The sequence below is a fragment of the Paracoccus amoyensis genome (assembly GCF_014490725.1).
Classification (GTDB): Bacteria; Pseudomonadota; Alphaproteobacteria; order Rhodobacterales; family Rhodobacteraceae; genus Paracoccus; species Paracoccus amoyensis.
The window spans coordinates 1-56,221 of sequence record NZ_JACOQL010000002.1 but is presented as its reverse complement, the minus strand read 5'-3'; the positions used below and the strand labels follow the sequence as shown (position 1 = coordinate 56,221).

Annotated in this window: 54 protein-coding genes (1 of these 54 cut by a window edge); 26 read left to right on the top strand and 28 right to left on the bottom strand. The window is 61.2% G+C overall.

What is annotated here, in order from left to right:
* On the top strand, positions 1–881 hold the 3' portion of the coding sequence (locus H4P12_RS05120) for a saccharopine dehydrogenase (protein ID WP_187792551.1). Its footprint begins 175 nt before the window's first position; the window shows 881 of its 1,056 coding nt (coding positions 176–1,056); the start codon falls outside the window, past its left edge; its stop codon occupies positions 879–881.
* A 92-nt stretch (positions 882–973) separates the two neighbouring features.
* Positions 974–2,182 (top strand): PQQ-dependent sugar dehydrogenase, encoded by a 1,209-nt coding sequence (locus H4P12_RS05115; RefSeq protein ID WP_187792550.1) that lies wholly within the window; start codon positions 974–976, stop codon positions 2,180–2,182.
* A 16-nt stretch (positions 2,183–2,198) separates the two neighbouring features.
* On the opposite strand, the gene mutL is transcribed toward H4P12_RS05115, so the two are convergent.
* From mutL to H4P12_RS05075, 8 genes are all read right to left on the bottom strand, one after another.
* On the bottom strand, positions 2,199–4,034 hold the full coding sequence (mutL, locus tag H4P12_RS05110) for a DNA mismatch repair endonuclease MutL (RefSeq protein WP_187792549.1): 1,836 nt from the start codon (positions 4,032–4,034) through the stop codon (positions 2,199–2,201).
* Positions 4,035–4,088: 54 nt separating this feature from the next.
* Positions 4,089–5,483, bottom strand: coding sequence for a M16 family metallopeptidase (locus H4P12_RS05105; protein ID WP_187792548.1), 1,395 nt, complete (start codon positions 5,481–5,483; stop codon positions 4,089–4,091).
* The gene (locus H4P12_RS05100) at positions 5,480–6,991 is read right to left on the bottom strand and encodes a M16 family metallopeptidase (protein WP_187792547.1); all 1,512 of its coding nucleotides are present in this window, start codon (positions 6,989–6,991) and stop codon (positions 5,480–5,482) included. Before H4P12_RS05100 ends, H4P12_RS05105 begins: the two co-directional genes overlap by 4 nt.
* Before the next feature lie 92 nt (positions 6,992–7,083).
* Positions 7,084–8,298 (bottom strand): cytochrome P450, encoded by a 1,215-nt coding sequence (locus H4P12_RS05095; protein ID WP_187792546.1) that lies wholly within the window; start codon positions 8,296–8,298, stop codon positions 7,084–7,086.
* A complete protein-coding gene (locus tag H4P12_RS05090; protein ID WP_187792545.1) occupies positions 8,295–8,816 on the bottom strand; it encodes a DUF3035 domain-containing protein in 522 nt (173 codons plus the stop codon). The genes H4P12_RS05095 and H4P12_RS05090 overlap by 4 nt, the downstream gene beginning before the upstream one ends.
* 31 nt (positions 8,817–8,847) lie before the next feature.
* Entirely contained in the window at positions 8,848–9,519 is a 672-nt protein-coding gene (gene lspA / locus H4P12_RS05085) for a signal peptidase II (protein ID WP_246448957.1), read from the bottom strand.
* Positions 9,519–11,108: a bifunctional phosphoribosylaminoimidazolecarboxamide formyltransferase/IMP cyclohydrolase gene (purH, locus tag H4P12_RS05080; protein WP_187792544.1), complete on the bottom strand. Its 1,590-nt coding sequence runs from the start codon at positions 11,106–11,108 to the stop codon at positions 9,519–9,521. The genes lspA and purH overlap by 1 nt, the downstream gene beginning before the upstream one ends.
* Before the next feature lie 62 nt (positions 11,109–11,170).
* Positions 11,171–12,424: an RsmB/NOP family class I SAM-dependent RNA methyltransferase gene (locus H4P12_RS05075; RefSeq protein WP_187792543.1), complete on the bottom strand. Its 1,254-nt coding sequence runs from the start codon at positions 12,422–12,424 to the stop codon at positions 11,171–11,173.
* Positions 12,425–12,494: 70 nt separating this feature from the next.
* Here H4P12_RS05075 and H4P12_RS05070 point away from each other — a divergent pair, with 70 nt between their 5' ends.
* From H4P12_RS05070 to H4P12_RS05045, 6 genes are all read left to right on the top strand, one after another.
* A complete protein-coding gene (locus H4P12_RS05070; protein WP_187792542.1) occupies positions 12,495–12,671 on the top strand; it encodes a DUF1674 domain-containing protein in 177 nt (58 codons plus the stop codon).
* 2 nt (positions 12,672–12,673) lie between these two features.
* On the top strand, positions 12,674–14,014 hold the full coding sequence (locus H4P12_RS05065) for an amidase (protein ID WP_187792541.1): 1,341 nt from the start codon (positions 12,674–12,676) through the stop codon (positions 14,012–14,014).
* A 113-nt stretch (positions 14,015–14,127) separates the two neighbouring features.
* The gene (locus tag H4P12_RS05060) at positions 14,128–15,333 is read left to right on the top strand and encodes an aminotransferase class I/II-fold pyridoxal phosphate-dependent enzyme (RefSeq protein ID WP_187792540.1); all 1,206 of its coding nucleotides are present in this window, start codon (positions 14,128–14,130) and stop codon (positions 15,331–15,333) included.
* 4 nt (positions 15,334–15,337) lie between these two features.
* Positions 15,338–17,989, top strand: coding sequence for a DNA translocase FtsK (locus tag H4P12_RS05055; protein ID WP_187792539.1), 2,652 nt, complete (start codon positions 15,338–15,340; stop codon positions 17,987–17,989).
* A 195-nt stretch (positions 17,990–18,184) separates the two neighbouring features.
* Entirely contained in the window at positions 18,185–18,484 is a 300-nt protein-coding gene (locus tag H4P12_RS05050; RefSeq protein WP_187792538.1) for a hypothetical protein, read from the top strand.
* Between the two features lie 198 nt (positions 18,485–18,682).
* Positions 18,683–19,429 carry a DUF2268 domain-containing putative Zn-dependent protease gene (locus tag H4P12_RS05045; RefSeq protein ID WP_187792537.1) on the top strand — a complete coding sequence of 249 codons (747 nt, stop codon included), beginning with the start codon at positions 18,683–18,685 and terminating at the stop codon, positions 19,427–19,429.
* Here the strand turns inward: H4P12_RS05045 and H4P12_RS18700 are convergent, their stop codons facing one another.
* The 5 genes from H4P12_RS18700 to H4P12_RS05020 form a co-directional block, all read right to left on the bottom strand.
* A complete protein-coding gene (locus tag H4P12_RS18700; RefSeq protein WP_187792536.1) occupies positions 19,430–20,089 on the bottom strand; it encodes a rhomboid family intramembrane serine protease in 660 nt (219 codons plus the stop codon).
* Positions 20,090–20,287, bottom strand: a complete 198-nt coding sequence (locus tag H4P12_RS05035) for a Trm112 family protein (protein WP_187792535.1) — start codon at positions 20,285–20,287, stop codon at positions 20,090–20,092. It abuts the gene before it with no gap.
* Positions 20,284–20,910, bottom strand: a complete 627-nt coding sequence (locus H4P12_RS05030; protein ID WP_187793307.1) for an LON peptidase substrate-binding domain-containing protein — start codon at positions 20,908–20,910, stop codon at positions 20,284–20,286. Before H4P12_RS05030 ends, H4P12_RS05035 begins: the two co-directional genes overlap by 4 nt.
* 15 nt (positions 20,911–20,925) lie before the next feature.
* Entirely contained in the window at positions 20,926–21,834 is a 909-nt protein-coding gene (gene trxA / locus H4P12_RS05025) for a thioredoxin (protein WP_425498207.1), read from the bottom strand.
* 114 nt (positions 21,835–21,948) lie between these two features.
* Positions 21,949–22,734 (bottom strand): exodeoxyribonuclease III, encoded by a 786-nt coding sequence (locus H4P12_RS05020; protein WP_187792533.1) that lies wholly within the window; start codon positions 22,732–22,734, stop codon positions 21,949–21,951.
* A 153-nt stretch (positions 22,735–22,887) separates the two neighbouring features.
* Between H4P12_RS05020 and H4P12_RS18695 the strand changes: the two genes are divergently transcribed.
* The 3 genes from H4P12_RS18695 to H4P12_RS05010 all read left to right on the top strand — a co-directional run bounded on the left by H4P12_RS18695 (position 22,888) and on the right by H4P12_RS05010 (position 25,282).
* Positions 22,888–23,580, top strand: a complete 693-nt coding sequence (locus H4P12_RS18695) for an MFS transporter (RefSeq protein WP_246448949.1) — start codon at positions 22,888–22,890, stop codon at positions 23,578–23,580.
* The gene (locus tag H4P12_RS18690) at positions 23,496–24,209 is read left to right on the top strand and encodes an MFS transporter (RefSeq protein ID WP_246448947.1); all 714 of its coding nucleotides are present in this window, start codon (positions 23,496–23,498) and stop codon (positions 24,207–24,209) included. The genes H4P12_RS18695 and H4P12_RS18690 overlap by 85 nt, the downstream gene beginning before the upstream one ends.
* 98 nt (positions 24,210–24,307) lie before the next feature.
* On the top strand, positions 24,308–25,282 hold the full coding sequence (locus H4P12_RS05010) for a glutathione S-transferase family protein (RefSeq protein ID WP_187792532.1): 975 nt from the start codon (positions 24,308–24,310) through the stop codon (positions 25,280–25,282).
* A 247-nt stretch (positions 25,283–25,529) separates the two neighbouring features.
* Here the strand turns inward: H4P12_RS05010 and H4P12_RS05005 are convergent, their stop codons facing one another.
* On the bottom strand, positions 25,530–26,216 hold the full coding sequence (locus H4P12_RS05005; protein ID WP_187792531.1) for a response regulator transcription factor: 687 nt from the start codon (positions 26,214–26,216) through the stop codon (positions 25,530–25,532).
* 144 nt (positions 26,217–26,360) lie between these two features.
* Here H4P12_RS05005 and ribA point away from each other — a divergent pair, with 144 nt between their 5' ends.
* Positions 26,361–27,419 (top strand): GTP cyclohydrolase II, encoded by a 1,059-nt coding sequence (gene ribA / locus H4P12_RS05000; protein WP_187792530.1) that lies wholly within the window; start codon positions 26,361–26,363, stop codon positions 27,417–27,419.
* On the top strand, positions 27,416–27,931 hold the full coding sequence (locus H4P12_RS04995) for a L,D-transpeptidase family protein (protein ID WP_187792529.1): 516 nt from the start codon (positions 27,416–27,418) through the stop codon (positions 27,929–27,931). The genes ribA and H4P12_RS04995 overlap by 4 nt, the downstream gene beginning before the upstream one ends.
* 9 nt (positions 27,932–27,940) lie before the next feature.
* On the opposite strand, the gene H4P12_RS04990 is transcribed toward H4P12_RS04995, so the two are convergent.
* Positions 27,941–28,594 (bottom strand): YggS family pyridoxal phosphate-dependent enzyme, encoded by a 654-nt coding sequence (locus H4P12_RS04990; protein WP_187792528.1) that lies wholly within the window; start codon positions 28,592–28,594, stop codon positions 27,941–27,943.
* A 71-nt stretch (positions 28,595–28,665) separates the two neighbouring features.
* Positions 28,666–29,697: a porin gene (locus H4P12_RS04985; protein WP_187792527.1), complete on the bottom strand. Its 1,032-nt coding sequence runs from the start codon at positions 29,695–29,697 to the stop codon at positions 28,666–28,668.
* A 268-nt stretch (positions 29,698–29,965) separates the two neighbouring features.
* On the opposite strand from H4P12_RS04985, the gene H4P12_RS04980 reads away from it, so the two are divergent.
* The 5 genes from H4P12_RS04980 to H4P12_RS04960 all read left to right on the top strand — a co-directional run bounded on the left by H4P12_RS04980 (position 29,966) and on the right by H4P12_RS04960 (position 35,822).
* A complete protein-coding gene (locus tag H4P12_RS04980; protein WP_187792526.1) occupies positions 29,966–30,442 on the top strand; it encodes a DUF3576 domain-containing protein in 477 nt (158 codons plus the stop codon).
* A 146-nt stretch (positions 30,443–30,588) separates the two neighbouring features.
* Positions 30,589–33,129 carry a leucine--tRNA ligase gene (gene leuS, locus H4P12_RS04975; RefSeq protein ID WP_187792525.1) on the top strand — a complete coding sequence of 847 codons (2,541 nt, stop codon included), beginning with the start codon at positions 30,589–30,591 and terminating at the stop codon, positions 33,127–33,129.
* On the top strand, positions 33,116–33,610 hold the full coding sequence (gene lptE, locus H4P12_RS04970) for an LPS assembly lipoprotein LptE (protein WP_187792524.1): 495 nt from the start codon (positions 33,116–33,118) through the stop codon (positions 33,608–33,610). The genes leuS and lptE overlap by 14 nt, the downstream gene beginning before the upstream one ends.
* On the top strand, positions 33,607–34,635 hold the full coding sequence (gene holA, locus H4P12_RS04965; protein WP_187792523.1) for a DNA polymerase III subunit delta: 1,029 nt from the start codon (positions 33,607–33,609) through the stop codon (positions 34,633–34,635). The genes lptE and holA overlap by 4 nt, the downstream gene beginning before the upstream one ends.
* On the top strand, positions 34,632–35,822 hold the full coding sequence (locus H4P12_RS04960) for a BaiN/RdsA family NAD(P)/FAD-dependent oxidoreductase (protein WP_281390393.1): 1,191 nt from the start codon (positions 34,632–34,634) through the stop codon (positions 35,820–35,822). Before holA ends, H4P12_RS04960 begins: the two co-directional genes overlap by 4 nt.
* 3 nt (positions 35,823–35,825) lie before the next feature.
* Here the strand turns inward: H4P12_RS04960 and H4P12_RS04955 are convergent, their stop codons facing one another.
* From H4P12_RS04955 to glpD, 5 genes are all read right to left on the bottom strand, one after another.
* Positions 35,826–36,413, bottom strand: a complete 588-nt coding sequence (locus tag H4P12_RS04955) for a glutathione S-transferase family protein (RefSeq protein WP_187792522.1) — start codon at positions 36,411–36,413, stop codon at positions 35,826–35,828.
* A gap of 64 nt (positions 36,414–36,477) precedes the next feature.
* Positions 36,478–36,903 carry a PaaI family thioesterase gene (locus tag H4P12_RS04950; protein ID WP_187792521.1) on the bottom strand — a complete coding sequence of 142 codons (426 nt, stop codon included), beginning with the start codon at positions 36,901–36,903 and terminating at the stop codon, positions 36,478–36,480.
* A 60-nt stretch (positions 36,904–36,963) separates the two neighbouring features.
* Complete coding sequence (locus tag H4P12_RS04945; protein ID WP_187792520.1) at positions 36,964–37,545, bottom strand: transglycosylase SLT domain-containing protein; 582 nt, start codon at positions 37,543–37,545, stop codon at positions 36,964–36,966.
* 71 nt (positions 37,546–37,616) lie between these two features.
* Positions 37,617–39,092 carry a glycerol kinase GlpK gene (gene glpK / locus H4P12_RS04940; RefSeq protein ID WP_187792519.1) on the bottom strand — a complete coding sequence of 492 codons (1,476 nt, stop codon included), beginning with the start codon at positions 39,090–39,092 and terminating at the stop codon, positions 37,617–37,619.
* A gap of 16 nt (positions 39,093–39,108) precedes the next feature.
* Positions 39,109–40,674, bottom strand: a complete 1,566-nt coding sequence (gene glpD / locus H4P12_RS04935) for a glycerol-3-phosphate dehydrogenase (protein ID WP_187792518.1) — start codon at positions 40,672–40,674, stop codon at positions 39,109–39,111.
* 124 nt (positions 40,675–40,798) lie between these two features.
* Here glpD and H4P12_RS04930 point away from each other — a divergent pair, with 124 nt between their 5' ends.
* Positions 40,799–41,560, top strand: coding sequence for a DeoR family transcriptional regulator (locus tag H4P12_RS04930; RefSeq protein ID WP_187792517.1), 762 nt, complete (start codon positions 40,799–40,801; stop codon positions 41,558–41,560).
* Here the strand turns inward: H4P12_RS04930 and H4P12_RS04925 are convergent.
* Positions 41,557–41,901 carry a LysR family transcriptional regulator gene (locus H4P12_RS04925; RefSeq protein WP_187792516.1) on the bottom strand — a complete coding sequence of 115 codons (345 nt, stop codon included), beginning with the start codon at positions 41,899–41,901 and terminating at the stop codon, positions 41,557–41,559. The genes H4P12_RS04930 and H4P12_RS04925 overlap by 4 nt on opposite strands.
* A gap of 171 nt (positions 41,902–42,072) precedes the next feature.
* On the opposite strand from H4P12_RS04925, the gene H4P12_RS04920 reads away from it, so the two are divergent.
* Both H4P12_RS04920 and H4P12_RS04915 read left to right on the top strand, forming a co-directional pair.
* Positions 42,073–43,254, top strand: a complete 1,182-nt coding sequence (locus H4P12_RS04920) for an acetyl-CoA C-acyltransferase family protein (protein ID WP_187792515.1) — start codon at positions 42,073–42,075, stop codon at positions 43,252–43,254.
* 130 nt (positions 43,255–43,384) lie between these two features.
* Positions 43,385–45,196, top strand: a complete 1,812-nt coding sequence (locus tag H4P12_RS04915; protein WP_223115718.1) for an L-lactate permease — start codon at positions 43,385–43,387, stop codon at positions 45,194–45,196.
* Positions 45,197–45,522: 326 nt separating this feature from the next.
* Here H4P12_RS04915 and H4P12_RS04910 read toward each other — a convergent pair whose 3' ends face one another.
* The 5 genes from H4P12_RS04910 to H4P12_RS04890 all read right to left on the bottom strand — a co-directional run bounded on the left by H4P12_RS04910 (position 45,523) and on the right by H4P12_RS04890 (position 49,940).
* Positions 45,523–46,125 carry a VUT family protein gene (locus tag H4P12_RS04910; protein WP_187792513.1) on the bottom strand — a complete coding sequence of 201 codons (603 nt, stop codon included), beginning with the start codon at positions 46,123–46,125 and terminating at the stop codon, positions 45,523–45,525.
* Positions 46,126–46,227: 102 nt separating this feature from the next.
* Positions 46,228–47,076 carry an esterase-like activity of phytase family protein gene (locus H4P12_RS04905; RefSeq protein WP_246448944.1) on the bottom strand — a complete coding sequence of 283 codons (849 nt, stop codon included), beginning with the start codon at positions 47,074–47,076 and terminating at the stop codon, positions 46,228–46,230.
* A gap of 23 nt (positions 47,077–47,099) precedes the next feature.
* Positions 47,100–47,963: a penicillin-insensitive murein endopeptidase gene (gene mepA / locus H4P12_RS04900; RefSeq protein ID WP_187792512.1), complete on the bottom strand. Its 864-nt coding sequence runs from the start codon at positions 47,961–47,963 to the stop codon at positions 47,100–47,102.
* Complete coding sequence (locus tag H4P12_RS04895; protein ID WP_187792511.1) at positions 47,960–49,336, bottom strand: MFS transporter; 1,377 nt, start codon at positions 49,334–49,336, stop codon at positions 47,960–47,962. Before H4P12_RS04895 ends, mepA begins: the two co-directional genes overlap by 4 nt.
* 43 nt (positions 49,337–49,379) lie before the next feature.
* Complete coding sequence (locus H4P12_RS04890) at positions 49,380–49,940, bottom strand: acyl-CoA thioesterase (protein WP_187792510.1); 561 nt, start codon at positions 49,938–49,940, stop codon at positions 49,380–49,382.
* A 135-nt stretch (positions 49,941–50,075) separates the two neighbouring features.
* Here H4P12_RS04890 and H4P12_RS04885 point away from each other — a divergent pair, with 135 nt between their 5' ends.
* A complete protein-coding gene (locus H4P12_RS04885) occupies positions 50,076–50,369 on the top strand; it encodes a YggT family protein (protein ID WP_187793304.1) in 294 nt (97 codons plus the stop codon).
* Positions 50,369–52,402, top strand: a complete 2,034-nt coding sequence (gene recQ, locus H4P12_RS04880; RefSeq protein WP_187792509.1) for a DNA helicase RecQ — start codon at positions 50,369–50,371, stop codon at positions 52,400–52,402. Before H4P12_RS04885 ends, recQ begins: the two co-directional genes overlap by 1 nt.
* On the opposite strand, the gene H4P12_RS04875 is transcribed toward recQ, so the two are convergent.
* Complete coding sequence (locus H4P12_RS04875; protein ID WP_187792508.1) at positions 52,399–52,824, bottom strand: RrF2 family transcriptional regulator; 426 nt, start codon at positions 52,822–52,824, stop codon at positions 52,399–52,401. The two genes, recQ and H4P12_RS04875, sit on opposite strands and share 4 nt — an antisense overlap.
* 185 nt (positions 52,825–53,009) lie before the next feature.
* Here H4P12_RS04875 and hmpA point away from each other — a divergent pair, with 185 nt between their 5' ends.
* From hmpA to msrQ, 3 genes are all read left to right on the top strand, one after another.
* Entirely contained in the window at positions 53,010–54,200 is a 1,191-nt protein-coding gene (gene hmpA / locus H4P12_RS04870; RefSeq protein ID WP_187792507.1) for an NO-inducible flavohemoprotein, read from the top strand.
* A gap of 172 nt (positions 54,201–54,372) precedes the next feature.
* Positions 54,373–55,269 (top strand): protein-methionine-sulfoxide reductase catalytic subunit MsrP, encoded by an 897-nt coding sequence (msrP, locus tag H4P12_RS04865; RefSeq protein WP_187792506.1) that lies wholly within the window; start codon positions 54,373–54,375, stop codon positions 55,267–55,269.
* The gene (msrQ, locus tag H4P12_RS04860; RefSeq protein ID WP_187792505.1) at positions 55,269–55,916 is read left to right on the top strand and encodes a protein-methionine-sulfoxide reductase heme-binding subunit MsrQ; all 648 of its coding nucleotides are present in this window, start codon (positions 55,269–55,271) and stop codon (positions 55,914–55,916) included. The genes msrP and msrQ overlap by 1 nt, the downstream gene beginning before the upstream one ends.
* Positions 55,917–56,221: the final 305 nt, after the last annotated feature.

Sequence of the window (56,221 nt, the reverse complement as noted above, 5' to 3'; positions counted from 1 at the left end):
AAGGCAGTTGGCCTGACGCCCCCGGCGACGCCATCATCTTTGGCCTGAAGGAACTGCCCGAGGACGGCACCCCCTTGCCGCATCGCCATGTCATGTTCGGTCATGCCTATAAGGGCCAGCCGGCCGGACAGGTGCTGTTGCAGCGGTTTAAGGCGGGGGGCGGTGCCCTGTATGATCTTGAATATCTGCTGGATGAAAACGGTCACCGCGTCGCGGCCTTCGGCTACTGGGCCGGCTATGCTGGCGCGGCGGTATCGCTGAAAGCATGGGCGGCGCAGGCACGCGGACAGGTCTGCGCCCCGGTTCATGTCTATGCCAGCCAAGCCCTGTTGAACGAAGACCTGCGGGCGCAGCTGGATTCCACCGGCCTCCCGCGTCCGACGGCCATCGTCATCGGCGCCAAGGGTCGGGTTGGTTCCGGCGCGTCCGATCTGCTGAATGCAATGGGTGTGCGCGTGACCGGCTGGGATATGGCGGAAACCGCCCGCGGGGGGCCGTTCCCGGAAATTCTGGCGCATGGCATCTTTATCAACGCGATCCTTGCGGGACCGGGTGTGCCCGTTTTTCTGCCCGAAACAGCGATCAATCCGGGTCGTGCATTGACGGTGATCGGCGACGTTGCCTGCGATCCGACCAGCGATTTTTCCCCAATCAAGGTCTATGACCGCACAACGACATGGGATGCACCGGTGTTGCGGGTCGCAGACGATCCGCCGCTGGATGTCATGGCCATCGACAACCTGCCGTCGATCTTGCCACGCGAATCCTCGGTTGATTATGCCCAACAACTGCTGCCCAGTCTGCAAAGGCTGGATGATCTGAGCGCAGGTCCGTGGGGTGGTGCGCGACGGGTGTTCGACGAGCATTTCGCAAGGCTCTGACGCGGACGTGATCCTTGGGGGCGGAACGCATTGCGGTCTGCCGGGTTGGGGCAGGGACTTCCCGTTGATCTGATCCATTGGAAAGGCCCGCCATGTCCCGTCACATTCCCCGCCGCATGATCCGACTGACCGCATTTGCCACCGGTATTTTCACGGCAGGTGCCCTGTCCGCGCAGGATTTCAACGATGCCCCGCCAAACGGCCAGGGTCAAACCCCTGCGTTCGAGGGCCAGACCCGGGCGCCGGTCCTGCCCGACACAGCGTTGACGCAAGAGGTTGTCGTTGAGCGGCTGGAAAACCCATGGGCAATGGCGGAACTGCCTGAGGGCGCATGGTTGGTGACGGAAAAGCCGGGGCGCTTGCGTCTGGTTGGCGCGGATGGTGCGTTGTCCGAACCGATCACGGGCCTGCCGGAACTTGATACACGCAAGCAGGGTGGTCTGCTGGATGTGGCGGTCGCGGATGATTTTGCCGAAACCCGCCGCGTCTGGCTAAGTTTTGCCCAGCCGCGAGAGGAGGGGAAAACCTCGACAGCGGTGGCGACCGGCACGCTGTCGCAGGACGGGACCACGTTGGAAGGCACCAAGGTGATCTGGCAGCAGAACCCGGCCTGGGATTCGACCATGCATTACGGATCGGTGCTGGTCTTTGATGGCGAAGGTGGCCTGTTCGTGACGACGGGCGAACGGTCGGTCATCGACGCGCGGCCCTTGGCGCAGGATCTGACCGCCGCCTTGGGCAAGGTTGTTCGCATCGACCCCGAAACCGGCGCGCCGATGGGCGATCCCGGGACACCCGACGCGCTGCCGGAAATCTGGTCATGGGGGCATCGCAACCTGCAGGGCGCGGCTTTGGGCCCCGATGGGGCGCTTTGGACGATCGAGCATGGCCCGAAAGGCGGGGACGAACTGAACCGCCCCGAAGCAGGCAAGAACTATGGCTGGCCCCGTGCGACCTATGGTATCGAATACGCAGGCGGCCCGATTGGAGAGGGGCTGACGCAGGCAGAAGGCACCGAACAGCCGGTCTATTATTGGGATCCTGTGATCGCGCCGGGCGGCATGACCTTTTACGAGGGCGCGATGTTCCCCGATTGGCAGGGTGATGCGCTGATCGCGGGCCTGCAAGCCGGTGCCATCGTCCGTCTGGAAATCGCCGATGGTCGCGTCACCGGAGAGGCGCGCCATTTGCAGGATCTGGGGCAGCGTGTCCGCGACGTGGCCGTGGCGCAGGACGGGTCCATCATGATCCTGACTGACGAAAGCCAAGGCCAGATGATCCGGATCACGCCAGCGGAATAGGGGCCGGGCGAACAGGTCAGTCCTTGCGCCCGAACAGCCGCTCGATATCCGACAGTTTCAGCTTCACCCATGTCGGGCGGCCGTGATTGCACTGGCCGGATCGCGGTGTGCGTTCCATGTCGCGCAGCAGGGCGTTCATTTCCTCCGCCGACATGCGGCGACCCGACCGGACCGAGCCGTGGCACGCCATCGACGACAGAACCGCGTCGATCCGCGCCCGCAAGCGGTCAGACTGACCCTGATCGGCCAGATCGTCCAGAATATCGCGGATCAGGGCGCTGGCATTCAGGCGTGTCAGCATGGCCGGGGCCTCTTGCACCGCCACGGCACCTGCGCCGAAAGGTTCGATCACAAGGCCCAGTTCCGACAGTTCATCCGCGATGGACAGGATACGGGCGGCATCCGCTTCGGACAGTTCCACGATTTCGGGGATCAGCAGCGCCTGACTGGCAATGCGTTTTTCATCCGCCTGCGCTTTCAGGCGCTCATAGACCAGACGTTCGTGGGCGGCGTGCTGGTCGATGATGACCATGCCATCGTCGGTCTGGGCAATGATATAGTTTTCATGCACCTGCGCCCGTGCTGCGCCCAGCGGGGCATGGGTCGGGCCGGGGGTGATATCCTCGAACCGGGCCGAGGGGGCTTCGGCAAAGCCCGCAGCCAGATCGGGCAGCGGATCGGCTGACGGGGCCTGCGCGACAAAGGACGATCGGATCGCCCCCGGCGAGGGGCGGTAATCCATCTGATAGCTGCGACCGGGCAGCGGCGGGGGTGGCTCGGCCTGAAACGCCGCCAGGGTGGCGTCCCCAACGGCGGACGAGGCGCGATGCCCGGCATTCGCCAGACCATGCCGCAAGGCGCTGACGACCAGACCACGGGCGGCGGTCGGATCGCGGAAGCGGACCTCGGCCTTGGCGGGGTGGACGTTCACATCGACCAGTTGCGGGTCACAGGTCAGATACAGCACCGCCGCAGGATGACGGCCCGAGGTCAGCACATCCATGTAACCCGCCCGCAAGGCCCCGGTCAGCAACTTGTCCCTTACCGGGCGGCCATTCACATACAGATGCTGCGCCACAGCCGCGCCCCGCGAATAGGTTGGCAGGGCAGCAAAGCCGGTCAGAGTCAGCCCGTCGCGTTCGGCATCAATCGCGATGGTATTGTCGATGAAATCGCGGCCCATGACGCGGGACAGCCGCGCCTGCAATGCGCCGAACAATTCGCCCTGTTCGGCATCCGCGCGAAAGATTTCGCGGCCATCGGCGGTCAGGGTAAAGCCGACCCAGGGTTCCGCCATCGCCAGGCGGCGCACGGTGTCAGCGACGGCCTGCGTCTCGGCCCGTTCGGTGCGCATGAATTTCAGCCGCGCGGGCGTGGCAAAGAACAGGTCGCGCAGGTCGACCACCGTGCCACGATTGCTGGCAGCGGGACGAACCGGACCGATCTTGCCCCCGGCGACGGTGATTTCCGCGCCATCCGCGACCTGTGCACGGGATGTGATCGTCAACCGCCCGACCGCGCCCAGCGACGGCAACGCCTCGCCCCGGAAGCCAAAGCTGTTGATGGCCAGCAGGTCGCTGCCGTCGATCTTGCTGGTGGCGTGACGCGACATGGCCAGCGGCAGATCGTCGGGCGTCATGCCGCAGCCGTCATCCGCGACCCGGATCAGGCGTTTGCCGCCATCTTCGATGGAAATGTCGATGCGCGTTGCCCCCGCATCCAGCGCATTTTCCACCAGCTCTTTGACGGCAGAGGCAGGACGCTCGACCACTTCACCCGCAGCGATGCGGTTGGCGGTCATTTCATCCAGCTGGCGGATGATGGGGCGCATATTGGGGGCGTGTTGGTTCATGCCCCCAGATTTAGCAAATGCAGACGCCTCCCGCCAGTGATTCCCGAACTGGGATCAGTTGACGGCGGCGTCCGGCACCGGTTGTGCATCCGCTTCCTGCTTCGTGACGTCGGCTTCGGCGGTGTCCGGTGTGGGAATATCCCCGCCATCGGTCACACCTTCGGGGCGACCGACCAGCACGAAGCGCAGCTGATCGGATTTCAGTAGCCGTTGCGCCACGCGCTGCACATCCTCGGCGGTGACGGCTTCGACCAATGCGTTGCGGTTATCGACGTAATCACGAGGCAGACCGATCATCTGCATGCCGGCCAGAATGCTGGCGATCTTGCCATTGCCGTCGAACCGCAGGGGGTATTCGCCGGTCAGATAGGTCTTGGCGTCGTTCAATTCCTGTTCGGTCACGCCGTCCTGCGCCATGCGATCCCATTCCTGACGGATCAGCCCGATGGCCTGCCCGACAGATGCGTTGGAACTGGCCATGCCGCCCTGCCAGGATTGGCCGTAAACGCCCGTCGCAAGCCCGGTCGACACGCCATAGGTCAGCCCGCGCTTTTCGCGGATCTCATCCATCAGGCGCGAACTGAAGCCGCCACCGCCCAGAATGTGATTGGCGACAAGTGCGGCGAAGTAGTCGGGATCGTCGATGGGCAGGCCCGGCCCGGCAAAGCTGACGACAGTTTGCGGGCTGTTCCAGTCAACCACGGTTACACCGCCGGTCAGCTGCAACTGCGCCCGTTCCGGCAATGGTGCGGTGCCCTGTGGCGGCAGACCGCCAAGGATCTTGTCCAGCAAGGGGCCAAGCTCTTCGGGGGTGATGTCACCGGTTGCCCCCACGACGACGCGATCACGGGCCAGCACGCGGTTTTTGGCCGCGACCAGATCCTGACGGGTCAGGGTCCTGACCGATTCCGGCGTCCCGTTGATCGAGGTCGCATAGGGATGGTCGCCCCAGGATTGGCCGGCCATTTCCTTGACCGCAAGGCTTTGCGGATCGGTATCTTCGGATCGGATCACCGACAAGACCTGCCCCCGGACACGCTCTACCGCGTCATTGTCAAAACGCGGCTGCGCCAGGGCCTGCGCCAGCAGATCGGCGGCGGCATCGCGGTTTTCGGTCAATGCGCGCATCTTGACGACCAGCGCGTCGTCGTCGACATCGAACGAAAATCCGGCACCCAGATCCTCGACCGCCTGAGCAAAGGCCGTTGCTTCCCGCTTGCCTGCGCCTTCTTCCAGCGTGGCTGTCATCAGGTTGATCGCGCCGCGTTTATTGGGCGCTTCCAGGCTGGCGCCGCCTTCAAAGCTGAAGTTCAAGGCGACGAACGGGATCGAATGATCTTCGACCAGCCATGCTTTCACGCCGCCGGGTGAGGTGACTTCCTCGATCTCGATGGCATGGGCCGGAACCGCCAGAACGGCAAGGAACAGAGCGATGCTGGCGCGGATCATTGTTGCACCTCATTGGGTTCGGCGGATTTGGATGGGCGCCCCGGTGGTCGCGGCATGGATCGTGCAGGCGGCTGATCAGCCGTTTCTGCCGGGGCGGTGTCTGGCGTCGCGGGGGCCGTCATCCCTGTTGGCGGGGATGGCGGCTGTTGCTGTGCGTCGTCCGCCACCTTGGCCTCCGCTTCGGCGGGCAGCAGCCAGCCGGTCACAACGGCCTTGTTGTTCAGCAGTTCACGGGCGGCGGTGGTGACATCTTCGACCGTGACTTGGGACAGGATGTCGGGCCAATCGTTCACATCTTCTATGGTCAGTCCGGTCGCCAACCCTTGCCCGTAATCATAGGCGCGGCCATGGGCGGAATCGCGGGCATAGATGCGGGCCGCACGGATGCGGGTCTTGACCCGTTCCAGATCAGTGGCATTTGGACCTTTTTCGACAAATGTGGCCAATGCCTCGTCCAGTGCGGCTTCGGCTTTGGCGCGGTCCATGCCGTCGGCCGGGATCATCGCGATAGAGAAATTCGTCGGATCGACGGCCAGACCGTCATAGCCCGCGTTGACCCACAATGCCTTGCCCGGCAGGGCAAGTTCACGCCCCAGATACGAGGTTTGCATCGACCCACCCAACAGCTCGGCCAGCACGGTCAGGGCGGCAGCCTTGGACTGATCGCCCGCGTTGCGTTCAGGCACGATAAAGCTGCGGGTCAGAACCGGCTGCGGGACGCGGGGATCGCTCATTTCCATCCGGCGGGGCGCGCGCTGTTGGGGTTCTTGGGGCCGGATGCGTGGTTCTGCCTCACCCTTTGCGGGGATGGGGCCGTAATATTGTTCGGCCAATTCGCGGGCGCGTTCGGGGGTCACATCGCCCGCAATGACCAGAACCGCCTCGTTCGGGGAATAATGGTCATCATACCACGCATTCGCATCGTCAAGCGTCAGCCCCTCCATTTCCGCGCGCCAGCCAATCACCGGGCGGCCATAGGGGTGGTTGTAATACAGCGTCGCCGACTGCTCTTCGGAAAACAGGGCCGAGGGGTCGCTGTCGATCCGTTGGGCGCGCTCTTCCAGAACCACCTGCCGTTCGGCCTGCCAGTCATCCTGGCCAATCTTCAGATTGGCCATGCGGTCAGCCTCCATTTCCATGATCATCGGCAGGCGGTCAGCCGCGATACGCTGGAAATAGCCGGTGTAGTCGTAAGAGGTGAAGGCATTGTCCATACCGCCATTCGCGGTGACGGTCTTGGAAAATTCACCGGGGGCCATCTTGTCCGTGCCCTTGAACATCAGATGCTCAAGATAATGGGCGATGCCTGATTTTCCGGGCTGTTCATCGGCAGAGCCGATTTTATACCACAGCATCTGGACCACGACCGGGGCGCGGTGATCCTCGATCAACACGGCCTCCAGCCCGTTATCAAGGGTGAAATGGGTCACGCCCTCTGGCATTTCCGCCAATGCGGGCAGCGTGCCAAGGGACAGCGCGAAGGCTGTGGAAACAATCGGGCGACGCATGTGGTGGGCAAGCTCCTCTATCCTGCCACGGAATCTGACGTGGCAAGGACGCATGCGCAACCCACCCTCGCGGCTTTGTGTCGAAACCGCGCTTAACTGAAGCGAACGGGCAGGCTGGACGGGCCATGCGCCTGCAGCCCGGTTTTCCAGATCGCAGCCGCTTCCAGCGCGATGTCACGGGTCCGGTCCAGCAGCGCGGCGAACAGAACCTCCATGTTCAGCCGCGCCAGATTGTTGCCGAGACAGACATGCGGCCCGGTGCCAAAAGCCAGATGAACATTCGGCTTGCGGGTGATGTCGAAGCGGTCGGGCCGATCAAAGGCCGCAGGATCGCGGTTCGCACTGGCATATAGCAGCCCGAATTTCGTGCCCTTGGCCCAGTCCTGTCCGCAGATGGCCATGTCTTCGGCCGCATAGCGGTGAAAGAATGGCAGCGGCGCAGCATAACGGAACATTTCTTGCACCGCCGTCGGCATCAACCCGCGATCCGCGCGCAGTCGCGCCATCTGATCGGGATGGAGCAGCAGCGCATGCAGCCCGCTGCCCGTCACGTCGATGGTCGAGCCGTGGCCCGCATGCAAAATCTGCATGATCGTCGCGATCAGTTCGTCATGGCTCATCAAGCCAGCGGTTTCCGCGCCGATCATCACGCTGATCAGGTCGTCACGTGGGCGGGCCTTGCGATCTGCATAAAGCTGCTCCAGCAGGTCGTGGAACAGCCGGGTCGCGTTTTCGGCCCGCGCTTTCTTTTCCGCCGTGCGGTTGATGTCGAAATAGCTGACGACCTCATCCGACCAGATGGTCATTTGCGGGGCCATCGCGGCATCTGTTCCGATCAGATGGCCGATCACCTGTCCGGGCAGATGCGCGGCAAGGTCGGCGATGAAATCAATCCGCCCTTGCGGGATCAGGCGATCCAGCGCATCGTTGACCCAGTCGGTGACGAAGCCGCGCAGGCTCTCCAACCGGGTTTTGGTAAAGAACGGAAAGACCGCCTTGCGCAGGCGGTCGTGGTCCGGCCCGTCGATTTCCAGCATCGAGGTTTGCACGAAGCGTTCGTGAAACGGCATGTCGTGAAAGTTGTTGGCGATTTGCAGGCGCCGCACCTGATCGTCCGAGGCAAAGACACCCGGATCGCGGACCATGCGGCGATCCATGGCAATCGCGCGGACATCGGCAAAGCGGCTGGCGATATGGCCGCCAAATCCCGGCATCAATGGCAGGCCCGGCTGCGCCCGCAGCGCGGCATAGGCGGGCCACGGGTTTTCACCAAATTCGGCTGTGTCCGGGTCGAAGCCGGGGATCATTTCGTGACGGGGGCCGGCGATGTCTGCGTGATTGCGCCTGCACCCTGCCACTGGACCTGTGCATCCCGCGCATCCAGTGCCTGCGGACGATAGGCCCGCTGGTAGACCGAGGTGCCGAACAGAATCTCCAGCGGACGACGGCGGTTGCGCGACCGATAATCGGCATCCGCCTGTGCCAGTCTGCCCCGGATCGCCGGGTCGTTCCCATTGCGGCTTGCGGCAGCGACCAGCGCCTGATCGGCGGCACCGATGCCACGATCCTCCAGCCGTGCCGGATTGCCGCCAAGGGCTGCAACCGCATCGGCATGCGGTGTCGGATCGGTAATATTCGCGCCACCCGGTGTCGGGGTCGGCAGCAAGGCCAGATCGGGCGGCATGTTCAGCGGTTTGGACGGGATGATCGCAAATTCATCCGGCGTCGTCTGGCCGGATTCGATGTTCATCAGGCCGCGATTGCTGCTGCACGCGCCAAGCACGGCGATGGTCGCCATTCCCAATACCAGCCCAACTGCCCGCATGACCTGTCCCTTACCTTTCGTTGCGCTTGTTCTAACGCGAATTATCCGCGCCGTCACGGGTGTTGTCGCCAGCAGCCGATTTTGGCGTCGTTCTGCCGCTTTTCGGCGCCGCCTTGCGCGTGGCCTTGACCGGTTCCGGTTTCTTCTGCGGCATCAGGACCAGCCCGATGGCACCCGCGAAAATCGCGATATCGGCGACGTTGAAGCTGTAGGGGTTTGACCAATTCGGCAGCGACATGTTGAGGAAATCGGCGACCGCGCCGTAATAGATGCGGTCGATGACATTGCCGATGGCACCGCCGATCAGCAATCCGGCAGCGATCTGGGCCAAACGGCTGGCATTGCTGCGCCAGATCCAGACCCAGACCCATATCACGATCACCGCCGCGACCACGACCAGAATCCATTTGGTTGCGGTGTTTTCCGACGACATCAGCCCGAAATTCACGCCCTGATTCCACGCCATCCGCAGGTTCAACCATGGCGGCAGCACGTCGATTTCGCGCAGCTGATCCAGCCGCAAGACGTGGACCACATAATATTTCAGCACCTGATCCAGCAGGATAATGGCGGTGGTGATCCAGATCACCAGCCGCATGTTCGTGCGCACAGGCGGTTTGGGCTTGCGCGGGGCCCGTGGCCGGGTGGCCTTGGGCTGGAGGGCGGGCTTGTCCGCCTGATCTAAGGGAAGCTCGTGTTGCATCAGTGACGGAAATGCCTTTGACCGGTAAAGACCATTGCCAGACCCAGACGGTTGGCGGTGGCAATCACCTCGTTATCGCGCATCGACCCGCCCGGTTGGATGACCGACCTGGCACCGGCTTCGGCCAAAGCCTCGATCCCGTCGGCAAAGGGGAAGAATGCGTCCGACGCAACTGCCGCACCATTGGTCAACGGTTCGGACAGGCCAAGGATTTCGGCCATGTCTTCGGATTTGCGGCGACCGATGCGGGTGCTGTCCACACGGCTCATCTGACCGGCGCCAATACCGACGGTCGCCAGATCTTTGGCATAGACGATGGCGTTCGATTTGACATGCTTGGCCACGGTCCACGCAAACAGCAGGTCGTTCAGTTCGTCCTGCGAAGGCTGGCGTTCGGTCACGATTTTCAGATCGCCCAATCCGACATGGCCGTTGTCGCGCCCCTGCACCAGAAAGCCGCCTGCAACCTGACGGAAGGTCAGGCCGCCCGCCTGCGGGTCCGGCAGGCCGCCCGTCGTCAGCAGGCGCAGGTTTTTCTTGGCGGCAAAGATCTGCTTGGCCTCGTCATTCGCGTCCGGGGCGATGACGACTTCGGTGAAGATCTTCACGATTTCTTCCGCCGTCGGGCCGTCCAGCGGCTGGTTCAGCGCCACGATCCCACCAAAGGCCGAGGTTCGGTCGCAATCAAAGGCGCGGCGATAGGCGTCGATCGCACTGTCACCACGCGCCACGCCGCAGGGGTTGGCGTGTTTGATGATGGCGCAGGCCGGACCCTGGGACGGATCGAATTCGGCCACCAGCTCAAAGGCTGCGTCGGTATCGTTGATGTTGTTGTAGGACAGTTCCTTGCCTTGCCACTGACGCGCCGTGGCAACGCCGGGACGCGATTCGCCGGTGGTATAGAACGCAGCAGCCTGATGCGGGTTTTCGCCATAGCGCAGCGGTTGCGCCAACGTTCCGGCAAAGGCGCGGCGGCGCGGTGTTTCCTGCCCGATCGCGTCCGCCATCCAGTTGGAAACAGCCGCGTCATAGGCTGCGGTGCGGGCATAGGCGATCTGCGCCTGACGCTGGCGGAACTCCAGCGTGGTGTGATCGTCGTTTTCGTCCAGCTCGCGCAGCAGGGCATCGTAGTCCTGCACATCGACGATGGTTGTGACAAAGGCGTGGTTCTTGGCCGCGGCGCGGATCATCGCGGGGCCGCCAATGTCGATATTCTCGATGCATTCGTCATAATCGGCGCCCTTGGCGACGGTTTCTTCGAACGGATACAGGTTCACCACCAGCAGGTCGATCATGCCGATATCGTGCAGTCGCGCGGCTTCCTGATGTTCGTCATTGTCGCGCAGGGCCAGCAATCCGCCATGCACGGCGGGATGCAATGTCTTGACCCGGCCATCCATCATCTCGGGAAAACCCGTGACATCGGCGACATCGATGACGGGAACACCCGCCTCGCGCAGCGTCTTGGCGCTGCCGCCAGTTGACAGGATCTCGACACCGCGCGTGGACAGCTTGCGGGCAAAGTCAATCATGCCGGTTTTGTCGGAAACGGAAATCAAAGCACGCCGCAGGGCGCATGGACGGGTCATGGCAGGGCCTCGTATCTGGCTTTGCCCGGTCAACTAGCGCCCCGAGGGCCGAAGGTCCAGCGTCATGCGGGCTTTCGCAGCCGTGCGATGAAAAAGCCGTCCATTCCGCCCCGTTCTGCCCAGTAATCGGGACGCAGGCGGATGCCGCCTTCGGGCGTGATCCAATCGGGATCAATTCCCGGCAGATCCGGCGTTTCCACGGTCAGGCCCGGATAACGGGCTTGCGCGGCGGCAATCTGCGCTTCGCCTTCGTCGGGCAAAAGCGAACAGACGGCATAGACCAGACGACCGCCCGGCGGCAGCAGGGCAATGGCATGGTCGATCATACGGGCCTGCAGATCGACCAATGCGGAAATGCCGCTGCCATCGCGCAGATAGGGCAGGTCGGGGTGGCGGCGAATCGTTCCCGTGGCCGAACAGGGCGCGTCCAGAAGGATCGCGTCCAACCGGCCATCGGGCTGCCATTCCAGCACATCGGCCGCAACCAGTTCGGCAGAAAGCTGGCAACGCTCCAGGTTTTCGGCCACGCGCCGCAGACGCGCCGCGCTGATATCAACCGCTGTGACCTGCGCACCGGCGGCGGCCAGTTGCAGCGTCTTGCCGCCCGGCGCGGCGCAAAGATCGGCGATCTTTTCGCCCGACTGCGGGTCCAGCATGCGCACCGGAATTGCGGCGGCGGCGTCTTGCACCCACCAGTCGCCCTGCGCAAAGCCCGGCAGCGCCGAGACCTGAACCGGCCCGGTGATGCGCAGCGAGCCGGTCGGCAGCGGCTCCGCACCGGGCACATCGCCCGCCGCTTTCAGGGTCAGGTCCAACGGTGCGCCGGCCTGATGCGCGGCCTCGATGGCCAGTGTGGTCTCTTCGCCATAAGCGTCGCTGATCGAATCGCGCAACCAGTCGGGCAATTCTTGCGGGGTAATGTCGGCCCAACCCTGATGCTGCGACACCTTGCGCAGCACGGCATTGACCATGCCTGCTGCCGCCGCACCCTTTTTGCCCTGGGCGCGGGTCAGTTCGACCGCGGCATCCACGACGCCATGCGCGGCACCGCCCAGTTCCAGCAATTCCACCGTGGCAAGGCGCAGCACGTCCAAGACCTGCGGTGCGGGCTTGCGATTGACATAGACCTGCAACACCTCATCGGCGCGGTCCATATGGCGCAAGGTCTCGGCCGCCAGCCGTCCGGCGCGGGCCTGATCGGCAGGTAGCAGCCTTTTCAGCACGCCTGACTGATCCGACAGGGACTGCCCCTCGCGAACCCCTTGCAGCAAACGCAACGCACCTTGTCGCGCCAAATCTTTCCCTGGCTTTGCCAAATCGCTTTCCTTCGCCTAAGTCTTGGTCAAGACTGAACCGGACCCATAAGCCCTGTCGAGGGATGTTTCCATGAGTGATCGACCAGAATTGCCGCCCGAAGCGCAACGCGCCCTTGCCGAAGCCGAAGAACGGCGCAAGAAAGCCGCGAAAAATGCCCCTCTGCCAACGGAATATGGCGGGCGCGATGGCCCCGAACCGGTTCGCTATGGCGACTATGAAAAGAACGGCCTCGCGGTGGATTTCTGAACATGGGCAAGGATTGGCTGCGGGCCTCCGCCACCGAACAGGGGCGGGCGATCATGGCGGGCCTGTTGGACCCGATCGACCAGACCGAGGCTTATCTGGCCGCCGCCAAAAGCCATCCCTACAGCAAACGCATCTATGCGCGGATCACGGAAACCCGCGCCCGTTCCGGTGCGATTGCGGCGCATGACCGGGCCAAGGCCGAGCTGCGCTATGGTATCCTTGATGGGGTTGCGATCAGCTGGAAAGACAATATCGACAGCGGCGGCACCCTGACCGAGGCGGGTTCGAAGCTGTTGGAAGGTCGCGTCCCGCGCAAGGATGCCACCGTTCTTGCCCGTGCCGCGCGTGAAGGCGTCTTGTGCCTGGGCAAGACGCATATGACCGAACTGGCCTTTTCCGGGCTGGGCCTGAACCCAAGCACTGCGACCCCGCCGAATGCGCTGGATCCCGATCTTGCCCCCGGCGGCTCCTCCTCGGGGGCGGCTGTATCGGTGGCCATGGGCATCGCAGCGGCGGCCATCGGTTCGGATACCGGCGGTTCGATCCGCGTGCCCGCGGCGTGGAACGGGCTTGTCGGCTTCAAGCCAACGCATAACAGTCTGCCGGAAAAGGGCGTCGTGCCCCTGTGCCGCAAATTCGACACTGTTGGCCCGATTGCCCGCACGGTTGAAGACTGTGCCGAGTTGTTTGCGCTGATGGCAGAAGATCGCGCGGTTGATCTGGCCGGCGCAAACATGCAGGGCCGCCGCCTGATGGTGCTGGAAGGGGTGCCGTTCGCGGATGCCGAGGACGAGCCGGTCGCCGCTTTCGAGGATGCGGTGGATCGTCTGGCCAGGGCTGGCGCCAGAATCGAACGTGTGTCATCGGATTGGGTCGCCAAGGCGATGCCGCTGTCGGCGACCCTGTTTGCCCCCGAAGCCTATGGCATCTGGCGCGATCAGATCGAAGATGCGCCGGAACTGATGTGGAAGCCGATCCTGGAACGTTTTCGTGGCGGGGCCGAGGTCAGCGCCCCCGATTACGTTTTTGCCTGGGAAAGCCTGACCCGCATCCGGCGCAAATGGTTCCGTGAAGTCACCGCCAGCTTTGACGCTGTTCTTGTGCCGACCGTCCCGATCCTGCCGCCCAATGCCCAGCGTTTGCTGGATGATGATGCATATTTTGTCCGCGCCAATCTGCTGACATTGCGAAATACCCGCATCGGAAACCTGCTGAACCTGCCCACGGTGACGCTGCCGACAGGGCAACCGGGTTGCGGAATCTCGATCATGGGGCAGACGGGACGCGACCGGCATTTGCTGCGTGTGGCGGCCGGTGCCGAAGCCGCATTGGCCAGCGACTGAACATTTCGCAACGCTTCCGTGCTGTTGGCACCGGCTTTGGCTGGACGCATCCCCATGTTCACGTTAAAGTTCACAGTAATAAACGGGGCAAAGACCCCGAGAGCGAGGCAGATATGGCACTACCCGAGCGGTTTTCGAACCTGCCGGACTATGCGTTTCCGCGTTTGCGGGCGCTGCTGTCTGGTATCGAACCCGGTCTGAAGGACGGGGAAATCCCGATGGTTCTGACCATCGGAGAGCCGAAGCATGCCATGCCCGACTATGTTGGTCCGGTGCTGAATCAGTCGCTGGCCGAATACGGGAAATATCCGCCAAACGACGGCACGCCGGAACTGCTGGCCGCGATCAGTGCGTGGTTGAAGCGGCGCTATGGCGTGGATATCCCGACCAGCCGAATCACATCGCTGAATGGATCGCGCGAGGGGTTGTTCAACGCGGCCCTTGCATTGTGCCCGGAACAGAAGAACGGCCAGGCGCCCGCCATCCTGATCCCGAACCCGTTCTATCAGGTTTATGCCGTGGCGGCGGCTGCGGTCGGTGCGGAACAGGTTTTCGTGCCTGCGACCGTTGAAACCCACCATTTACCCAATTTCACGGGCCTTCCTGCCGATGTGCTGAACCGCACCGCGATTGCCTATCTGTGTTCGCCCGCGAACCCGCAGGGCGCGATTGCAGGGCGTGACTATCTGCGTGATCTGATCCAGCTGGCCGAGACGCATGATTTCCTGATCTTTGCCGATGAATGCTATTCCGAGATCTATCGCGACGAACCCGCGCCAGGTGCGCTGGAAGTGGCTGCGGACATGGGTCTTGGCGATCGCGTGGTGGTTTTCAATTCGCTGTCCAAACGCTCTAGCCTGCCGGGGTTGCGGTCGGGCTTTGTCGTGGCCAGCGAAAAGAACACCCGTGCCATCCGACAGTTGCGCAGCTATACAGGGGCGCCCGTGCCGCTGCCCAATCAGCGTGTCAGTGAGCGCGCATGGGCGGACGAAGATTACGTCATCGGGAACCGCGAACTTTATCAGCAGAAATACCAGATCGCAGATCGTATCTTTGGCAATGTGCCCGGATATCGGCCGATCGAGGGGGGCTTTTTCCTGTGGCTGCCGGTGGACGATGGCGAGGAAGCCGCGAAAAAGCTGTGGGCACAGGCGGGCATTCAGGTGCTGCCCGGTGCCTATCTGTCTCGCGATGTGAACGGACATAATCCCGGCAAGGGATATATCCGCGTGGCCATGGTTGCCGATGCGGAGCAAACCGAAGCAGCCCTGCAGAGGTTGCGTGCAGTAATTTATGATGACGGTGACGGGGAAGGGTGACGTAATGGCAAGCTGGCAGGCGAAACGTCGCGATCCGCTTTTCGATCAGAACACACAGGCCGCGCTGGAGCGGCGGGGCAAGGAATTGCTGGGCGCAGGCCTGGTGATCTTTGGCGTTCTGATTGCGATGATGCTGGGCAGTTGGAGCTCGAACGACCCCAGTTTCCTGTCCGCCACCGATCAACCGGCAGAAAACATGCTGGGCAGTTTTGGTGCTTATATCGCCTCGCCCCTGATGATGATTGCGGGTTACGGGTCGTGGATGGGGGTCGTCGCGGCCATCGTCTGGGGCCTGCGCCTTGTCCTGCATCGCGGCGAATACCGCTTCATGCGCGCGATTTTCGTGCCATTTTCGATTGCGCTGCTGTCGGTTTATTGCAGCACGATCACCCCCGGCCCGGAATGGGAACAAAGCTACGGTCTTGGTGGTCATTTCGGCGATATGATGATGGGGGCGATCCTGAACATCATCCCCGTCAAGGCGCAGATCGGCATTCGTCTGGCCGGGTTCCTGGTCGCGATCGGCTTTCTCGCCATGACGGCCTTTGTGCTTGGCTTTGAACGTGCTGAACTGCGCCAGATATGGCGCCGGTTCATCGTCGGCCTGATTACCGCCATTGATGTGGCGATGCGGGTTGCCGGTCGGGGCGCGGCTGCATCCGCCAATGTCGCACAGCGCAGGAAAGCCCGTCGCGAGGCTGCGGCCTCTCGTCGTGCCGCAGCGCCCGACGCGGCGCAACCAGCCGATGCCCGCGCCGGTGCCTTTGTGCGCCTCAAGCCGCAATCCAATCAGTCCGATTATTTCGAGTTGGAAGAGGACATGCCCGAGCCTGAGCTGATCGAGCGGGATGTGGCGGATTATGACGGCGATGCATCCTCGGCCGATCAGGTCCGTGGGCGCATCACAGATGCGATCCGCGAACGGGCCGGAAAATCGTCGGTCCTTGCGGCCGTCACCGCGCGCCTGACCCGCGATGGCGGGCATGCTGAACCGCAGCCGAATGAGCAGATCGAGCCGGCCCAGCCGAACCCCTTTGGCGCGGATACGCAGCGCGTCGTTGTGCCGCCCGCCCGCAAGCCCACGGCACATTCGCAGCAGGCCCGCAAAGAGGCAGAGCCGGAATTGCGTTTTGATCAGAACGCCTCGTTGTATGAGCGGCCGCCCTTGTCGCTGCTGACGGCGGCGGCGCAATCCGATCAGGCGCATATTTCCGAAGAAGCCCTGATGGAAAATGCCCGCATGCTGGAAGCAGTGCTGGACGATTACGGCGTCAAGGGCCAGATCACCGAGGTCCGCCCCGGCCCTGTGGTCACGCTTTATGAGTTGGAACCCGCGCCGGGCCTGAAGGCCAGCCGCGTGATCGGTCTGTCAGACGATATTGCGCGATCCATGTCAGCGCTGTCGGCACGTGTTTCGACCGTGCCGGGCCGCACCGTGATCGGGATCGAATTGCCGAACCAGCGCCGCGAAAAGGTCGTGCTGCGCGAAATTCTGGCAGCCCGCGCCTTTGGCGATGGCAGCCACCCCTTGCCTTTGGCGCTTGGCAAGGATATTGGCGGTGATCCGGTGATCGCCAACCTTGCCAAGATGCCCCATTTGCTGATCGCAGGGACCACCGGTTCGGGTAAATCGGTCGCCATCAACACGATGATCCTGTCGCTCTTGTACAAGCTGACGCCGGATGAATGCCGCCTGATCATGATCGACCCCAAGATGCTGGAACTGTCCGTCTATGACGGCATCCCGCACCTGCTGTCGCCCGTCGTCACCGACCCGAAAAAAGCCGTCGTCGCGCTGAAATGGGTCGTCAGCGAGATGGAAGAGCGTTACCGCAAGATGTCCAAGATGGGCGTCCGCAACATCGAAGGCTATAACGGCCGCGTCCGCGAGGCGCTGTCCAAGAACGAGATGTTCAAGCGCACGGTCCAAACCGGTTTTGACGAAGACACCGGCGAGCCGATCTTCGAGACCGAGGAATTCCAGCCCGAGACCTTCCCCTATATCGTCGTCATCGTCGACGAGATGGCCGACCTGATGATGGTCGCCGGCAAGGAAATCGAGGCCTGCATCCAGCGTCTGGCCCAGATGGCGCGGGCCTCGGGGATCCACCTGATCATGGCGACGCAGCGGCCTTCGGTCGATGTCATTACCGGCACGATCAAGGCGAACTTCCCGACCCGGATTTCCTTCCAGGTGACGTCGAAAATCGACAGCCGCACCATCCTTGGCGAACAAGGGGCCGAGCAATTGCTGGGTCAGGGCGACATGCTTTACATGGGCAACGGCGCCCGCATCACCCGTATCCACGGCCCCTTCGTCAGCGATGAAGAGGTCGAGGAGGTCGTCACCCACCTGAAATCCTTTGGCCCGCCCAGCTATAAATCCGGCGTTGTCGAAGGGCCGGAAGATGAGATCGCGGCCGATATCGACGCGGTTCTGGGTCTTGGCGGCGGCGAAGGCGGGGACGATCAGCTTTACGATCAGGCCGTCATGATCGTGGCCCGCGACCGCAAATGCTCGACCAGCTATATCCAGCGCAAACTGGCCATCGGATATAACAAAGCCGCCCGGATCGTCGAGCAGATGGAAGAGCAGGGCGTCGTCAGCAGCGCCAACCACGTCGGCAAGCGGGAAGTGCTGGTCCCCGAAGTGTGAGGGGCTGTCATCGGATCTGTTCCGCGAGAGCGCACCAGAATGGATCACCCCGCCGGTTGGCGGGTCATCCTGTGTCGTGCCAACCAACCGCATCGGACAGTGAGCATCGGGCGATGCCTGGCCATGGGCGATCAGCGAATTGTCATGCACAGATGGTCTGTGCGGCTGGCGGTTCTGTCCAAAAGGTAAATCTGGGTGAAATTCTATTCCGTCTATCAAACCCTCTGTTCTGTGGGGTTTATCCTTCTTATCGCCCATACCCGGGCTTATCAGGAAGCCCACTGGCCAGAGGGGCGGGTCGTATATGTCCATCCGTGGGTGCTGGTCATCGCCTATATCTTGGGGATACTGGCGTTGATATTCGGCACCGCGGGCACTCGTGATCCCGAACTTGGGCCGCGCCTTGATCGGTTGATGCCGATGGCGGCCTGGATGTTGCTGCTGTGCGGCGTGGTGTTGATGGCGATCTTTTTTCCCGGACCTTATGCACCGTAATGGCGTAAAGGCGTAACTCGCATCATGGATGCCCGTCGCGTGAGCGGGGCGCTGCACAGCAGTTTCTGGCGTAACGTGGTGATATGGACACTGCGCCATTCTGACCGAGCCGTCGTCAGTGCGCCGTTCCGCCGATAGTGATCCGGCACCGACGCTTTGGGCTGGAACAGTCCTGCTGAACCTGTGAAAATACGCGCCATGACCGTCTGGAACATCCATTTTTTGAATTCTCGTAACGACGTCACCCTGGTGATGAGCGAGGTTCGTGCCGCCACGCGGGATGCCGTCGCAAAGGTATCCGAGCGCGCTGATCTGCCCCGGTTCGATCTGGTCGTCAGGGCCGGCAGTGACGTGATCCCGGACTGGGGCGTGGCGGGCCATACGCCTGCCGCCGGGGTGGTTTATCTGACCGTGAACCCGGACCGCTTTGATGCGGCGCTGACCGTTCGCACGCTGGTGCGTCAGATGCACCACCTGATCCGGTGGGACGGGCCGGGTTATGGCAAATCGCTGGGCGAGGCGCTGGTCAGCGAGGGGCTGGCCGGGCATTTCGTTCTGCAGGTCCTGGGTGGAAAGCCCGATCCGTGGGACGTGACGACCCTGGCGACGGGCCTTGCCCGCAAGGCGATGAACGAATGGGCGCGACCGGATTATGACCATGCGCGCTGGTTCCAGGGCAAAGGCGATATCCGCAAATGGGCGGGCTACGGTCTGGGCCACAAGCTGGTGGCTGAGCATCTGGCCCAGAATACGGGTGCGGATGCGGTCACCTTGGCCACCACACGCGTTGACGCCTTCCGCCCGACCATGCGCAAGCTGGTCAATGAGGATGGTCCGGCGCCGCTGCGCGATGGCGGCGATGAGGGGGAACCCTTTTCAGATGCAGCCAATGACGCCGCCGGGACGACAGAGGAAATGGAAAAACCGGCTGACAGCCAGGGGTGATCAGCGGCGCACCGGCATGAAGGCCAGTGCGACGCCCATCAGCAGCCCGGCCAGCGCACCGCCCAGATGGGCCTGCCATGCGATTGACGGCATCAGGATCGTCAACCCGACATTCAGCACCAGCAACCACATGACACCGCGCCACAATTGCCCCATCGGCCGCTTGCGGCGCAGACCCACGATGGCCGCATAGCCCACCAATGCCCCCGCCAACCCGAAGATTGCACCAGAGGCCCCGACCATCGGGCCAGCCTGTGGGTCCATGATCGCGAACAGCAGCGCCGCCGCGATCTGACTGACGGCATAGATCAGGAACATCCGCAGCGGGCTGATCATCCGCTTCAACTCTCGCGCCAGAACGGCCAGCGAGATCATGTTCATGGCCAGATGCATCAGACCCGAATGCAGCAGTCCATAGCTCAGGAACATGACAATGGGCTGCGCCGGATAGGCCCCTTGATTGGCCCAAAACACCGGCGACCAGAAGCCTCCGATGATAAAGACAAAGGTCCGCAAGCGGGGATCATAGGCAAGATTTCCCAGGACCAGCGCCAGTTCGACCAGACAGCAGATGGCAATGACGGCAATGACCCACAGGGGCAGCTGCTGCCGGAGGCCCACGGTCTCGGCGGCGCGGGTGCGGTAAGGATGATCCTGCACTTAACGATCCGCTTTGATCTGGCGCGCTTCGTCGATCAGCATGATCGGAATGCCGGCGCGAATTGGAAAGGCAAGTCCGGCTGCTTTCGACACCAGTTCCTGCCCCTCTGCGTCATAGGACAGCGTGGTATGCGTCACCGGGCAGACCAGAGCCTCAAGCATATGGCGGTCAAATGCGGGGGCGGTGGTATCGTTCATTGCAAGGTTTCCTCGTTGTCGCCGTTGCGCAGCGTGAATTCGATCAGGCCGAACAACAATTCGCGCCGATCCGCAAGGCTGGGCGATTCCAGCAATGCTTGTTTATCACCGACAGAAAACGGCAGCATCATCGACAATGAGTTGATCAGCAATTCATCATCCGCGGTGGCCGCAGGGCCAAGATCGGTCGAAAAATCATGCGCCCGCATAAAGCGGCGCAACAGATGCAGCAGCGCCTCTCGATCCAGTCCGGGATCCTGCTCGGGGCCTTTCAGATCGCGGTCGAACGGCGACCAGTCGGCCTGCCCGCTGAGATAAGGGGCGAAGCCCTGATCCGAATCGATCAGACGAAAGCGCGACACAGCCTTGAGCGAGATCATCATCCGCCCGTCATCCGTTTCTGAAAAGGCAATCACCCGTCCTGCGCAACCAATGGCAGAGAGCTTGTCCCCGTCGGGCTGGATCATGCCGATCATCCGATGGTCGGTTTTCAACGCATCATCCAGCATCTGCAGATAGCGCGGCTCGAAGATATGCAGCGGCAGACGCGACCGGGGCATCAGCACCACCCCCGTCAGCGGGAACAGTGCGATACGTCCGGGCAGGTCAAAGCGGATGGGCATTGTCACCCTTCTGGATCAGGCAAAAATCATGGATGACAGGCGCCGCCGGCCTTTTTGTCCCACCGGGTCGGTTGGCTTCAGGCTGTCAAAGATGGTCAGCAATTGCCGCTTTGTCGCGCCATCATTCCATTCGCGGTCGCGGCGAAAACTGTCCAGCAGAACCTCGATCGCTTGTTCGATGTCGCCCGCCGCATGCAGGGCCTGCGCATAGTCAAGGCGGGCTTGCTGATCGGCGGGATCGGCCTCGACCTTGGCTTGCAGTTCGCCCAAGGGACCGGCGTTCTCGGCCTGCCTGGCAAGTTGCAGCGCAGCGCGTGCGGCCTCGACCAGCGGCGATTTGGCCGGGGCTTCGGGCACGCGGGCCAAGGCAGCTTCTGCGCCAGCCAGATCTTTCTTGGCTAGATGCGCACGGACCAACCCGCCCCAGGCTTCGGCGCTGTCGGCATCTTCTTCGGTGATCGCGGCAAAGGTTTCGATGGCGTCATCGATGGCGCCTTCTTCCAGCATCGCTTCGGCCGCTTCGATGGCGTCGCCCAAGCCACCGTCGTCACCGCCAAGGGCAATCAGCTTGTCCACGAATTGCTTGATTTCGCTTTGTGGCAATGCGCCCTGAAAGGCATCAACCGGCTGGCCTTTGAAAAAGGCATAGACCGTCGGGATCGACTGCACGCGCAATTGCCCTGCGATCATCTGGTTTTCATCCACATTGACCTTGGCCATGCGGACGCGGCCCTTGTGCTTGGCAACCTCGGCTTCCAATTGCGGGCCAAGGGTTTTGCACGGGCCGCACCACGGCGCCCAGAAATCAACGATGACCGGAACGTCCATCGACTTTTCGACGACCTCGGCCATAAAGTCAGCCTCGGTCACGTCCTTGATGAAATCGCCGGCCTGGGGCGCATTCTGTGCGCCGTCAAAAAGCATGGTCATATTGTCCCCGGAATCTGGGTTCGTATCTGATTTTCCGTAATATGGGGCGTTCGCGGCCAGAACGAAAGGGGCAGATGCCCGAACGAATCGGCCAATGTCAGCTTTGCCCTAGAGATCAAAGGCCGCAAAGACGGGCACATGGTCGCTGGGCTGTTCCCAACCACGCACCGCGCGCAGGATGCGGCTGCCGTGACCGGCATTGGCGATATCGGGTGTGGCCCAGACATGGTCCAGCCTGCGGCCCTTATCCGCTGCGTCCCAATCCTTTGCGCGATAGCTCCACCACGAATACAGCAGGCCCTCAGGGATATCCTTGCGGGTGATGTCGACCCAGTTTCCTGCGTCCTGGGCCGCGCCAAGATGTTCAACCTCGATCGGCGTGTGGCTGACGATTTTCAGCAATTGCTTGTGCGACCAGACGTCATCTTCGCGCGGAGCGATGTTCAGATCGCCGACAAGGATGGATTTCTGTGGGTTGTCGGCATGAAAGGCATCGCGCATCTCGGTCAGGAAATCCAACTTTTGCCCGAATTTGATATTCTGTTCGCGGTCAGGAATGTCGCCACCTGCCGGAACATAGAAGTTATGGATCGTGACGCCATTTTCCAGCCGCGCGGCGACATGACGGGCATGGCCCAGACCGGCATAATCGCGATCACCGGCATCTTCCAGCGGCAGGCGCGACAGGATGGCCACGCCATTATAGCCCTTTTGCCCACGCGCGATGATGTAGTTGTAACCAAGGGCACGGAAAGCCTCTAACGGGATCTTCTCGACCGGTGATTTGCATTCCTGCAGACACAGGATGTCCGGGCTGTCCTCGCGCAACAATCGCGCGACCAGCCCTTCACGCAGACGGACCGAATTGATGTTCCAGGTGGCAAGTGTGAACATGCGGGCTCTCCTTTGTCGCGGGGAACCTAAACATTGGTTCCGGTCGTGTCGAGTTTCCGGGCAACAAGAAAATGCTGCATCTGCGAAATCACGGCTTGGTGAATTGAGTGGGTCGCGTTAAGCATTTCGCCAAACTATCTGCAACAGAGGGCAATGGCGATGCAGATGACGGTTGATGAGGCCCTGGCGCGCGGAGGTGCTGGCCGGTTTCAGTGGCGCTTGCTGGGTATTTTCGGTCTGGTCTGGGCGGCGGATGCGATGCAGGTCATCGCGGTCGGCTTTGCCGCACCATCCGTCGCCGCGACCTTCGGGATCGAGCGGGTCACGGCGTTCCAGATTGGCACGCTGTTCTTTCTGGGCATGTTCGTGGGGGCATTTGCCTTTGGTCGGATCGCCGACCGGATTGGGCGGCGCAACATCCTGATGCTGACAGTCCTGATGGACGCGGTTTTCGGAATGGCGTCGGTTTTTGCACAGGATTTCACCGTGCTGCTGGTGCTGCGCTTTCTGACGGGCGTGGCGGTGGGCGGCACGCTGCCGGTCGATTACGCGATGATGGCCGAATTTCTGCCCCCCAAAAACCGAGGCCGCTGGCTGGTCTGGCTGGAAGGTTTCTGGGCCATTGGCACGATCATCGTTGCGCTGACGGCATGGATTGCGGCATCGCAAGGGGCTGCGGCGCCGTGGCGCTGGATCTTTGCCGTTGCGGCGGTTCCGGCGGTGATCGGGTCTTTCTGCGCCTTTGGGTGCCGGAATCACCCATGTATCTGGTCCGCAAGGGTCAGCCCGACGCAGCAAAGAAGGTCGTCAATCGCGTGCTGGCAGCCAATGGCGTCCAGACGCTGACTGACGATGTCGAACTGGTCACGGCCAATCGGCCAAGCGGCGCGGAAACGTCGATCTTTTCCGATATGCTGCGCAGCCGCACGATTGGGGTGCTGGCGGTCTGGTTCCTTGTCTCGCTGTCTTATTACGGGGTGTTCGTCTGGGTGCCCGGACAGTTGGCCACCGAAGGGTTTGGCTTTGTGCGAGGTTACGGCTTTCTGGTCATCCTGGCCTTGGCGCAGATCCCCGGCTATGCCTTGGCCGCCTGGGGGGTCGAGGCCATCGGACGCCGGGTCACGCTGCTGGGCTTTCTGCTGCTCAGCGCCGCGGGCTGCGCCCTGTTCGCGGCGGCAAGCAGTGCTGGCGTGGTCGCATTCGCCCTGATCCTGATGAGCTTTGCCTTGCTGGGCACATGGGGGGCACTCTATGCCTTTACCCCCGAACTGTATCCGACACATCTGCGCGGGACCGGCATGGGCACGGCCAGCGCCATGGCGCGTCTGGGCGGCATCCTTGCGCCAAGCCTGCTTGGTTTTGTCTTTGCCAAGGGGTTTGGGTTTGCCATAGGGGCATTCGCCTTGCTGCTGCTTCTGGCGGCTGCGGCGCTGCTGATGGTCAAGACCGAAACCCGCGATCAGGCCATCGCCTGATCGGATTTCCCGAAACCCGCTTTCGGGCGGGTTCCGGTTGACCAAATCGCCCCGAAGCGCCCTTATTCCTGTCATGCGTCGCAGGAAGGGAGGCCGTTTTGGGGCAGCTGGTTAAAGGCGTCTGGAAAGACGAGTGGTATGATACCGAAAGTCAGGGCGGCGAGTTTGTCCGCGACACCTCGAAATTCCGCAATTGGGTAACGGTGGATGGTGCGCCCGGACCGACGGGCGAAGGCGGCTTCACGGCGGAAAGCGGGCGGTATCACCTGTATGTTTCCTATGCCTGCCCGTGGGCGCATCGCACGCTGATCTTTCGCGCGCTGAAGGGGCTGACGGATCATATCGGCGTCTCGGTCGTTCATCCCGACATGCTGGGTGAGGGGTGGGAGTTTCGGACCGATTTTCCGGGGGCCACGGGTGACGCGCTGTTTGCCAGCCAATACATGCGCGATATCTATCTGCGGGCCAATCCGCAGGCGTCGGGGCGTGTGACGGTTCCGGTCCTGTGGGATCGCCAACAAAATACCATCGTTTCGAATGAAAGCGCGGATATCATCCGCATGTTCAACAGCGCGTTTGATGGCATCACCGGCAATACGGACAATTATCTGCCCGACGATCTGCGCGAGCGTTGTGATGCGCTGAACAGCCGTATCTATGACAGCGTCAATAACGGCGTCTACAAGGCGGGGTTCGCCACCTCGCAAGAGGCTTATGACAAGGCCATCGGACCGCTTTTCGACAGCCTGGACTGGATCGAGGGGGTGCTGGCCGAAAATCGCTATCTGGCAGGAGACCGCGTGACCGAGGCGGACTGGCGTCTGTTCACAACGATCTGCCGCTTTGATTCCGTCTACCACACCCATTTCAAATGCAATCGCCGCCAGATCGTCCAATATCCGAACCTGTGGGGCTGGGCGAAGGAATTGTATCAATGGCCGGGTATCGCCGACACCGTGCGCCCCGATCATTTCAACCGGCACTATTACTTCAGCCACGACATGATCAATCCGAACCGGATCATTCCTATCGGACCTGACATCGACTGGTCCGCGCCACATGGCCGGGGCTGATTTCCATGCGTGGTAAAAGAAAACCCCGGCGGGGGAAACGCCGGGGCATCAGAGAGGAAGGGGTTGTGGCCGTATCCGCCGACCACTGGGCTTCGGGCACATAACTTCCGGGCATCGCATGGGTTCCACCGAAAGCGACCCCGAAGGCCAGTGATACAATATCGTGAACAGGAAATGGCACGGCGACCGCCCCATCATGCAAAAGACCCGGCAGATGCCGGGTCTTATCGCAAAATTTTCGGGGGGATCAGGCGACCAGACGATAGCCGCCCGATTCCGTCACCAGCAGCCGCGCGTTCGAGGGATCGGGCTCGATCTTCTGGCGCAGGCGATAGATATGGGTCTCCAGCGTATGCGTCGTGACACCGGCGTTATAGCCCCAAACTTCGTGCAGCAGAATGTCACGCGGCACGACCCCGTCCTGTGCACGATACAGGAACTTCAGGATGTTGGTTTCCTTTTCGGTCAGGCGGATCTTGCGGTCCTTCTGGTCGATCAGCATCTTCATCGCCGGCTTGAACGTATATGGGCCAAGCTGGAAGATGGCGTCTTCCGACTGTTCATGGGTGCGCAGCTGCGCCCGAAGGCGTGCCAGCAGAACCGGAAACTTGAACGGCTTGGTGATATAATCATTCGCACCGCTGTCCAGGCCCAGAATCGTGTCGGCATCGGTATCGTGCCCGGTCAGCATGATGATCGGGCATTTCACATTCAGCTTGCGCAGCTTCTTGCACAGCTCGCGACCATCGGTATCGGGCAGGCCGACATCCAGCACCACCAGATCAAAGATGGCGCCTTTCGTGGCCTCGACGGCCCCTGCCCCTGTTCCGGCCTCGGATACGTCAAACTCATCCGTTGCCACCAATTGCTCTGCCAGGGCCTCGCGAAGGTCTTCTTCGTCGTCGACCAGCAGGATTTTTTTCAGTCCGGCCATGTTGCCTCCTTCGGGTTCATTGCGCAAATGAGTGAGGGCGAACTCGGCCTGCGTCCAGCAACATGTCGAAATTCTCACATGGAGTTGTCGCAGAAAGCCACTATGTTTCAAAATGTTTCAAATTTGCAGGACTGCTAAGCGATCATGAGCCTGATACCAACCCTTGCCGAAACCGCATCGCGGGCGCGCGCCGACCTGCGCATGGGCCTGCCCGTGGTGATCGGTGGCTATCTGGCCGTGGCGGTCGAGACATTGTCGGCGGATCGTTTCGCGGCCATGCGGGCGATCGCGCGACCGGTTCTGACATTGACCGCGCGGCGAGCGGAAACGCTGAAGGCGCGGGTTTATGACAACGGTCTTGCCCGCGTGCAGGTGCCCGAGGATGCCGATCTGGGCTGGCTGCGATCCTTGGCCGATCCTGCGGGCGATCTGATGACGCCGATGAAGGGGCCATGCTTTACCGAACGCGGTGGCGATGTGCTGCCGCATCAGGCCGCGTTGGCGCTGGCCAAATCCGCGCAGCTCTTGCCGGCGATGCTCATGGTTCCCTCGACACCCTTGCCGGATCTGACACAGATGCAACCCGGCCCGCTTCTGGCATTTCTGGCCAGTGAAGTTGCGATGACCCCGGTTGCGGCCGCACGCCTGCCATTGATCTCGGCAGAACGATCGCGTCTGCATATCTTCCGCCCAGATGATGGCGGCTCCGAACATTACGCCATCGAAATCGGCGATCCCCCTCGCGATGCTCCGGTGCTGGCACGCCTGCATTCAGCCTGCTTTACCGGCGATGTGCTGGGCAGCCTGAAATGCGATTGCGGACCACAGCTTCACGCGGCGCTGAATGCGATGGGCCGGAATGGGGCAGGTGTGCTGCTTTACCTGAACCAGGAAGGCCGGGGGATCGGGTTGGCCAACAAGATGCGGGCCTATGACCTGCAAAATCAGGGATTTGATACGGTCGAAGCCAACCATCGGCTGGGCTTCGAAGATGACGAACGCGATTTCCGCATCGGTGCGGCGCTGCTGCGCAAGCTGGGCTTCCACGCGACGCGGCTGATGACGAACAATCCGCGCAAGGTGGCCATGCTGCAAAGCCACGGCATCGATGTGACCGAACGTGTGCCGCTGATCACGCAGCGCAACCGCTTCAACACGGACTATCTGGATACCAAAACCAGCAAATCGGGGCATCTGCTGTGATGCCGCTCGATATGGTCCTGACGCCCAAGGGGATCCGCTTCATGGGCCGGACATTTCCATGCAGCATCGGCAAGAACGGGATTACAGGGGCCAAGCGTGAGGGCGATAAATCGACGCCTGCGGGCATGCATCACATCACCGGCCTGTGGTATCGTCCCGACCGCCTTGCCGCGCCTGCACCTTGGGCGCGACCGATTGGCCCGGGCGATCTGTGGTGCGACGCGCCGGAACATGCGGCCTATAACCATCACGCGAAAGCGCCGCTGGCCGACAGCCACGAACGCCTGCGCCGCGCCGATCCGCTTTACGATCTGATCCTGACGACGGATTGGAACTGGCCCGATGCCATTCCCGGCTGGGGATCTGCCATCTTCCTGCACCAATGGCGCCGCCCACGCTTTGGCACCGAAGGCTGCATCGCCTTTGCACGCCGCGACCTGATCTGGATTGCGGCACGTGCTGAACCCGGCACACGCGTGATCGTGCCTTCTTCTTTGTCTAAATACCCATAAGACCACGGTTCAACCGTAATCTCGTTCGCCAAAGATGGCCGATCCGACGCGAATATGCGTCGCCCCTTGGGCAATGGCGGCTTCAAAATCCGCGCTCATCCCCATCGACAACAGGGGCAGGTCGTTCTGCACCGCCAACTGGCGTAGCAGGCTGAAATGGGGCACCGGGTCTTCGCCCTCTGGTGGAATGCACATCAGCCCCTGCGGCGACAGGCCAAGGTCGCGACAAGAGGCCAGAAAGCCCGGCAATTCATCCGCCAGAATCCCCGCCTTTTGCGGCTCATCCCCGGTGTTCACCTGGATGAACAGCTGCGGGCTGCGGCCCTGTTCCTGCATTTGCGCCGCAAGTTTGCGGGCCAGCGTCATGCGATCAAGCGTGTGGATTGCGTCAAACAACTGCACCGCCTGCCTTGCCTTGTTGGATTGCAGCGGCCCGATCATGTGCAGATCAACGCCCGGAAAGCGTTCGCGCCAATCGGGCCATTTGCCCTGCGCTTCCTGCACATAGTTTTCGCCAAAAACGCGCTGCCCGGCTGTCAGCACAGCCTCGACCCGGTCGGGGGGTTGCACTTTGCTGACGGCGATCAAGGTCACGCTGCCGGGCGCACGGCCCGCAGCAGCTTCGGCATCCGCAATGCGGCGTTTGATATCATCCAGTCCCATGAACGCGACAAGACAAAAAGAAAAGAGCGGGCGCAAGGCCCGCTCTTTCCAAAAAGACTGTGATCTTGCGATCAGAAGTCGAAGCGTACGCCCATGTCGGCGGTCACACGCTCGTTGTAGTCGCGCTGCAGCGAAGCACCCAGACGAGCACCGCCCAGATCGTAGTTGACGCCGATACCGAACGAGTTGTCGGTTTCTTTCGCGTCCCAGTCACCGCTGTTGTTGGCGATGTAGGCTTCGATGTTGGTCAGGCCGTCGGCCAGGGTGTAGTCACCGTACAGGGTGATGGTTTTACCCAGATCGTTGTCTTCGTGGTTGATCCAGTAAACGTCGCCGTTGTCGTAGTAGTTCAGGCCGATGCGGGCGTTGTCCATGACGGCATAACGTGCACCAACGAAGTACTGGTCATTGTCATCGAAGCCGTTGCCGTTCAGGACAGCAGCTGCCGACAGTTCCAGACGCTCGTTCCAGACATAGTCAACTGCGAAGCCGATTTCTTCTTTGCCGTCGCGGCCTTCGGTGCTGACCGCATCGATGATGCCATCGCCGTCGATGTCAAAATAATCAACGCCCGACTGGTCCGGGTCAACATACGAAGCCTGAACGGTCAGGTCGCCGACCGAGTAGACAACGCGAACGCCGTTATACTCTGGATCTGCCAGCGAGTTCGATTCGTAGGCGAAGAAGTCGCCCAGCGGGTTACCGCCAGCCGAGAAGTCATACGAACCCAGTTCCGATGCGTACATCAGGCCTGCCGAGTCGAACGCGGTGTCGATGTTGCCGACTTCAACGGTGAAACCGTTCGAAGTGACCCACAGTTTGCCAGCGTTCAGCTGACCTTCGTTTTCAGCGTTCTGATCCCACTGCAGACGGAAGCGAGCACCGAAATCAACACCCTGATCGCTCGAGGTCGATGCGTCGATGTTCATACGCAGGCGCGAAATGACCTGCGTTTCGTTTGAGCCTTCGCCGCCCAAGCCGCGACCAGCCGCGTCTTCGTAATAAATCACACCGGTACGGCCATAGCCCGAGATGGTTACGTCGGCTGCTGCAACACCGGCGGTCAGAACCAGCGCGGTGGAGGCGATAAGAGCCTTTTTCATGGTCATGTTCCCTCTTGTCTCTCTGATGCCCAAATCGGAATTCCCGTCTTGGGTATGACAATGTGTTTCCCCTTTTCGCCCCCACGATGCAACGGAATCGCGTTGTTGCAGAGGTCATTAGCCAAATCTGTGATGCAACCGAGCCACACATTTGTGTTCACCCAGTGCCGGGATTGTGTCTGACGATGTGGAACCGCTTTTCCAAGCGACTTGTAGCAAAAGTATGTTCGGGCTAAAGCTTCGCGTAACGCGACAAACGGGGGACTGAATGAAAATCGCACACGCCGCGCGGCTGATCTGTGTCACGACGCTGTGCGTCGGTCTGGCTGCTTGTGGTGGCCGTGGGAATAATGGTTCCGGCCCCCTGGCAGATAACGACATGAATTCCGAGGTGCGCAAGACGACCATCTGGGATCTGTTCGGAAACTCGGAAAACCCGAACAATACCGTGGGCGTGAACAAATATCTGTGGAATGCCAGCCTTGACGTGCTGAACTTTCTGCCGATCCAGACGATCGATCCGTTCACCGGCGTCATCGTCACTGGTTACGGCACACCGCCCGGCGGCGGTCGTTCCTATCGCGCCACGATCAAGATCAGCGATCCGGCACTGGACGCCCGCAGCCTGAAACTGTCGCTGCAAGGTCCGGGCGGCGGCGCTGTCGAGCCGGGCACCGTTCGCGCGGTCGAAGATGCGATTCTGACCCGCGCCCGTCAGCTGCGGGTTCAGGACGGTCGTCTGTAGGAAACAGCGCCCTATATATAAGCGGTGCGTCTGGTCGCGCCGGATAACATGGGGGGCGGGCATTTTCTGACAATGCCCCCCGCCTCTGGACCCGCCATGCGCTGCCGTATACACCCACGGCCAACACATGATGCCCGAGGTCCGATATGCCCTATGATCCCGCCAAAGCCGAAGCCCATTGGCAAAATGCCTGGGCCGAAGCCGGCAGCTTTACCGCCACGCGTGATGCCCGCCCGAAATATTATGTGCTTGAGATGTTTCCCTATCCCTCGGGTCGCATCCATATGGGCCACGTCCGCAACTATGCGATGGGCGATGTGGTGGCGCGGTTCAAACGGGCGCAGGGCTATTCGGTGTTGCATCCGATGGGGTGGGATGCCTTCGGGATGCCCGCCGAGAACGCGGCCATGGAAAATGGCGGCCACCCGCGTGACTGGACCTATGCCAATATCGCCACCATGCGCGGTCAGCTGAAGCCGCTGGGCCTGTCGATCGACTGGTCCCGCGAATTCGCCACTTGCGATGATGACTATGTGGCCCAGCAGCAGGCGCTGTTTCTGGACATGCTGGATGCCGGCCTGATCACCCGGAAATCGGCGCAGGTGAACTGGGATCCGGTCGATATGACCGTGCTTGCGAATGAGCAGGTGATCGATGGCAAGGGCTGGCGTTCGGGTGCCGCGGTTGAACGCAAGGAACTGACGCAGTGGTTCTTCCGCATCTCGGATTATTCAGATGAGTTGCTGTCGGCCTTGGACGGGTTAAACGGCTGGCCAGAGAAGGTCCGCCTCATGCAAGCCAACTGGATTGGCAAATCACGGGGGTTGCAATTCCGCTTTGCCACAGTGAATGCGCCTGCGGGCTTTGACCAGATCGAGGTTTACACCACCCGCCCCGACACGCTGCTGGGGGCAAGCTTTGTCGCGCTGTCGCCCGACCATCCGCTGATCAGGCAACTGGCCGAATCGACGCCCGAGATCGCCGCATTTGTCGAGGAATGCCACCGTATCGGCACGACCGAAGAGGCGATCGAAACCGCGCCCAAAATGGGCTTTGACACCGGCCTGACCGTGCGCCACCCGTTGGACCCCGATTGGCAGCTGCCGATCTGGATCGCCAATTTCGTGCTGATGGAATACGGAACGGGCGCGATTTTCGGATCGCCTGCGCATGACGAACGGGACCACGAGTTCGCCGCCAAATACGACCTGCCGATTCTGGCGACCTTTGGTGAACAGGGAATGGACCTTGCTGCGGCGGATGCGCTGGTGGCCAAGGCTCCTTATGTTCCGGCCAAGACCGAGGTCGTGTCCTATGTGCGCGGTTTCGCGGGCGACAGCGACCAAACCGGCGATGCGGCTGTGCCCGCCGCGATTGCCGTGGCCGAACAGCAAGGCTGGGGCGAAGGTGTCACCAAGTTCCGCCTGCGTGACTGGGGCATTTCGCGCCAGCGGTATTGGGGCTGCCCGATCCCGGTTCTGCATTGCGAAAAATGCGGCACGGTGCCCGAATCGAAACAGAACCTGCCCGTCGTCCTGCCGCTGGATGTCAGCTTTGACGTGCCGGGCAATCCGCTGGATCGCCACCCGACATGGCGTCAGGCGACCTGTCCGAACTGCGGCGGCCCGGCGCTGCGTGAAACCGATACGATGGACACATTCGTCGATTCGTCGTGGTATTACGCACGCTTTACCAGCCCGCATGCCGCGACCCCGACCGACCGCGCGGATGCCGATTACTGGATGAATGTGGACCAGTATATCGGTGGGATCGAACATGCGATTCTGCACCTGCTGTATTCGCGTTTCTTCGCCCGCGCGATGGTCGCGACCGATCATCTGCCCGAAACCGCGCGCGAACCGTTCAATGCGCTGTTCACCCAGGGCATGGTGACGCATGAGATCTATATGACCCGCGATGCGCGGGGGCGACCGGTTTATCACCTGCCCGAGGATGTGACCGACGGAAAGCTGGCCGATGGAACCCCGGTCGAGGTGATCCCCTCGGCCAAGATGTCGAAGTCGAAGAAAAACGTGGTCGATCCGGTCGATATCGTCGCCAATTTCGGTGCTGATACCGCCCGCTGGTTCATGCTGTCCGACAGCCCGCCCGAACGGGACGTGGAATGGACCGCCGCCGGGGCCGAGGCTGCGAACAAGTTTCTGTCGCGCGTCTGGCGTCTGGCGGATGAAGCGCCGGCGGATGGCGGCGACGATGCCGACCTGACCCGCACCGCGCATCGTGCGATTGCAGATGTGACCAAGGCGATCGAGGGCTTTGCCTTCAACAAGGCGGTCGCAAAGCTTTACGAACTGGCCAATGCCATCGGGAAATCCAAGGCGGGCGGCGAAACCCGCAAGGAAGCGCTGCGCATCCTGGCGCAGCTGATGGCGCCGATGGTGCCGCATCTGGCCGAGGATGTCTGGGCAATGGCCGGTGGCGCTGGTCTGGTCGTCGATGCGGCATGGCCCAAGGCTGATTCGGCGATGCTGGAAGATGATGTCGTGGTCCTGCCGATCCAGATCAATGGCAAACGCCGGGCGGAAATCAGCGTGGCCAAGGACATGTCGAAAGAAGACATCGAATCGCTGGTTTTGGCCGATGAAACCGTGCAGCGTTTCCTGGAAGGCGCGGCACCGAAAAAGCTGATCGTCGTGCCGGGAAGGATCGTGAATGTCGTTGCCTGATCGCCTGACCCGCCGCGCCGCCCTGTTTGGGGCGCTGGCGCTGTCCGCCTGTGGGATGACGCCGGTCTATGGTCCCGGCGGCGGCGGCGGCAAACTGTTTGGTAAGGTGCGGCCCCGCGATCCGAAGACGTTTCAGGATTTCGCGTTCAATCAGCGCCTGGCGGAACGCCTTGGCCCTGACAATGCCTCGCAATACGATCTGGAGTATCAGATCAATGTCGGCGTCGTGCCGCAAGCCATCACCCCGGACGAGGTGACGACCCGCTATTCGCTGAATGGGACGGCGGATTTCGCGTTGAAGGATTCGGCGGGCCGTGTGCTGACGCGTGGGCGGGTCAGCAGCTTTACGTCCTATTCGACCACGGGGACCACCATCAGCACCCTGTCGGCCGAGGGTGATGCGCGTCGCCGTCTGGCCTTTATGCTGGCCGATCAGGTGGTGACGCGTCTGTTGGCTGCGGCGTCGCAGTTGCCGGAATGATCCTGAAGGGCGGAGAGATCGCTCGCTATCTGGCGCGGCCCGATCCGTCACGCCCGGCCTTGCTGATCTACGGTCAGGATGCGATGCGCGTTGCCCTGAAACGGGCCGAGGCGGTGAAATCACTGGTTGGCGACGGCGCAGAAGAGGAAATGCGCCTGACCCGCATGCCCGGCGCAGGCCTGCGCAAGGATGCCGCCCAACTGCTGGATGCGGTCAAGGAGATCGGCTTTTTTCCCGGCCCTCGCGTGGTGCTGGTCGAAGATACGCCCGATAACGCAGCCGAAGCTGTTGGTGTGGCGTTGGCTGAATGGCAACCGGGCGATGCGGTGATCGTTGTCACGGCTGGCGTGCTGACGAAATCATCCGCGCTGCGCAAGTTGTTCGAGGCGCATAAGGATGCGGTGACCGCCCCGATCTATGACGATCCTCCGGGGGAAGAAGAAGTGGGTCGTTGGCTGGCGGATGCCGGGCTGAAACAGGTGCCCCCTGCCGCGATGCGGGAAATGATGGTGCTGGCCCGTGCGCTGGACCCCGGCGATCTGCGCCAGACCATCGAAAAGATCGGCCTGTATAAATACAACGACGCCGAGCCGCTGACGGTCGAGGAAGTCGCCCTGATGACCCCGGCGACGATCGAGGCTGATCTGGACGAACTGATCCATATCGTTGCCGAAGGCCGTCATGCTGAATTCGGTCAGCTGATGCGCCGGATCGAAGGGCAGGGAACAACGCCGGTCTCGCTGTGCATTGCCGCGCTGCGCCATTTCCGCGCCCTGCATCTGGCCGCCGCCGATCCCGCCGGTCCGGGCACGGCCTTGTCACGGATGCGCCCCCCGGTCTTTGGGCCACGTCGCGACCGGATGGCGCGGCAGGCGCAAAGCTGGGGCGTTGCGCCACTGGAGGACGCTGTGCGCACGCTGCTGGACACGGACCTTGCCCTTCGCAGTTCGACCCGCGCGCCGCAGATGGCCATGGTCGAACGCGCCCTGATCCGTCTGGCGATGACGCCGCGAGGGCGACGTTGACCCCTGAACCGTCTGGCAAGGTCCGGGCGCTGGTCATTGGTGCCGGTCCGGCGGGGCTGATGGCCGCCGAAGAGTTGACCAAGGCAGGGCATCAGGTGATGATCGCCGAGGCGATGCCGACACCGGCGCGGAAATTCCTGATGGCTGGAAAGTCGGGGTTGAACCTGACCAAGGCCGAATCCCCCGCAGCGTTTTTCAGCAAATTCCGCGGACCGGATGCGCCCGATTTCGGGCAGATGGACTTTGGCCCGGACGATGTGGTGCGATGGGCAGAAAATCTGGGGCAACCCATGTTCACCGGATCGACAGGGCGGGTTTTCCCAACGGGCATGAAAGCCTCGCCCCTGTTGCGGGCATGGCTGGCGCGGTTGATCGAATCGGGGGCAGGGTTGCGGACACGCTGGCGTTGGGTGGGACTTGCCGGCGGATTTCACTTCGCGACGCCGGATGGTGACGCGATGCTGCAGCCCGATGTGACGGTGCTGGCACTTGGCGGCGCAAGCTGGCCAGGATTGGGATCAGACGCAGCCTGGGTGCCAACCTTGCAGCAAGCGGGGGTAAGCATCGCACCTTTCAGGCCCGCCAATATGGGGTTCCACGTCGCTTGGTCCGCGCCGATGAAAAAGGTAGTCGGGCAGGCGGTGAAGGGGGTCGCGATCCATGCAGGCAATCTGATCGGCCGCGGGGAATGGGTGATTTCACAAGCCGGCATCGAAGGCGGAGGGATCTATGAACTGGCCGCAGCGATTCGCGATGGCATGCCTGCGACGGTCGATCTGGCGCCCGATGTCGATCACGTCAGTCTGGCCGCACGATTTGCCCGGCCAAAGGGCAAGCTGTCCTTGGGCAATTGGTTGCGTCGGGTGCTGGGCGATCCGGTGAAGGTCGCGTTGCTGTTGGAATGGGGGCAGCCACTGCCCGACGACCCGGCAGGTTGGGCGGCGCGGACCAAGGCATTACCCCTGCAACATGCGGGGCCGATGCCGATTGACCGCGCGATATCCTCGGCGGGGGGAATCGCATGGTCGGCGGTCACGCCAGAGTTAGAGCTGCGCGCCCTGCCAAATGTGTTTGTCGCTGGCGAAATGTTGGATTGGGAGGCGCCGACGGGGGGATATCTGCTGACCGGTTGCATCGCACTTGGGCGTCATGCCGGGCGGGCCGCCGCGCGACGTCTGGCGGAATAGCCGTCAGCTTGCGGTCGCGCGTTGAAATGCGGGGCGGTCGCGCATGCGTTGCAGGAAATCCGACAATCGCGGCTCTATCACCGGGAATTTCGCAGTCAGCGCCCATGTCAGACAATGGGCCAGAATGATATCCGGCACCGTCATCTGATCGCCCGTGACAAAATCACCTTCGCCCATGCGATGGACCAGCTGCTTCTGGCTTTTCTCGAATTCCCACCGAAGGGTGTTCTTGATGGCCGACAAGCGCATTTCTTCGGGCAGGATGAAGCTGTGGCGCGCCGCCAACCATAGCGCCGCATCGAATTCATCCAGCAAAAATTGGGTCAGGCTGTCCTGCCGCGCGCGTTCAAGCGTGCCTGCCGGATAAGTCATGTGGCCATGGCGGTCGGCCAGATAGGTCAGGATCGCCGTCGAATCGGTGATGGGGGTGCCATCGTGGATCAACACCGGCACTTTGCCCGCCGGATTGAACTGCACCACGCTGTCACTTTGCGGAGTGGCCGGGACATGCTGATAAGGCTGGCCCAATTCCTCCAGCATCCAGATCACGCGCATGGTGCGGCTTTGGATCGGGCCGATTACGGTATACATGGAACCTCATCTGTCTGCCCGTGCCGGGGCGGGTCGGGCAAGTATGAAGAGCCTGTTCGGGTTGTCAATTTGGGCCGGTTCCGTCCTTCCAATCCAGGATCATCTGGGTTTGGGTCACGATCGCCGCCACCTTGCCATCGCCGCGGGTGACTGTGGTCTGCCAGACCTGGATGGTTTTGCCCAGATGCAGCGGCTCACAGGTTGCACGTGCCACATCGCCAATGCGGATCGGGCGCATGAAATTGGTCTTGCTTTCCAGCGTGGTGGTGCTGCGACCTTCCGGCAGGTTCAGAAAAGTCGCGGTGCCGCCGGCATTGTCGGCCAATCCCATGATCGCGCCGCCATGCAGAACGCCGTTGCGATTGGCCAGAACCGGCGTCACCGGCATGTCGAAAATGACACGCTCGGGCGTCGCTTCCACGACGGTCGCGCCGATATGCAGCGCAAATTCCGGCTGCGCTTCCGCCACGCGCTGCAATCTTTCGTCCATGATGGCTTCCCTTGCTGGTGCGGCCATTTCAACCGACAGCGCCTGCAAGGGCAAGGGGTGTCAGCGGCGACCGCAGCTTGCCAGTTGCGATCGGTACATCGCGGCGCGTTGGCCGACATTGGCGGCAACGCGGATCAGCCATGGTTTGCTGCGATACGACTGACGCGCAAAGCCCGAGCGTCCTTCGTGATAGGCCAGATATTGCGAGGTGGCATCCCATTTGGAAATGCCAAGCCTTTGGTTTGAACCGTGCATATACCACCCCATGAAATCGGTCGCATCCCGAATATCCGTGCGCTTTGCACTGCGATTGCCGGTTTCTTTCCGATATTCATCCCAGGTGCCGTCCAGCGCCTGCGAATAGCCATAGGCGCTGCTTTGACGACCAATCGGGATGACGCCAAGCGCGTATTGATGCGGCGTGCGGGCGTCGCCCACGAATTTCGATTCCTGATGAATCGACGCCATCTGCACGTGGATCGGGATGCCCCATTTGCGTTCGGTTGCCTGCATGGCGCGCCGATAGGCCGGACGCTCGGCCAGGATGGCGCATGCATTATCCAGATTGCGCGGAGCCTTGTAGTCGCCGCCTCCGCAAGAGGCGACAAGCCCGACAATCGCGAGTTTCAGAAGCCTGTTCATTCTGCCCTCTTCTTATTTTTCCGTCGATCTTACGGAATTTTGACAAAGGGTGAAATCACAAAGGCGGAAGGTCAGGCAGATAGGACGGCCTGCACCGCACGTTTCCAAGCGGAATACCGCTTGTCGCGTTGGTCTTCTTTCATCTTTGGCTTGAACCGGCGGTCCAGTTTCCATGCTTTTGCATATTCGTCCGGGGCGGGGCAAAGGCCCGCGCGATACCCGGCAAGCCATGCGGCACCCTGTGCGGTGGTTTCGGTATTCTTCGGACGATCCACCGATGCGCCAAGAATATCGGCCAGGAATTGCATGGCCGGTTCGCTTGCGGTCATGCCGCCATCGACGCGCAGCACAGCCGCATCCGCGTCGTTCCAATCTGCATGCATCGCCTCTAGCAGGTCGCGGGTCTGAAAACCGACGCTTTCCAGCGCCGCACGGGCAAATTCGGCAGGGCCGGTGTTGCGGGTCAGGCCAAAGATCGCGCCGCGTGCCTCGGGTGCCCAATAGGGGGCGCCAAGGCCGGTAAAGGCCGGGACCATGATGACGTTCTGGCTGTCATCCGCGTTGACAAACAGATCCTGAGTTTCCGACGCTTCTTTGATCAGCTTCAACCCGTCGCGCAGCCATTGCACGACCGCGCCAGCAATAAAGATGCTGCCTTCCAGCGCGTAGGTGGGCTTGCCGTCAAGCTGATAGGCGACCGTGGTCAGCAGCCGGTTTTGTGACCTGACGGCCTTGTCACCGGTATTGAGCAACGCAAAGCAGCCGGTGCCATAGGTCGATTTCAGCATGCCGGGTTCGAAACAGGCCTGACCGACTGTCGCCGCCTGTTGATCGCCCGCAACCCCAAGAATAGGGATCGCAGCCCCCAGCAGATCGGCGCTGGTCGTGCCGAAATCATCGGCGCTGTTGCGGATTTCAGGCAGCAATTCGGGCGGCACGCCGAACAGCTTCAGCATATCCTTGGACCATTCGCCCTTGTGGATGTCGTAAAGCATGGTGCGGCTGGCATTTGTCGCATCGGTCACATGCGATTTGGCGCCCGTCAGGTGCCAGATCAAGAAGCTGTCGATGGTGCCAAAGGCCAGTTCGCCCTTGCTGGCACGTTCGCGCGCGCCGTCCACGTTATCCAGCAGCCATGCAATCTTGGTGGCGCTGAAATAGGGGTCCAGCAGCAGGCCCGTCGTGTCCGTGACCTGATCTTCCACCCCATCGTCGCGCAACTTTCGGCACAGGTCCGAGGTGCGCCGATCCTGCCAGACGATCGCGCGATGGATCGGTTTGCCAGTCTTGCGATCCCAGATGACCACGGTTTCACGTTGATTGGTGATGCCAATGGCGTCGATTTTGTCGGCCTTGGCGTGTTTGATCGCCTGTTGCGCGGTTTCCAGACTGGTTTTCCAGATCTCGTTCGGGTCGTGCTCTACCCAACCCGATTGCGGGAAATGCTGTTTGAATTCCGCCTGCGCGGTGCCCTTAACCTGCAAATCGTCGCTGAAAACAATGGCGCGGGACGATGTTGTCCCCTGATCCATGGCAAGAATGGTCATTTCGCTTTCCTCCCCCTCAAGACTGCGCGATGCAAGCGGCCTCATGTTGTTGTGCCATCCAATTGTCGAGGGCTGCAATCTGTTCAGCGGACAGCCGCAGACCCAGCTTGCTGCGCCGCCACACGACATCCGCCGCGCGGCGGGCAAATTCGTGCATCATCAGCCAACGCGCCTCGGCCTCGGTCAAGGTTGCGCCGAAATCCTGGCCAAGGTCGGCGGGACTGGTCGCCGTGCCAAGGATGTTGCGCGCATCAGTGCCATAGGCGCGGATCAGGCGGGTTGCCCAAACGGAGCCAAGGAACGGATAATCCCGTTCCAGCCCGTCGATTTGCGCGCCCACATCGCCCACCGGGAAATCGCCGCCGGGCAGGGGCACGCCGGCCGTCCATGATCTGCCCGCCTGCGGAAAATACCGCTCCAACTTTTCCAGCGCATGTTCGGACAGGCGGCGATAGGTGGTGATCTTGCCGCCAAAGACATTCAGGCAGGGGGGTCCGTTTTCGTCCAGCGTCAGCACATATTCGCGCGTGGCTGCCGTGGCCGAGGATGCGCCATCGTCATAGAGCGGACGCACGCCGGAATAGCTCCACACGATCTGATCCGGCGTCACGGGCGTTGCGAAATATTCGGATGCGAAGCGGCACAGATATTCCGCCTCGGCCGGGCTGCATTCGGCGTCCAGCGGGTTGCCCTGAAAATCATTGTCGGTCGTGCCGATCAGGGTGAAATCACGCTCGTAGGGAATCGCAAAAATGATGCGGCCATCGCTGCCCTGAAAGAAATAGGCCTTGTCGTGGTCATACAGTCTCGGCGTCACGATATGGCTACCACGCACCAGACGCACCGATTCCCTGCTGTCCAGATGCACGACATCATGAATGACTTTGCCGGCCCAGGGACCGGCGGCATTTACCAGGGCGCGTGCCTTGAAGACGCGGCCATCGGCAAGGGTGATGGCCCACAGATCACCGTCGCGGCGGGCGCTTTCGACCGGGGCGTCAACCATGATATCTGCCCCGCGCTGTGCGGCGTCACGGGCGTTCAGCGCGACCAGACGGGCGTCATCCACCCAGCAATCGCTGTATTCATACGCTTTTTCCAGCCCGCCTTTCAGCGGTGCGCCTTCTGGTGTTCCCTTCAGCGACAGGCTGGTGGTGCCGGGCAGGATATCCCGACCACCCAGATTGTCATAAAGAAACAGCCCGGCGCGGATCAGGAAATTCGGCCGATGGCCCTTGTTCCATGGCATCAGCATGCCGACGATGCGCGACACCGGGGTGCTGGATTCGAAGGTCATTTTCGGATCCAGTGGCAGCACGAACCGCATCGGCTTGCTGATATGAGGCATCGCACGCAGAAGGGTTTCCCGTTCTTTCAGCGCCTCGCGGACCAGCCGGATTTCCAGATATTCCAGATAGCGCAGACCACCGTGGAACAGCTTGGTCGATTTCGAACTGGTCGCCTGGGCCAGATCGCCCATTTCTGCCAGACGAACCGAAAGGCCGCGACCGACCGCATCACGTGCGATTCCACATCCGTTTACACCGCCGCCGATGATGAACAGGTCTGTTACTTCGGTCATCGCGCTTCCATTATGCTATAAGCCAAGAGATGGGCGTTATTCTATCGTATTATTTCGTTTATGTGCGAAAATGTTCGTATTGGCAAGAAAGCGCGTCGTGTGACGTCAAAAAGGGAGGGATGTTGTGGCTTTGAATATTCGGCAGATGGAGATTTTGGACATCGCCCGCGCCTCGGGGCGGGTGGGCGTGGAGGAATTGGCCGAGCGTTTCGACGTGACCCTGCAAACGATTCGCCGCGATCTGGGCGAATTGGCAGATCAGGGCGTTCTGGACCGCGTGCATGGCGGCGCGGTGCTGCGCAGTGGTGTCAGCAATATCGGCTATGAACAGCGCCGCCAGATGTATTCCGATGGCAAGGCCGCCATCGCCCGTGCCTGCGCGGCCGAGATCCCCGACAACAGTTCGATCATCCTGAACCTGGGAACCACGACCGAGGCCGTGGCCCGCGAATTGCTGAACCACCGGAACCTGACCGTCATCACCAATAACATGAATGTCGCGAATATTCTGGTGGCGAATGAAAGCTGCGACATCATGGTTGCGGGGGGGGCGTTGCGCCGGACGGATGGCGGTCTTGTCGGCGATCTGACGACCGAATTCATGGCCCAGTTCAAGCCGGATTATGCCATCATCGGCACCTCGGCACTGGATATCGATGGCGATCTGCTGGATTTCGACATGGCCGAAGTGCGCGTCAGCCGCGCCATCGCTGGTCTTGCGCGGCAGACCTTCCTTGTCACCGATATCAGCAAGCTAAGCCGATCGGCACCGGTTCGGATCATTTCGATGGGGCAGTTGGACACGGTCTTTGTGGATCAGCGCCTGCCTGATTCGCTGATGCAGAAATGTGCGGAATGGGGAACGCGGGTCATCGTTGCCGATTAGGCCGGCTTCAGCAGGGCCGACAGGGCAGCCAGCTCGTCGGCACCTTGATCGGCCAACAGATTTTCCAGCGCCTGAAAGCGGCGCATGACCTCTTGCCCCGTTGCGGTAACGGTCGCGCCGCCGCCGCCTTTGCCGCCACGGCTGCTGGCCACCACCGGCGCGGCAAAGGCCGAATTCATCTCTTCGATCAGCGACCATGCGCGCTTATAGCTCATCCCCATTTCGCGCCCCGCAGCCGAGATCGAGCCCAGACGATCGATCAGGGACAGCAGTTGAAGCTTTCCCGGCCCCAGAACCAGAGGCACGTCATATTCCAGTCGCAATTTGATGCGCGGTGTCACGGGCCGGATGCTCCCTTCACGGTTTGCGGGCAGCCCCACATTGGCCGAAATCCTGCGGCGACTGCAATATGACCCGAATTGCAGGCGCGAAACGTGACGAAATTTCACCCCAGACTTGTCGTGCGCCCGTTGCTGGTTATGTTTCCCCAAGATTTGTTCAGGAGGGGAATCATGTCCGATAATGAAATCGTCATTCTGTCCGGCGCACGCACTGCCATTGGCAGCTTTGGGGGCAGCTTGGCCGCCATTCCGCCGATTGACCTTGCTGCGACCGTTACCAAGGCCGCGATCGAGCGTGCGGGCCTGACCCCCGACAAGATCGGACAGGTGGTCTTTGGCCATGTCCTGAATACCGAACCGCGTGACATGTATCTTAGCCGCGTGGCGATGCTGGACGCAGGTGTTCCACACACAACGCCTGCGATGAACGTGAACCGTCTTTGCGGTTCAGGCGTGCAGGCGATCGTGTCGGCGGTGCAGGCGCTGGCACTGGGCGACGCCGATTTCGCCGTCGCCGGCGGTGCCGAAAGCATGAGCCGTGCGCCCTATACCGTTCCTTCGGCCCGTTTTGGAGCGAAAATGGGCGATCAGAAGCTGGTCGATATGATGACCGGCGCGCTGACCTGCCCGATGGGCACGGGTCATATGGGCGTGACGGCGGAAAACGTGTCTGCGGAACACGACATCAGCCGTGAAGCGCAGGACGAATTTGCACTGGAATCGCAAAAGCGCGCCGCAGCGGCGATTGCGGCGGGCTATTTCAAGGATCAGATCGTCCCGGTCGAGGTCAAGACCCGCAAGGGCGTGGTGGCCTTCGACACGGACGAACATCCCAAGGAAACCAGCCTTGAAAAGCTGGCCGCCCTGAAAACCGTGTTCCAAAAGGACGGCACCGTGACCGCCGGAAACGCCAGCGGCATTAACGATGGGGCAGCGGCAATTGTGCTGGCCCGCGCCGATGCTGGAAAGGCCGCCGGTCTGACGCCGCGTGCGCGTATCCTTGGCTATGCCGTTGCTGGCGTGCGCCCCGAGGTCATGGGCATCGGTCCGGTCCCGGCGGTTCAGGCCCTGCTGAAGAAAACCGGCCTGAAGGTCGAGGATTTCGACGTGATCGAATCCAACGAGGCCTTTGCAGCACAGGCATTGGCGGTATCAAAGGAACTGGGTCTTGATCCGGCCAAGGTGAACCCGAATGGCGGTGCCGTAGCACTTGGTCACCCGGTCGGCGCGACCGGCGCGATCATCACCGTGAAGGCGCTTTATGAGCTCGAACGGACCGGGGGAAAGAAAGCCCTGATCACCATGTGCATCGGCGGCGGTCAGGGAATCGCGCTGGCCATCGAGCGCATCTGACGACAGTTTGCACCGATTCAAAAGCCCGGTCTCCATGTGGAGGCCGGGCTTTTTGTGACCAGCGCGTCGTCGCCGAAGTTTGGCGGTTAGATTTTATAACCAATTTTTCCTTGACCCATGGTCCGTCAGCATGCCTTCCTGTTGCACAATTAATGGGAGGGGAATGATGTTCTTTGCAGCCTTACTGCCCGTGCTGGCAGTGTTTGTTCTGCTTGTTGTCATGCGACGTTCAGCAAAACTGTCCATGTCAGCAGCTTATGTGATTACAGTTTTATTGGCGTTGTTGTTGTGGAACGCGCCTTTCGCCAAGGTGGCGGGGGCAACCGTGAATGGCCTGGTGACGGCGGTGACCCTGCTTTACATCGTCTTTGGGGCCATTCTGCTGCTATATACCGTGCAGGAATCGGGTGCGATCCGCGCCATCCGTCGCGGCTTTACGGATATCTCGCCCGACCGACGCATTCAGGCCATCATCATCGCGTGGATGTTCGGTTCGATGATCGAGGGGGCATCGGGATTTGGCACACCCGCTGCTGTCGCCGCACCGTTGTTGGTCGCGATCGGATTTCCCGCGATGGCTGCGGTCATGGTCACGCTGATTATCCAATCCACGCCGGTATCTTTTGGCGCGGTGGGCACGCCGATGTTGGTGGGGATCAAAACCGGCCTGTCAAACAGCCCCGAGGTCGCCAGCGCAATCGATCCCGCGACGGTGGATCAATATGTGCCCATCGTCGCCGCGAATGTGGCGATGGTTCATGCGCTGATCGGTTTTCTGATCCCGCTGATGATGGTGGGCATGATGACCCGTTTCTTCGGCGCCAGCCGCAGCTTTGCCGAAGGCTTCCGGGCGTGGAAATTTGCGCTGTTTGCCGGCGTCGTCTTTACCCTGCCTTATTGGCTGGTCGCCAAGTTCCTTGGCCCGGAATTCCCGTCACTGATCGGGGGGCTGCTGGGCCTGATGATCGTGATCCCTGCGGCACGGGCCGGGTGGTTCATGCCAAAGGACAGCTTTGATTTTCCGCCACGCACCCAATGGGGTGACGACTGGCAGGGCACCGTGGATGCGGATGCCGCTGAGGCAGAGATCGCCCCGCACGGGCACGCGGCGCGTCGCGAGATTTCACTGCTGACAGCATGGTCGCCCTATGTCATCGTTGCTGTCCTGTTGGTGCTGACACGGACGATTGCACCGCTGAAGGCGTGGTTGACGGGGCCTTCGACGACCTTGTCAGCGCAGAACCTGTTCGGGTCCGGGATCAATGCCTCGGCCCAGTTCCTGTATTCGCCCGGCACGATCATGATCATTGCTTCGCTGATCTCGGTCGCGCTGTTTCGGATGCGCGGATCGGATTACGGCAAGGCCTGGGCAATTTCAGGCAAGACCATGATGGCCGCTGCACCAGCATTGCTGCTGGCTGTGCCGATGGTGCAGGTGTTCATCAATTCGGGATCCGAAGGGATGGCATCAATGCCGATCACGCTGGCCGAGGGGATGGCGGGCGCAACCGGGCATGCATGGCCATTGTTCGCGCCGCTGGTGGGCGCGTTGGGCGCGTTCATCGCCGGATCGAACACTGTGTCGAACATGATGTTTTCATTGTTCCAGTTCTCGACCGCGCAGGGCATCGGGCTTGATCTGTTTGGCGTGACGATTGTTGTGGCCTTGCAGGCAGTCGGTGGCGCGGCGGGGAACATGATCTGTGTCCATAACGTCGTTGCCGCATCCGCGACCGTTGGTCTGACCGACAAGGAAGGTGATCTGATCCGCAAGACGCTGATCCCGATGGCCTATTACGTCGTGCAGGCCGGGCTGATCGGAATGGGCTTGATCCATGGCGGATTGTGGTGGGTCGCCGCTGCGATCTGGGCGCTGGCGGTGGTTGCTGCGATGCGCGTCAATCGCGCAGGCACGCACAGTCAGGTTGCGACCAGTAGATAAGCCAAGAAGATCTTCAGAGACGAAAAAGGGCGGCTTGCAGGCCGCCCTTTTTCGTTTGCCACATATTCCCCGGATATCGGTTGGGCGAATATGAAAACGAGCCGTCCAGATAAGACGGCTCGCGAGTTCCACGGAGATGGTCCGGTTAGGGATGGAAAAATCCGTCCGGTCCCAATCAGAGCTTACAACCCAAAGGTTTGCCTCTAGGTCACGGCCCCCCTGACTGTTCCGACACCTCTCTCCACTATCACTCTCGACACTGGACCACCTCCTTTCAAAAAGTTGCCGTTATAAGGAAATGGTGACACAGATTGCCTGTGTGTCAATCAGTTTTCTACGCGACGGCTCAACAAATTGCGTACAAGGATACGGAAGGGCACAAGGGCAAGTAGCGCCAGACATAGTTTGACCATCCAATCAGCAGTTGCCAAAGAAACCCACAACGGGGTGATCGGACCATAGCCAAGCAGCGAAACAGCCTCATTCGCCCAGCCGGTATTGGCATCATGGGGAAGCGCGGCAGAGAAGGCGATGCCAAAGAAAAGCGCCGTATCGAGCGCCGACCCGATCAGCGATGACATCAAAGGCGCTTTCCACCACGCGCCGTTGCGAAGCGCGTCGAAAATGGCGATGTCCAGCATCTGCGCGACGATAAAGGCTGTCCCCGAGGCGATGGCGATGCGCAAGGTGGTCTTGTCAAAGCCGGCCGCGATCAGCGAGCAGACAACGCCCACCGCAAAACCCGCCAGCACGACCCGGCGTGCGGACGCGGCACCATAAACGCGGTTCATCACATCGGTGACAAGAAAGGCAAAGGGATAGGTGAATGCACCCCAGGTCAGCCAGTCGCCAAGGACGAACTGAACAAGGATGTTGGATGCCACCACAATGGCGGCCATGGCAAGGATGCCGGGCAGAAAGCGGGTCATTGATGATTTCCGTTTTACAAGGTCGCGGAACAACTCGGTCCCGCCACATGCGGAACAATGCGCGCATATGACGACCGGACCTGCCCTGTCAACAACAGCCTGTCAGTCGCGCAGGCGGTATTCGACCAGCTCTGTCCGTTGCAGGATCAGGAAATTGTCGTCCGACACCAGTGTGATCCGGATGCCCTGATCGTCCTGCCAGACGGCAATTCCTTCCAGATTGTCATATTGCATCTGGCCGGTTTCCAGCAGGATCTGTTCGTTTTGCGGGCCGTCATCGGTGATCTGCATGCGTCGCACCCGCGCGGTAAAGCCCAGAATGCCCTTGAAGTCGCGTTCCAGCAGATACAGCCAGCCATCCGGCCCGAAATCCGCGCCGACCGGCAACCAGCGCGGATCGCGGCGAATTTCGCCTGCCGTGCCCCATTGTTCATCCCGGAACGTCAGGATCGGAAAGGGGCGATGTTCACCGCCCGAGCGTTCGGGGATCGCAAAGATCGTTCCGTCATCGCGGATCGCCAAAGCCTCCAGACCGGCGTTTACCTTCATTCCGGGCAGTTCGGGTGGGCGGGGATGCGTGGTTGCCGCCGCCTCGGGGTGGTCATAGCTGATGAGGCGGTCCAGGCCCTCGAAACTGACCCAGATTGTGCCGTCCTGGGCCACGGCAAGCCCTTCGCTATCGCCCAGATAGCCGGGTTTCAACGGCACGCCGTGGCTGTTTCGCAGATGGGCGCGTCCTTCGATATCGGCAGCAAGGATACGACCATCGGCGTCACGCTGAAAATTGCCCCAATACAGATGGGCGCGATCACTGACGGTGTAGAAGGTCTGGCCGTCCTGACCGACCTCGATTCCCGAAAAGCCGCCAAAGCTGTCGGCGCTGTCACGCCAGACGAAGGTGCCGACATGCTCCATTGTAGCGGCCGGTGCAGGGGCACCGGCCGCAATCATGACGACAGACAGAATTGCAGGTCTCAGGGCGCCGAAGCGACATTGGTGCATTGGGAAGGCAGTTCGCTAAGTCTGTAGGTGCGTGGATGGCGATAGTTCGGATCGGGCGGGGTCGGTTTGACCCGGCTGGGATTGATCCGGTTCTGAATCCATTCCGCCGCCTCGGCACAGCCGTCGCCCGGTGGTGGCGCGTCCTGCTGACGGCAGATCGAGCCGCGCGGGCAGGTCAGGCGGACATGGAAGTGATAGTCGTGATCGTTCAGCGGGCGCACCTTGCGTAGCCAGTTGCGATTGCCTCTTTCCATCTGGCACATCGCAACCTTGACCACCGGATCGACGAAGATGCGTTCGACGCGCGGATCGCGGGCGGCGGCCCGCATGATCGACATATGGCTGGGCGTCCAGTTACCCGACAGGCCAGTGCCACGGCCATCCACCACCGAAACCGACGACAGGCTTTCGCGTTGGCCGGGTGACAGCGACAGGCTGGGCGGCGGCAGCATCCAGATATCGGCATCCAGCCCCATCTGATGGCTGGCATGGCCCGATACCATGGGGCCGCCGCGGGGCTGGCTCATATCGCCGACATACAGCCCGCGCCAACCGGCCTGCTGGGCGGCCTGCGACAGGCCGACCAGAAAGCTGACCAGTTCCGGGTGGCCCCAGTTGCGGTTACGCGACAGGCGCATGGCCTGCCAGCTTGGGCCGGTTTCGGGAAGTTGGGCGAAGCCCTGACCGCAGCCCTGCGAATAAAAGCCAATCGACACCGCCGCTCCTTGCGATGCGCTGCGGAATGAGCCGAATACATCTTTCGCCAGCGGGTCCGCCATGGCCGGCAGTGCCAGCCCGACGACAAGCGCGGCGGTGGTCAATATCTTGCGGATCACAGCTCTGCCTCATTTTCTTGTTCTGGTTTTACCCAGACTAGCAGAATCAGCCCCAGAAGAAATAACAAGATTAGCGGAGAAACTCCGATGCGCTGATTTCCTGTCATGGCGGTGGCAACGGCGATCAGAAGCGGTGCAAGAAAGGCCGTGGCCTTGCCGGAAAGCGCATAAAGGCCAAAGGCTTGCGTCGCGCGGGCGGGCGTCGTGTGATGCACCATCATTGTGCGGCTGGCTGCTTGTAACGCGCCACCCGCGCCACCGATCAGTGCACCACAGACGAAAAAGATCACATCGGGCAGGCGCAGATTGCCGATCACGGGGGCGGCTGACAGCGGCATCCCGAACAGGCTGTGGCGATCCATTCCCACAATGACGACGCAGATGGCGGTCAACGTCAGAGTGGCAATGACAATGACGAACTTCGGACCCCATCGACGATCTGCATGGCCGCCCAGCCAACTGATCAGACTGGCGGATACCGCGCTGACGATGCCAAAGATCCCCGCCAGAAACACCGGCCAGCCCAGCACGGTGGCCGCATAGACCCCGCCAAAGCCGTAAAGCCCGTTCAGCGCGTCGCGCGACAGCATGGATGAGGCCAGCCAGCTTGCCAGACTTGGGCGGTGGCGCAGGCTGCGAACCAGCGCCCAAAGGTCACGCATGGCCGGGCCAATTCGGATCGCGCGGCCGGTTCCGCGCGGCTCTCTCACCCACAGAAAGAACGGAATCATGAAGATGACATACCAGATCGCGACGAACGGCCCGACGAAGCGCGTGCCTTCGCGGTGCGCTGGATCAAGGCCAAGCAGCGGGTCGATCCCGATTATGGTCTTGCCGCTGGGCGTTTCCTGAAACAGCATCAGCATGACCAGCAGCGCGATAACTCCGCCCAGATAGCCAAAAGCAAAGCCCGAGCCTGAAACGCGACCGATCTCGTCGCGTGGCGCAAGGCCGGGCAGCAGCGCGTTAGTGAAGATAGCTGCAAATTCGGTCGCGATCAGGCCGATGCCGATCAGCGTGACGGCCCAGATCAGCGGTGGTTGATTTGGCACGATATACCAAAGCCCCGCCGCCCCGATCACATAAAGCGCCGAGAACGCCCAGATCCATGGCATGCGTCGCCCCGATGTATCGGCAACCGCGCCCAGGATCGGGGCCAGAATTGCGATGGCAATGCCTGATATGGACAGTCCGTAACCCCATAGGGTCTGTGCCTGCGCACCGGCCAATGTGATGCTGTCACCGATTTGCAGAAAATGCCGCTGTGCGATTTCTGCAAAATAGACCGAGAATATGAAGGTCATCAGAAGCGTATGAAAAGGCTGGCTTGCCCAATCGAAAAACCACCAGCCCCATATTCTCTTTTGGTTCATCGACCCCCCGCTATCCGGATGCGCACATAAGGCCGCAGGCCGGTCAGCCTGGCAAGTGGGCTTTTGCCTGATCCGGCAATTGGGGCGGCCAGGGGCGCAGGCTTTCTGCCTGGATCCAGGCGCTGACACAATCAGGGAGCGGCGGGCTGGCGCCGTCATAGCCCAATGCCTTGATCACGAGCGCCGGATCAACGATCCCCTTCGAAGACGTAACAGCGGTGCGCAGCAGCATCTGGTTGCAGCATTCGCCTTTTTTCCACATGGTCTGTTCCATGTAGAAAAACCGGTGGTCCCATCCGACCATGCGGGAAAACATGGTGAATTTATCAAACATCTTGATACGGCGGCGATAGCGGGTCGAATTTCCGGCGACCGTGATGCCCCATTTGTTCTTGCGCAAGGCAGGCAGCAGGCCCATCCGCCCGGCCATCGGAATCCGACCCAGATCATACAGAGTCAGCGTGCGGCCGTTGTTCAGCTCGATCCACGGGTCAATGTCCCAGGGCCAGCACCTGTGGGTCGAGACATGAACATCCATCGGTCCCAATGCGGGCGCATTGCGGTATTTCAACATCTCTTTTGCGAACCGGATCAACGGATACATCAAATGCCCCTTTCGTCGCTGTTGCCCTTTGGGTGACTGCGATCAACGCAATCGTCAAGGCGAACGCCACGGTAATTGGTTGCACGCCGCCCTGAGCATGCCCATACAGGGGTGGATTTCTGACAAGAGGGAATGATGGTCACTCTGTACCAAGCGCTGCAACTGATCCTTCAGATTTTGTGGGTCATCATGATCGTCCACATCATCATGTCGTGGCTGATCAATTTTCAGGTGCTGAACCTGCGGCAACCATTGGTGGCGCAGATCTGGGACGGCCTGAACAGGCTGCTAGAGCCGATTTATCGTCCGATCCGCAACATTTTGCCCAATACTGGCGGGCTGGATCTGGCACCGCTGGTGGTCTTTGTCATCATCATCATCCTGCGCAGCGCCCTGGCCAATAACGCGGGCTTCTTCTACGGCGCGTAATGCCCACCGATCTGTTGCGACAGGTCTGGGGATTCGACGGATTCCGCCCCGGACAGCTTGAAATCGTCGAAACCGTCGCGGATGGTCGCGATGTGCTGGCGATCATGCCCACGGGGGGCGGCAAATCGCTGTGCTATCAATTGCCCGCGTTGATGCGGGACGGGGTGACGGTGGTGATTTCCCCCCTGATCGCGTTGATGCGCGATCAGGTGCGGGCGCTGCGCGAAGCGGGCGTTGCGGCGGGCGCATTGACCAGCGGCAATACACAGGACGAAACGGATGCGGTGTTTCAGGCCCTCTCGCAGGGCGAGCTGAAAATGCTGTATATGGCGCCCGAACGGCTGGCATCCGGTGGCACGGTCAATCTGTTGCGCGGCGCGGGCGTTACCGCCATCGCCGTGGACGAGGCGCATTGCGTCAGCCAATGGGGCCATGATTTCCGTCCCGACTACCTGCGCATCGGCGATCTGAAACGCGCGTTGAATGTGCCGCTTGCTGCCTTTACCGCAACCGCCGACGCCGAAACCCGGGCCGAGATTGTCACCCGCCTCTTTGACGGCGCGGAACCCGTCACCTATTTGCGCGGCTTCGATCGCCCGAATATCCGGCTGACCTTTCAGCCCAAGGACAGCCCGCGCAAGCAGTTACTCAGCTTCGTCGCTGCCCGCCGTGGGCAATCCGGCATCGTCTATTGCGCCAGTCGCGCACGGACGGAATCGCTGGCCGATGCGCTGAATGCCGATGGGCACAGCGCCGCTGCCTATCACGCCGGGATGGAGGCCGGGCCGCGCCGCGACGTCGAGGCCCGATTCCAGCGCGAAGACGGCCTCATTGTCGTTGCCACCGTTGCCTTTGGCATGGGGATCGACAAGCCGGATATCCGCTGGGTTCTGCATTCGGACCTGCCGAAATCCATCGAAAGCTATTATCAGGAAATCGGCCGGGCGGGTCGTGATGGCGATCCGGCCGAGACACTGACACTTTATGGCCCCGACGACATTCGTTTCCGCCGGACGCAGATTGACGAAGGTCTGGCCGACGGGCCGCGCAAGGCCGCAGATCATGCGCGGCTGAATGCGCTTCTGGGGCTGGCCGAATCCACCGGCTGTCGCCGTCGCAAGCTGCTGGGCTATTTCGGCGAAGAGCTGGAACAGGATTGTGGCAATTGCGACATTTGCCTCCACCCGCCAAAGCTGTTCGACGCGACCGAGGCTGTTCGCAAGGCGCTGTCTGCGATGCTGCGCACGGGCGAATGGTTCGGCAGCGGCCATCTGATCGACATTCTGACTGGCAATGTCACCGACAAGGTGCGTGATCGCGGGCATGACCAATTGCCGACCTTTGGCGTCGGGCGCGATTATGGCCGCACGCAGTGGCAGGCGATATTCCGGCAGATGATGGGGCTGGATCTGTGTCGGCCCGACCCGGAACGCCATGGCGCGCTGTTTTTGACTGATGCCGCGCATCCGGTTTTGCGGGGCGAAGAAAGCGTCACCCTCCGCCATGATGCGACCCTGCGGGCCAAGGGCGGCAATGTCATCAAGACGCAGGTGGCGGAAGAGGACGAACCGCTGCTGTCGGCGTTGAAGGCCAAGCGTCGGGCGCTGGCAGAAGCTGCGCGGGTGCCGGCCTATGTCATTTTCCCGGACCGCACCTTGATCGAGATGGTTCAGCGCCGCCCGCAGGATATCGACCAGATGGCGCAGGTCAGCGGGGTCGGGGCCAAGAAGCTGGAAAGCTATGGCCGCGAATTTCTGTCCGTGATTGCGGGCGAACAGCCCGATATGCATCCGAAGCGCCGTGCCTTGGCGGGGCGTCCGGCGGGCGAATTGTTTGACCGTTTGGTTGATGCCCAAAATCGACTGATGCGGGGCGAGGACGGGACCGAAAAGCCGCTATCCTGTTCGACCGCGCAGATCAGACGGATTGCCGAAATGCGCCCTGCCGATCGGGGCGCATTGGCGCGGCATATGGATGAACCGCGTCTGGATCGGTTCGGCGATGCATTCCTGAACGAAATCGCGACAGGCTAGGGCGCCAGATCCTCGAACACTTTCGGAGGCAGGGCGATATCTGCCAGCGTATATTCCGACAAGGTGCTCATGAAGGCTGCCCGTGCGCGTTGCAGGGGATGGACCAGGCGACAACTGGACGTAATCCGGCAGGTATTGCCGGGTCGCAGGCATTCGACCAGTCCCATATCCGGTTCGATGTGCATGACGATATCACTGACGATGATCGTCTCGGCAGGTTTGGCAAGACTTAGCCCGCCATTGCGTCCGCGATGGCCTGTCAGAAAGCCGGTGCGCGTCAGCAGATTGACGACCTTCATCACCGTGCCCCGTGATTGGCCATAGGTCGCCACGATATCGTCGATGGTGAACATCCGCTCTTTCGCCGAGGCGGCATAGATCAGGATTCGCAAAGCCAGGTCACTACTGTCTGTCAGCCGCATCACGGGCCTTTATGCTGAGATTTCTTCACCGCTGCCCCCAGAATCATCTGTGGGTCAACCCTTTTGCAACTGACGACGGACAACGTGTCGCAGGCAAAACGCACAAAGCACCGTTGCGATTCCGCGTCGTTCCAATAGATATACATTATATATTTCTTTAGTGAAGCAATGAAAGAGACTTGCCGATGCCGAACGATCTTTCGCCTGACGTTATAGATATCGTTGAAGCAACCGCCCCCGCCGTTGCTGCAAATATCGACCTGATTGTTGCGACCATGTATCGAAACCTGCTGGCAGACCCGGAAATTCGCGTGCTGTTCAACATGGCGCACCAAGAGGGCGTGTCACCACAGCACAAGGCTTTGGCAACCGCCTTGGTTGCCTATGCGACGCATATTCGCAGCCCTATGGTTTTGCAGGCCGGGTTGGAACGGATTGCGCAAAAACATGCGGGCCTTCAAATTCTGCCCGAGCACTATCCCTATGTCGCGGATGCCTTACTGAAGGCAGTCAAAGAGGTCCTGGGCGATGCGGCGACGGATGAGGTGCTGAACGCCTGGGGCGCTGCCTATTGGCATCTGGCAAATATCCTGATCGGCCGCGAAGAAGAGATTTATTCAAGCGCCGAGGAGGCGACCGGCGGCTGGCGCGGCTGGCGGCGCTTTGAAATCGCCGCCAAACAGCCAGAAGCCGAAGGGATCATGTCCTTTACCTTGCGCCCGGTTGACGGCGGCCCCGTGCTGGCCCATCGTCCCGGTCAGTATTTGTCCTTCCGGATCGTCTTGCCCCACGGAGAAGAGGTTCGCCGCAACTACTCTATCTCTTCGGCGCCCAATGACCGGGATTACCGGATCACCGTGAAACGAGAAACGCATGGGCAGGTGTCGGGCTGGCTGCATGATGAGGCCAGTATTGGCACGCAGTTGCAAGTCTCCCCGCCGGCTGGTGATTTCTTCCTTGAGCCTGCCGACAAGCAGCAAGTGGTGCTGTTGTCCGGCGGCGTTGGCCTGACGCCGATGATCTCGATGCTGGAATCGCGCCGTGGCAGCAAATCACCACAAATGGTCTATGTTCATGCGACCCAGAACGGCCGTCAGCACGCCATGCGGGCACAACATGAAAAATCGGCAGATCAGAGCTTTGTTTTCTACGAATCTCCCGCTGCCGAGGACGTCGAAGGACGCGACTATACCGGACGGGGTCGCATCGATCCGAACTGGCTGGCCCAGAATACACGGGCGGATATTGCCGATTATTACATCTGCGGCCCGGAAGGCTTCATGCGTCAGATGATCATTGGGTTGAAGGCTGCGAATGTCAGCCCTGACCGCATCCATTACGAATATTTTGGCCCGGCCAAAGCGGAACTAAACTGATCCCGTTTTTGTTAGTTGTCAGGTTTCAGAGTGCTGGCCCCGTCTCAAAAGGCGGGGCCATTTGGTTTTGGCTGTAATGTAATCGGAACGTGAATCGAATTGTCTAGGGAACCGCGGGGTTTGTGGCATGATGATAGTCGTCCGATCCTGCACGCGCTGACGGAGAATGTTGATGAAACTGAAATGGTCCGATGTCACCCCGAAGGATGTGTGGCTGAATCGCCGTAATTTTCTTGCAGGTGGGGCAGCTTTGACCGCCACTCCGGCGCTTGCTCTGACAGGGCGGCCCTCAGCCCTCTCGACCGATGAAAAGCTGAACACGCTGGAAGAGATCACGAACTATAACAACTTCTATGAGTTCGGGACCGGCAAGACCGATCCGGCGCAGAATGCGGGTGCGCTGACCACAGATCCCTGGTCGGTGGAAATCGGTGGGCTGGTGGATCGTCCGGGCAGCTATGGGGTGGACGATCTGGCCCCCCCGGATGCGCTGGAGGAACGCATCTACCGCCTGCGCTGTGTCGAGGCATGGTCGATGGTGATTCCGTGGATCGGCGTGCCGCTTGCCAGCGTTCTGGAAAAGGTCGGCGTGCAGCCGGGCGCGAAATACGTCGCCTTCCAGACCTTGCTTCGGCCCGAAGAGATGCCGGGACAGAACTATCCCTTTATCCGCTGGCCCTATGTCGAGGGTCTGCGATTGGATGAGGCGATGCATCCGCTGACGATTCTGGCGACGGGACTGTATTCCGATCCGTTGCCCAACCAGAACGGCGCGCCGATCCGCTTGGTCGTGCCGTGGAAATACGGGTTCAAATCGATCAAGTCCGTGGTGCGCATCACCCTGACTGCGGAGCAGCCGCCTTGCAGCTGGCAGCAGTTGCAACCATCGGAATACGGCTTTTATGCGAATGTGAATCCCGAAGTCAGCCATCCCCGCTGGTCGCAGGCCAGCGAACGCAGGATCGGTGCGGGATTGTTTGGCGGCCGGCAAGAAACGTTGATGTTCAACGGCTATGCCGATCAGGTCGCCTCTCTTTATGCTGGCATGGATCTGGCGAAGCATTACTGATGGCCCGCAAGATCAATGATGCTTTGCGGCGCCTGCCGGTCTGGGCAGTCTGGATCGCCGGGCTGATCCCGTTGGCTTTGCTGATCTGGGATACGCTCAATGGTCGTGTCGGTGTCGATCCCGTCGCCGGGATTGAACATCGTCTGGGCCGCACCGCCATCTATTTCCTGATTGGCGGTTTGGCGGTGACCCCGCTGCTGCGCCTCACAGGGATCAGCCTGATGCGATTCCGCCGCGCAATAGGATTGCTGTGCTTTACCTATGCCATGCTGCATGTGTTGGCGTGGATCAGCATGGATATGGGCTTCTTGTGGGCGCAGATGGCCCGGGATGTCGTGAAGCGCCCCTATCTTCTGTTCGGGATGCTGGCTTTTGCGATGCTGATTCCCCTGGCGATCACATCCAACAATCTGTCGATCCGGCGGATGGGCGGGCTTGGGTGGCGGCGCCTGCACAGGCTTGTCTATGCTGCTGCACCGCTGGCCGCGCTGCATTGGATATGGGTCAAGAAGACCCTGCCACTAACCCCGGCGGCGTGGATGGCAGTGATTCTGGTGCTTTTGCTGGTCAGAATCGTTTTCGTCCGGGGTAGACGCAAAAATCGTCTAGATGGTCAAAATAATAAACCAATAAAATCAGTACTTTAAAAAAAGTACGGCATTTTTGTGAAGATTTCTGAATTTCGGGGGTTGCGGTCCCCCGACCTCATCCGTAAATACCGCTTCACCGAAGGCGGGAACGCTGGAAGGGACGGACGGAAGCGGCGCAGAGGTGCTGGGGATGTTCGGAAGACAATTTGGGAATGACTGACCGGGCGGGCGTCGATAGAAGGGCGCCGCATCCGTGATTTTGTTTCCTCTGCTTTTTGACATTGATGATGAATGAAGGGATATGCGGGCGGTTTGGTCGTATTCGACCAAGGTCTTGCATATCGGCTCTCTAGCGCAAGCGA

What these genes read in the sequence shown, in the direction of transcription:
- H4P12_RS04985 (WP_187792527.1), bottom strand. Translation starts at nt 29,697, where the DNA reads ATGAAAAAGGCTCTTATCGCCTCCACCGCGCTGGTTCTGACCGCCGGT.
- leuS (WP_187792525.1), top strand. Translation starts at nt 30,589, where the DNA reads ATGCCCTATGATCCCGCCAAAGCCGAAGCCCATTGGCAAAATGCCTGG.
- H4P12_RS05100 (WP_187792547.1), bottom strand. Translation starts at nt 6,991, where the DNA reads ATGCGTCGCCCGATTGTTTCCACAGCCTTCGCGCTGTCCCTTGGCACG.
- holA (WP_187792523.1), top strand. Translation starts at nt 33,607, where the DNA reads ATGATCCTGAAGGGCGGAGAGATCGCTCGCTATCTGGCGCGGCCCGAT.
- H4P12_RS04980 (WP_187792526.1), top strand. Translation starts at nt 29,966, where the DNA reads ATGAAAATCGCACACGCCGCGCGGCTGATCTGTGTCACGACGCTGTGC.
- H4P12_RS04990 (WP_187792528.1), bottom strand. Translation starts at nt 28,594, where the DNA reads ATGGGACTGGATGATATCAAACGCCGCATTGCGGATGCCGAAGCTGCT.
- H4P12_RS05115 (WP_187792550.1), top strand. Translation starts at nt 974, where the DNA reads ATGTCCCGTCACATTCCCCGCCGCATGATCCGACTGACCGCATTTGCC.
- glpD (WP_187792518.1), bottom strand. Translation starts at nt 40,674, where the DNA reads ATGACCGAAGTAACAGACCTGTTCATCATCGGCGGCGGTGTAAACGGA.
- H4P12_RS05045 (WP_187792537.1), top strand. Translation starts at nt 18,683, where the DNA reads ATGACCGTCTGGAACATCCATTTTTTGAATTCTCGTAACGACGTCACC.
- H4P12_RS04875 (WP_187792508.1), bottom strand. Translation starts at nt 52,824, where the DNA reads ATGCGGCTGACAGACAGTAGTGACCTGGCTTTGCGAATCCTGATCTAT.
- mutL (WP_187792549.1), bottom strand. Translation starts at nt 4,034, where the DNA reads ATGAACCAACACGCCCCCAATATGCGCCCCATCATCCGCCAGCTGGAT.
- H4P12_RS05060 (WP_187792540.1), top strand. Translation starts at nt 14,128, where the DNA reads ATGGCACTACCCGAGCGGTTTTCGAACCTGCCGGACTATGCGTTTCCG.
- H4P12_RS18695 (WP_246448949.1), top strand. Translation starts at nt 22,888, where the DNA reads ATGGCGATGCAGATGACGGTTGATGAGGCCCTGGCGCGCGGAGGTGCT.
- lptE (WP_187792524.1), top strand. Translation starts at nt 33,116, where the DNA reads ATGTCGTTGCCTGATCGCCTGACCCGCCGCGCCGCCCTGTTTGGGGCG.
- ribA (WP_187792530.1), top strand. Translation starts at nt 26,361, where the DNA reads ATGAGCCTGATACCAACCCTTGCCGAAACCGCATCGCGGGCGCGCGCC.
- H4P12_RS05030 (WP_187793307.1), bottom strand. Translation starts at nt 20,910, where the DNA reads ATGCCCATCCGCTTTGACCTGCCCGGACGTATCGCACTGTTCCCGCTG.
- H4P12_RS05090 (WP_187792545.1), bottom strand. Translation starts at nt 8,816, where the DNA reads ATGCGGGCAGTTGGGCTGGTATTGGGAATGGCGACCATCGCCGTGCTT.
- H4P12_RS04895 (WP_187792511.1), bottom strand. Translation starts at nt 49,336, where the DNA reads ATGAACCAAAAGAGAATATGGGGCTGGTGGTTTTTCGATTGGGCAAGC.
- H4P12_RS04915 (WP_223115718.1), top strand. Translation starts at nt 43,385, where the DNA reads ATGCCTTCCTGTTGCACAATTAATGGGAGGGGAATGATGTTCTTTGCA.
- lspA (WP_246448957.1), bottom strand. Translation starts at nt 9,519, where the DNA reads ATGCAACACGAGCTTCCCTTAGATCAGGCGGACAAGCCCGCCCTCCAG.
- glpK (WP_187792519.1), bottom strand. Translation starts at nt 39,092, where the DNA reads ATGACCATTCTTGCCATGGATCAGGGGACAACATCGTCCCGCGCCATT.
- H4P12_RS05105 (WP_187792548.1), bottom strand. Translation starts at nt 5,483, where the DNA reads ATGATCCGCGCCAGCATCGCTCTGTTCCTTGCCGTTCTGGCGGTTCCG.
- H4P12_RS04885 (WP_187793304.1), top strand. Translation starts at nt 50,076, where the DNA reads ATGGTCACTCTGTACCAAGCGCTGCAACTGATCCTTCAGATTTTGTGG.
- msrP (WP_187792506.1), top strand. Translation starts at nt 54,373, where the DNA reads ATGAAACTGAAATGGTCCGATGTCACCCCGAAGGATGTGTGGCTGAAT.
- H4P12_RS05065 (WP_187792541.1), top strand. Translation starts at nt 12,674, where the DNA reads ATGGGCAAGGATTGGCTGCGGGCCTCCGCCACCGAACAGGGGCGGGCG.
- trxA (WP_425498207.1), bottom strand. Translation starts at nt 21,834, where the DNA reads ATGCTTTTTGACGGCGCACAGAATGCGCCCCAGGCCGGCGATTTCATC.
- msrQ (WP_187792505.1), top strand. Translation starts at nt 55,269, where the DNA reads ATGGCCCGCAAGATCAATGATGCTTTGCGGCGCCTGCCGGTCTGGGCA.
- H4P12_RS04920 (WP_187792515.1), top strand. Translation starts at nt 42,073, where the DNA reads ATGTCCGATAATGAAATCGTCATTCTGTCCGGCGCACGCACTGCCATT.
- H4P12_RS05020 (WP_187792533.1), bottom strand. Translation starts at nt 22,734, where the DNA reads ATGTTCACACTTGCCACCTGGAACATCAATTCGGTCCGTCTGCGTGAA.
- H4P12_RS04950 (WP_187792521.1), bottom strand. Translation starts at nt 36,903, where the DNA reads ATGGACGAAAGATTGCAGCGCGTGGCGGAAGCGCAGCCGGAATTTGCG.
- purH (WP_187792544.1), bottom strand. Translation starts at nt 11,108, where the DNA reads ATGACCCGTCCATGCGCCCTGCGGCGTGCTTTGATTTCCGTTTCCGAC.
- recQ (WP_187792509.1), top strand. Translation starts at nt 50,369, where the DNA reads ATGCCCACCGATCTGTTGCGACAGGTCTGGGGATTCGACGGATTCCGC.
- H4P12_RS05070 (WP_187792542.1), top strand. Translation starts at nt 12,495, where the DNA reads ATGAGTGATCGACCAGAATTGCCGCCCGAAGCGCAACGCGCCCTTGCC.
- H4P12_RS04945 (WP_187792520.1), bottom strand. Translation starts at nt 37,545, where the DNA reads ATGAACAGGCTTCTGAAACTCGCGATTGTCGGGCTTGTCGCCTCTTGC.
- H4P12_RS04905 (WP_246448944.1), bottom strand. Translation starts at nt 47,076, where the DNA reads ATGATTGCGGCCGGTGCCCCTGCACCGGCCGCTACAATGGAGCATGTC.
- H4P12_RS05095 (WP_187792546.1), bottom strand. Translation starts at nt 8,298, where the DNA reads ATGATCCCCGGCTTCGACCCGGACACAGCCGAATTTGGTGAAAACCCG.
- H4P12_RS04910 (WP_187792513.1), bottom strand. Translation starts at nt 46,125, where the DNA reads ATGACCCGCTTTCTGCCCGGCATCCTTGCCATGGCCGCCATTGTGGTG.
- H4P12_RS04890 (WP_187792510.1), bottom strand. Translation starts at nt 49,940, where the DNA reads ATGTATCCGTTGATCCGGTTCGCAAAAGAGATGTTGAAATACCGCAAT.
- H4P12_RS04955 (WP_187792522.1), bottom strand. Translation starts at nt 36,413, where the DNA reads ATGTATACCGTAATCGGCCCGATCCAAAGCCGCACCATGCGCGTGATC.
- H4P12_RS05005 (WP_187792531.1), bottom strand. Translation starts at nt 26,216, where the DNA reads ATGGCCGGACTGAAAAAAATCCTGCTGGTCGACGACGAAGAAGACCTT.
- hmpA (WP_187792507.1), top strand. Translation starts at nt 53,010, where the DNA reads ATGCCGAACGATCTTTCGCCTGACGTTATAGATATCGTTGAAGCAACC.
- H4P12_RS18690 (WP_246448947.1), top strand. Translation starts at nt 23,496, where the DNA reads ATGTATCTGGTCCGCAAGGGTCAGCCCGACGCAGCAAAGAAGGTCGTC.
- H4P12_RS05055 (WP_187792539.1), top strand. Translation starts at nt 15,338, where the DNA reads ATGGCAAGCTGGCAGGCGAAACGTCGCGATCCGCTTTTCGATCAGAAC.
- H4P12_RS05035 (WP_187792535.1), bottom strand. Translation starts at nt 20,287, where the DNA reads ATGAACGATACCACCGCCCCCGCATTTGACCGCCATATGCTTGAGGCT.